Origin of the sequence: Azospirillum agricola (assembly GCF_017876095.1) — a bacterium.
GTDB classification, from domain to species: domain Bacteria; phylum Pseudomonadota; class Alphaproteobacteria; order Azospirillales; family Azospirillaceae; genus Azospirillum; species Azospirillum agricola.
The window spans coordinates 451,023-501,210 of sequence record NZ_JAGINM010000001.1 but is presented as its reverse complement, the minus strand read 5'-3'; the positions used below and the strand labels follow the sequence as shown (position 1 = coordinate 501,210).

The following is a 50,188-nucleotide window of genomic DNA, read 5'->3' as shown; positions in this document are numbered from 1 at the left end:
TCCGCTCCGGGATCAGCCGGGCCTTCACCTCGGGCACCACCGCCAAGGCCGGATCGAGGCGAGACATGATGACGCGCTTCGCCACGTCGACCGTGGGCCAGACGCACATGATCGGCTTCGGGTCGTTGGCGATCCAGTAGCAGACCGCCGACAGCAACAGCTCCGTCTTGCCGAGCTGGGCGCCAGCGCAGACGACGACCGTCTTGATGCCGCTGGTGGTGGACAGGTCGTCCAGCGGCTGGCGGAAGTAGGGCGTGGCGTCGAAGGAGAAATCCCCCGGCAACGCGGCGCTGGCGTCCAGCTTGCGGCGTGCCTCGGTCCACGCGGACGGCGACAGGTCGGGAGGCGGGGCCAGCCCGGCGGCGATGGTCGCCAGCGCGCGGGCTTCGATCTCAGCGGCCAGCATCGGCGGCCTCCGACAGCTTTTGCAGATGGGCGGTCACGAACTTGCGCAGCACCGCCGTCAGCGTGCCGCCGTCCACCTTCAGTTCCGCCGCCATGTCGGGCACGACGCGCTGGGACCACGCCAACCAGGCATCCCGATGGCGCCGCCCATGCTCGAACAGCACGCGGTCGATGTCCGCCCAGGGCGCCACGTCGCCCTTGTCGCGCTCCAGCGCCAGCCGGGCGCGCTCCACCTTCAGCCACTCGTGCTCGGTGCGGGCGGCGATCAGGTCGCCATCGTCCTCCCCGTCGCCATCCCCCTCCACCGGGGCGGGCACCGGGGGGACCAGGGCGGGCCGGGCCTTGGCCTTGGATTGGGCGACGCGCTGGGTGGGGTCGAGTTCGCGGCTCATCCACTCCAGCGCCGCGCCCACGTCCACCTTGCCGTCCGGGGTGACGGGCAGGCCCTTGGCGGCAAGCTGGGTGATGCGGGGCCGGCTCAGCCCGACGCGGCGGGCGAAGGCGGCTTTCGTTTCGATGACGGGTCCAGGCATGGGGCACCTCGGGAACGTTAAGAAAGGTGCGGCTTACGGTTGTGCCCGTTAAGCCTTAACACCGATGACACGCTAGGGATGGGATGCGGCCGTCAGCCCCGACTGCCCTTGTCCGGCCGGGAAGGACCCATCCGACCCGATCCACCCCCAGCCCTGCGACGGGCCTGCAAGCCCGCCAGGGCGCCGTCCAGTTCGCTGTCGCGGGCCGGGCCTTCTCCGATGGTCCGCAACGCCGCGTCGATCCGGGAGCGCCGCAGCGGCCGGCTGTCGAAGACCACGGGCGCCAGCATCCGCTCGATGAGCGTGCGACGGGGCATCGGGAGCGGGCGGGCCGGCTTGGCGGGGGGAAGCGTCGTGGCGTCGATCATCGGTGCAGTCCTTCGGGTGGTGCGGTGCCGAACACATCGGCCCAGGCCCGCCGTTCGGCTTCGGAGCGGGACAGGTGCGCGTCGAATTGGAGGATGGCGGCCCGTTCCTCGAACTCGTCCAGGCGGTCGGGAAGATCGGGGCAGCCGGTCAGCAGGTGAACCAAACCGGGCTTCTCGGCACGGACGGTGGAGACGATGGCCGGCGGCAGCGGCGCGGGTGCCCGCAGACGGAGGTTGCCGCCATCGAGGGAGACCGTGCCTCCCTCGGCGTGCACGGTGCGCAGAACGGCCAGCGCGCTCATACCGTCTCTTCCCATTCCGGATCGGGCACCGGGTCCGCCTTGATCTGGCGGACGTGGATCACCCGGCGTCGCTCTGCGCCTCGCCCTTCATGCAAGCCGGTAACAACCTCGATGCCCAGAGCCCGCAGGGCCGGCGCGACGCGACGGAGCCGGTTGGACAGGCGAATACCGTCCTTCGGCCACGTCTTGTCCCGCGACACCTCGGGCGTCACCTTGAGGTTGATATCCGACAGCAGCGCCGTTGCCGTCCCGATCCAGGCGTCACGGTCGGCCATGATCTCCAGCACGGCGGACGCCACCGGATCGGCCTCCACGGCTTCCGCCACCCCTTGAGCGCGGTTGGTCTCGTAGGCGTCAACGAACTGGTCGGGCTTCCACCCGAAGGCCGGGAAGGCAGCGGCGGCCCACAGGGCGAAGTCGGCCATGCGCGGCAGACGCGCGAGCGTCACCGTGGCGCGGTTGCGCAATGCCATGGACACGCCGTCGAACAGGGCACCCAGGATGCGCGGCGCGGCGGCGTCGAACGCCGTCCAGAACGCGCCCTCCGGCTGGCGGGCTTCCGCCGTCATCGCCGGGAGGGTCAGGGCAACGGCGCGGTCTGCCAGATCGGGACGGGACGCCAGGGCCGGAATGCCGTTCAGCAGCACCGGGCGGCACACGTCGATAAGCACTTCCTCGTTGTTCGTGTAGAGCGCCCGCGTGGCGAAGCCGCCCCCGGTGGCGATGCGGCAGAACCAATCCGATTGATCGCCGTCGATGAAGGACAGGTTGTCGTAGCCCAGCACCCAGCCGTTGCGCGCGGCCAACAGCGCGTCCCGCTCGTCCTTCGGCGGGGATCGCAGGTCGGCTGCGTTCGGGTCGATCAGCCGGCGCAGCACGCGGCAGAAGGTGGACTTTGCCGCACCCTGTTCGCCGTTCACCACCATGACGGGGAACGGGCCGTTGGGCTTCAGGCACGCCACGATCCAGGCGACGGCGAGTCGGAAATCCTCATCGCTCCCGATGTTCAGGAAGGGGCGCAGATCGGCGATGCGGCCCCCCTTCACCGGCACGGGCAGCGGTCGCAGCCCGGCGGGTCGGATGAAGGGAACGGGGGGATGCGCGACCACCTCCCAGCCGTCCGGCCCGATCACCACGGCGGACCAGTCGGCCGTCCCCAGGTCGATCACCACCCGCCCCTCATGCTCGCCCACCCGGACGGCGGGAACCTTCTCCGGGCCGTTGCAGGCGATGGCATCGATGCTGTTCATCGCATCGGCCAGGGCTTGCGAGGATGGGGAACCGGGGATGGTGATTCGCGTGTCGCCCTCGGCGATCACCTGTTGATAGCGGGCGCCGTAGATCTTCAGCAGATGACGGCGATAGGCGGTGGAGCGGACGGCGAAGCTCTCCAGATGCCCGTCCACCCCCACCGTGGCATGGGCGGTGTGGTCCGCGTCGCGCCACAGCTCGCCCCGCGTCGCGCACAGGATCAGCCGGTCACGCTGGGGAAGATCGTCATCGTCCGAATCCGGGGCGGCCTTCTTGCCGGGCTTGCTGGCCGGCGCGGGCGGTTCCCAGGGGCGGGCCGCCTCGATCATGCCGCGCAACGCCTCCACCGTCACTCCGGCCGGCGGTTCGTCGGCAAGGTCCCAGGCGGGCGGCCAGTTGGCGGGCACATGCACCATGGCGACGCTGGCGGCCCCGGCTTTGGTCGCCAGCTCGGCGACGGATTGGGCGAAGGAGGCGCCCGGTTCGTCATGGTCGGGCCAGATCACCACCCGGCGGCCCGCCAGCGGCGACCAGTCCGTCTTGTGGGGTGACTTGGCGCCGTGCATCGGCGTGGTGGTGGCGCGCTCGGGGAACAGCCCGGCGGCGGCATCGGCGGTCTTCTCGCCCTCGGTGACGATCACCAGGGCGTCGGGCCGGTCAGCCAGTTCGGGCAGCTTGTAGAGCGGGCGCGGATCGGGGATGCCCTTGGAACGCCATGCCCGCTTGCCGTTGCCCAGATCGCAGAAGGTCAGCGGCAGCACGTCCTTGCCGGGCGTGCCGTCATCGCTGGTGAAGTCAAACCGCGCCACATGGCACAGCAGCCGGCCGGCGGCGTCGCGGTAGGGCCAGAGCGTCGTCGGGGCGCCGTGCTTTGGGTGCCGGAAGCCCATGGCCGGCGGGGCATCCTCGGGAACCGGCAGAAGCGGCGCCTTGGCCGCAGCCTTCGGTTTTCCAGCCGGCTGGCTGGCCTTGGCTTCCTCGGGCGTCAGGGGCGCGAACATGCCGGCGTGGTCGTCAGGCGTCATTTCATCCCCAGCATGTCGGCAAGGTTCCGGGCCGCTTCGACTTGGGTGGAGCCGGCCAGGAAGGCGGCCAGCGACACCACGTCCCCGCCCCGGTCTCCGGTGGCGAAGTCGCTCCACTTGCCGGTGGTCAGGTTCACCTTGAAGGAGCCGGGCTTGTGGTCCGCGCGGCGCGGGTTGAGCGCCACCCACTCCCCGCCCTCCCGGTGCCCGTCCGGGAGCCAGCGCGCCACCAGCGCCGGCAGCACGGCCCGCGCGGTATCGTTGATCCGGTCGAAGTCGAGACGGGCGCGCATCGTCAGTTCCCGGCGTTGCCGGCCAGTCCCGCCAGGAAGTCGGCGGGAGACGTGGTGATGACCCGGCGGCGCCCGACCCTGACGAAGCTGATGCGCTTCTCTTTCATCAGGTCGTACGCCTTGGACCGGCCGATGCCGGCCCCGAAACAGAACTCCGTGACGGAGAAGCCCGCCTTCTGCACGGTCTGCGAAAGGCAAGGTTTGGGCGTGGCGGGCACAGCCCGCTTTCCAAGGTCGGTCATGTCAGCTCCGTTTAGAGATAGTCTATGAGGCGTTGCTTTGCTTGATCACTGCGTCTGCTTGAGCAATTACGATCTCAAGAATTGCTCGTTTAACGTCGTGGACAGATTCAGTGACTGATATGCGAATGCTCGGGTTTGGCTCTCTTGGAACAGGTAAATTGTCGGATATCAGAGCGCCAATCTTGGGATCTTTCTCTGAAATGCCCTTCGTTATTGTCTCAATGAGCATCGAACCAAAGAGAGATTTAATGAACTCGTATCTGTCTCGCTCAAGCTTTGACTTCAGTTCCCCGTTTTCCTCCCAGATAATGACGCTGGCATTTTTTGCCAGAGCGGCCTTTTCGTTCCCGGTTCTAAGTTGTTCGCGTATGTCCGCATCAATCTTAAGAACCTCATCCACGTAATCCGCCAGTTGCGATGAAATACTCGCGGCAGAAGAAGCGCTTATGGTGAGGCTTGTCAGCTTCACCATCAGGTGGAGTTTTACCAAGTCGGCAAGAGAGTAAAGCCGCCGCCCAGCGCGGCCTGGGTTGTTCTCAGTGAGTTTGACCAGCCCCCGGTTGGTCCAGTTCTGGAGATTGGTAGGGGAGAGGGCAGCCCGAGCGATCGTCAGAACGGCAAGCACCTCCCGCTGCGGGAACAGCGGAAGGTGTGGGTTCGCATCCGACGCTTCGTATGCCTTGTGAAAATCCATTCCCTCAACCCAAACGCAGGCACACGGGGAACATCCCGTCACTCTCAATGTCGCATGACATTCAGAGCGGCGTCAATCATCAATGTCATCTGACATTCAAACGATGGGCGGTTAGCACCTCATGCTGCTGACGCTTTGCCCGAACAGGGAATGGCTTTCACCCCAGCGGCACCAGTTGCGCCAACTGGCCGGCAATCGCCTTGAGCACCACGCCCCGCCCGCCGAACACCGCTGGCGGCTTCAAGCCGACAGCATCGCTCAGCAGCTCGTGTTGCAGGCTCGCCAGCGCCAACGCATCCATGACGGAAACCGGCGGCCCGGCCGTGGCGACGGCGGCCCGGAACTCTTCGGCCAGCTCGGCGAAGCCAGCCTCCAGGCGGTCGTCGTCGCCATGCTCCATTCAATCCATCACCAGTCCATCCATGCCCATATAGCTTTCCCAGAAGGCGGCCACGGCGACGGCGTTCGGGCCGATGGCTTCGGGATCGGTGGGCATGGCGGGGGCGGCCTTGGGAAGGCCGGTAGACGACACAGGCGCCAGCGTCGCCAGGAAGCCGGCAACCCCCTTCATCATGCTGACGCGGATAGCAGACAGCCCGGTCGGCTCCGATCCTTCATGCTCCGCCATGAAGCACTCATCCTCAAAGCGGACCAGCGCGGCGGCATCGGCGGCGGACGTGACCGGGCCGGCGGCGGCCAGCGCGGTGTCGAGTTGAAGCAGCAGCTCACGGTAGCGCTCGCTGTACCGGGCATCGTAGGGGCGCCCGACATAGCTCTTGTCGAGCTGGTCATAGCCAGTGCGAAAGGCATCGGTGGCGACAGTGTGGGGGCCGGGTGCGGTCGGAAGGGTGTGCGCATTGCTCACACCCTTTGCCGGTTCGCCAGCGCAAAGGGTGTCGGTTGAAGCGACACCCTTGCCCGCCGCCAGCGCCGCCATGAAGTCGCGCAGCAGCACGACGGCCGTTTCCTGTCTGGGGATCATGCCGGCGGGCACGCCGCTTTCCTCGCAGGCCAGCCGGTTCAGCATCGCCAGCGCATCGGCCAGCGTACGGGGCGGCGTGGACAGGATGGCGTCCCGCAGTTCGCACGCCACGACGACGTTGAAGTCGGCTTCCCGTTCGGCCTCTTCGCCCTTGCCCCGCTTGCTGTTGGCGGACGCGAGCAAGGCCACCACTTCGGCGTCAGCGTCGGCAAAGGTCATGATCTCGACGGACGGAAGGCGCGTCGATCCGGTCAGGATCGGAGCGGCGAATAAAGCGGGGGTGTTCACGCCCTCGGGCATGTTGGTCGGGTTCGTCATGGGGAAGGCTCCAAGGAGAGAGAGGGTGCCCTACGGTGGGGCGGGTGCCATGGGGATCAGGCGGCGGGCTGGTCGCCCTTGAACGCAAGGCGGGAGGCACGGTTGAAGTGCTCCCGGAGGTCGTTCAGGTGGGTGCGGATCATGTCCGCGAGGTAGACGATGGCGACGCCCTCATTGTCGCCTCCCAGCTCACTGGTGATCATGTTGAGCGCGACGGCGGCGGCCTCGGCGGACATCAGGGGCGACTCCATATCGAAGACTGCCCGGAAGAGTGGGGAGCGGACCTCATCCATAGTGGATCTCCAGAGCGAAGGGGTTTGCGCCACGGTGGCGCGGATCGTCGGGCAGGTGGTCGAGTTCGCCCCGGTCCTCTTTGGGCTCAAGGTCCGGGTCGCCGTCGCGGGCATCCAGCTCGGCAAGCAGGGCGTCTATGGCGGCTTCGATCATGGGACGGGGCCAGCGCGCCAGCGGGACCGGCGGCGGGCAAGGCTTGGGCGTGGCGAGAAATGCTCGCATGGAATGCCTCTGACGTTGCTTGCCGTACTGTTTTCGGTATAATGTACCGATATCATTATCCTATCGGCACATCAACAGGAAATCGGTACAACGTCATGACGATTGCCGCCGTGCAGAGCAAAATGGCTCGGGCTGCCGTGGGATGGGGAGTGCGTGACCTTGCAAAGGAAGCGGGTGTGTCGGTTGACACCGTGTCCCGGCTGGAGCGTGGCGAAGAGCTTCAGCCACGCACCCTCGCAGCGATCCAGGAAGCCCTGGAAGCGGCCGGCGTCGAGTTCATCCCGGAGAACGGCGGCGGGGCTGGGGTTCGGCTGCGTAAGGAAGGCAGTGGATTTTATAATCCAAATAAACAACGCAAAAGGATGAACAAATGAAACCTGAATCATTTATTTTTGTTATGACACTCTTAATCTCAAGCCAATCAATAGCCCAGAATAGCCCAAGCAAAGAAGAGACTGAAAATTTTATTTCTAATATGTGGTTTCCATTCAATCAAGAATCGAAACTATATTTTGATAACTGCACAATGATAGAAAAACATCAAATGTCAAACTCGAATGAAGTGGATAATGACAAATCTGTTTATTCTATTTATTTCCCCCTTAACGAACTGGATATCTATGCACAACTTTCTCTTCCCGGGAGTGAGTCCTTGAAATTCTTTTGTAATAATGGTGCAAAATGCATAAAGAAGAGATATATCCTTGTTTGGAAGGATAAAAGCAAGCAAAAGGAGCGTGGAGAGGACGAAACTAGCTACGAAGACAGCACATCCAGAGCAAATTGGAAAAGCAGAATTGATTTTGGACGCGCCGAAAAAGCAATAAACCACCTTCAGAAGATCTGCAAAGGTGATAAAAAGATGCTTTTCGAATGAAAAAATCAAATTACGCCTTTCAATCTTCTAAAAACTTTATGGCATAAAGCAGAATCTGACGTAAGCGCATTCGCAAAATCCCGCCCGGTTCACACCGTGGCGGGCTTTTTACTTTTCGGGCGTTGATGTCCCCATGATCCGCACAGTCGCGTATGTCGTCAAGAACTTTTGGCGAACATCGGCGGACGGAAGCGGACCCGTGCTGGCGCTGGGGACGATGAATGGGGACGATGGGGACGATGCGGGGACGATGAAATTCGATTCATCGTCCCCATGATTTTTGCTTTCATATCAATGGCTTTAATCCCACAAAATAATTGGGGGACGATGGGGACGTTCCTTTTTATAAAGAAAGGAAAGAGAAGGGAGAGGAGAGAGGTATCTCACCCGCTGGAAGCCCCTCAGCCCCGGCCCTTCCTCCCCGCCGTGATGGGCACCACGTCGGCCGTTGCCCCTTGGCAGAAGTCCGCCCACAGCTCCATCAGGACGCGGCGCTTCTCCAGCAGGTCGCCGCGCCGATAGGCGGCCTCCACCTTGTTCTTGATGGTGTGGGCCAGCGCCATCTCGGCCACGTCGCTGGGGGTGTTCGTCGTCTCGGCCGTCCAGTCGCGGAAGGTGGAACGGAAGCCGTGGGCGGTCGCCTTCATCTCCATCCGCCGCAGCACCATGGTCAGTGTCATGTCCGACATGGGGTTGCCCGGCTTGTTGCCCTCGAACACCAGGGCGTCATCGTCGTCGGGCTTGCGGGCCAGCTTTCGGGCTTCCTGTAGGATCTCGACGGCGCGCGGCGCCAGCGGCACCACATGGACCTTGCCGCCCTTCATCCGCTCACCGGGGATGGTCCACAGCTTGGCGCCAAGGTCGAACTCCCGCCACGTAGCGCCGCGCATCTCTCCGGAGCGCACGGCGGTCAGAATCAGAAACTCCATCGCCAGCTTCACCACGGGGCCAGTCTGGTCGATCTCGCGTAGCTGGGTCAGGAAGGAGGGCACCTCGTCATAGGGCAAGGCGGCGAAATGCTTGTCTGTGTCCTTTTGCTTGGGCAGGCCCTTGGCGACGGAGCGCACCGGGTTTTCTCCCTCCCGGAACGCCTTGGTTGCTGCCCAATCCAGCACCGTCCCGATCCGCTGGCGCACGCGGCGGGCGGTTTCGGGCTTCTCCAGCCAGATCGGCAAGAGCACGTCCCGGACCTCGGGCATGCCGATCCTGTCCACCGTCATGGTGCCGATCATCGGGAAGGCATAGGTTTCCAGCGTGGTGAGCCACTGGTCGGTGTGCTTACCGTTCTTCCACGAGTCCTTGTGCTCGGTGTGGCAGGTGCGGGCCGCAGTTTCGAAGGTCGGCACGACGCGCAGAGCCTTCTGCCGCTCGGCCAAGGGATCACCACCAGCTCGGGCCACCTTGCGCATGGCTATCGCCGTGTCCCGCGCCTCGGCCAGCGATACCAGGGACGTGGACCCCAAGCCGATGTCCCGCCGCTTCCCCTGGACCATGATGCGGAGGAGCCAGCGCCGGGCACCGGACTCGTCCACCTCCAGATACAGCCCGTTGCCATCCGCATGCCGGCCGGGCTTGGCGTTGCGCACCGTGACCGCCGTCAGGGCCTTCTCGGGATGCCTCCCGGTTCGCTTGGTCATTTCGAATCCCTGCCATTTCTACCCCACACCTCGCCCCACATTCTGTATCGGGTGCGGGCGGATAGCAACGGACAGTCACGGACGCAGGCGGAAGAGAGTGTTTTCTAGATCAACAGGTTAGAAGACACCTGCGGACACCAAAAAACACTGGCGGATCTCGTTTCGGAAGACACCCCATCCGCCAGAATCTTGATTTCCACGGCCAATCCCAAACCGGCCCGGCCAAGGGCTCATCACCGCAATACCGGGTGCCTTGCCGGCTCGATATCGGTTATACGCATGGCATGGTCACGACGCCGCGCCTCTCCATCGATGTTCGCAGCTATGGCGCGGATCAAGGCGCCGACCGTCACGATTTTGCCCAGCTCGTCCTTCCCCTGAGCGGAACCCTGGAGATGGAGGTCGCCGGAAAGGGAGATCTCCTCGGGCCGTCCCGGATGGCCTTCGTCGAAGCCGGCTCGCCCCATTCGCAGATGAGCGACAAGCCGAACCGCTCGCTCATCGTCGATCTCGATCCCGCCTTCCTGGAGCCGGACGTTGGCGACCGGCTGATCCGGCAGCCCTTCGTGCCGCTGCCCCCGGCGGCGGGCAAGCTGGTCGATTACATGGGGCTGCTGGTCGACGGAGGCGCTGTGTCGGCGGACAACCTGCGTCTCTGGCTGCCTCTGCTGCTCGATTCCCTCTTGCGGGAGCCCGCACGCCCACCGTCCCGGCTGGCGCCGCTGCTGACCGTGATCGAGCCCGAACTCGGGCTGCCCTGGACGACGGACATGATGGCCGAGCGCGCCCGCATCAGCGTCAGCCGCCTGCACGCGCTCTTCCGCGCAGAACTCGACACCACGCCGCGCGCGTGGCTCGCCGAGCTTCGCCTGAAGCGGGTCTGCGAATGGCTCGCCCTGTCCGACCGTCCGATCGCCGAGATCGCCTACCGCGCCGGATTCGCCGACCAAAGCGCGCTGACACGCGCGATGCGCCGGGCGACCGGGTCGACCCCCGCGGCCTACCGGCGCCGGCGCCGCGAGACCATGCCCAAAAATCGATAGTCCGGGACAAGACCGCCTCCGCGTCCCGTGGCATCCTCGCTCCGAAATCGGGCGATGCCGTGTGATTGGGCTGTGTGATTGGGCTGTGTGATTGAGCGGTGTGGTTGAAATGGACAAGACTTGGCTTGGTATCGGGTGCGGCGTCGCCGCCGGGGCTCTCTGGGGGCTGGTCTTCCTGGCGCCGGAACTGGCGCGGGAGTTCACGCCGCTGCAACTTGCCGCGGGGCGCTATCTGGCTTACGGCCTCTTCGCCGCCCTGCTCGTGGTCCCGCGCTGGCGGACGCTGTCGGCGACGCTCGGCCGGGCGGAATGGTGGGCGCTGGTCTGGCTGAGCCTGCTCGGCAACATCCTCTATTACGTCCTTCTCGCCAGCGCCGTGCAGTTGGGCGGAATGGCGATGACCTCGCTGGTGATCGGCTTCCTGCCGGTCGCCGTCACCATCATCGGCAGCCGGGACCACGACGCGGTCCCGTTCCGCAAGCTTCTCCCGTCGCTGCTGCTCGGGGCCGCCGGCATCCTGTGCATCGGGTGGCAGTCCCTCGGCGGCGACGGAACCGGGTTGCGGGTCGCCGAGGTAACGGGACTGTTCTGCGCGGTCGGCGCGTTGATCTCCTGGACCACCTACGCCGTGAGCAACAGCCGCTGGCTCGCCCGGCTCCACCATGTCTCCGCGCATGACTGGAGCCTGCTGACCGGCTTGGTGACGGGGGCGCAAGCCCTGCTGCTCGCGATTCCGGCCTTCGTGGCCGGTCCCCTTCTGATGGGCGGGGACAGCCACGACGTCGGCGGGTGGCTGCACTTCGTTGCGGTGGCCTCGGGCGTGGCGATCCTCGCCTCGATCGTCGGCAACGCCTTGTGGAACAGGATGAGCCGCCTGCTGCCGCTCACCCTGGTCGGCCAGATGATCCTGTTCGAAACCCTGTTTGCCCTGCTCTACGGCTTCCTCTGGGAACAGCGCTTGCCGACCGTGATCGAATGCGCCGCCATCGCCTTCGTGATCGGCAGCGTGCTCGCGTCCGCCTCGGCGCACCGTCCGAAACCGTCAACCCCGAACAGCGAGGCGAGCGACGCCGAAGGGAAGCCGGTCTCGGCCTGAGGGCGTCCGCGCCGCGCCCTACCCCTCGCTGCGTTTCATCAGGTAATCCAGCCCGCCGACCCGGAACCAGCGATAGCCGTAGGCCTCCAACACCATCGGATGACGGCCCTTGTCGTCCGGCAGGCTGTGCTCCTCCGACAGGAGGTTGACCAGCCGCGAGCGCTCGCCCTCGCCGTCCACGTCCAACAGGATCTCGCACGGCTTGTCGGACAGGTTGTGGACGACGACCACCCCGTTGTTGCGCCAGTCGTAGCGCAGCGCCAGGACCTCCGGACGGCCGGTCTTCAGGATCCGGAAGTCGCCCCAGCCGATTTCCGGGCATTCCTTTCGCATGCGAATAATGCGCTCGGTCCAATTCAGCATCGATTCCGGGTCGCGCCGCTGCATCGCCGCGTTCACCCGCTCGTAGCCGAAGACGCCGCCGCTGATCACCGGCACGACCGGCCTGTCGGACTTGGTGAAGCCGGCCTGCGGCTCGTCCGACCATTGCATCGGCGTGCGGGCGCAGTTGCGCTCCGGCAGGGACAGGTCGTCGCCCATGCCGATCTCGTCGCCGTAGCGGATCACCGGCGTGCCGGGCAGCGTGAACATCAGGCTGTAGGCCAGTTCCAGCCGGCGGCGGTCGCCGTGCAGCATAGGCGCAAGCCGCCGCCGGATGCCGCGATCGTAGAGCTGCATGTGCTTGTCCGGCCCGAAGGCGTCGAACACGGTCTGGCGCTGCGCCTCGGTCAGCCGCCCGAGGTCGAGCTCGTCGTGGTTGCGCAGGAAGCTGCCCCATTGGCCGGAGTGGGGACGCGGCTTGGTCGCCAGCATCGCGTCGATCAGCGGCCCCCCGTCGCCGCTGGCCAGCGCGTAGAAGAGATGCTGGTTGACCTGGAAATTGAACATCATGTGGCAGCGGTCGCCGTCATGGCCGAAATACTCCAGATCGTCCTCCGGCAGGATGTTCGCCTCGGCCAGCAACAGGGCGTCGCCCCGGCGCCATTGCACGAACTCGCGGAAGGTCCGCAGCATGTCGAACTGCTCGACCGGCTTGGTGACGTCGGCCCCCTTGGTGGCGATGATGAACGGCACCGCATCCATGCGGAAGCCCGAGACGCCGAGTTGGATCCAGAAGCCCATGATCTTCAGCAGTTCGGCCTGCACCTGCGGGTTGGCGGTGTTCAGGTCGGGCTGGAACTTGTAGAAGCGATGGAAATACCAGGCGCGCGCCTCCCGGTCGTAGGTCCAGGTCGTCTTCTGGACACCGGGGAAGACCATGCCCTGGTCGGCGTTCTCCGGCTTCCTGTCGGACCAGACGTACCAGTCGCGAAAGGGGCTGGCGGGATCCTTGCGCGCCTGCTGGAACCAGGGATGCTGGTCGGAGGTGTGGTTTATCACGAGGTCGATGATCACCCGGATGCCGCGCTGCTTGCAGCCATGGGTGAACTCGACGAAATCGCCCAGCGTGCCGTAGCGGGGATCGACGCTGTAATAATCGGCGACGTCGTAGCCGTCGTCCTTCATCGGCGAGGGTTGGAACGGCCCCAGCCACAGGCAGGTGATGCCCAGCCCGTGCAGGTAGTCCAGCCGCCGCTGCAATCCCTGGAAATCGCCGATCCCGTCGCCGTTGGCATCCATGAAGGTCGCCAGCGACAGGTTGTAGATGACCGCGTTCTTGTACCAGAGATCCCCGATCATGACCGCCTCGGCATCCGTGTTCCGCCATCAACAGCGGCCTATCAACAGTGGCGGCGGCGAAGCGTCACGGCCGAGCCTCAGCCCCCTCTTTCGCGCATGGCTGGCCTCTTGTACTTGGTATACAAAAATTTTTGCCTTTGGTGCACCAGACACCTATGTTGCACCACAGCATAAACGACGGCACGAACGGAGACCGGCCATGATCGAGACGCAGGCGTTTCTTTTTCTCGCCCTCACCGGAATGATCGGCCACGCCGTCTATCTGGCCAGCGGCAAGGCGTCCTTCCACGTCATTCCCCCGGTGAAGGACGAGACCGAGGAGGAGCCGGGCATCGCCTTTTCCTCCGACCGCTTCCAGCAGAGCGCCAAGGGCGATGAGCGTCCCTTCTGGATCGAATGAGACCGGACAGGACGGAACCGGAGCGACACGAGGGCCCCTTTCATAGCTTCCGCCCCCGCCTGCCCATCCCCCGCGGATGGCGGGGAACGGGAGGGAGGGGGCACGAAGGTTAGCAATCGGGTTTGCCGGGGTTCCGGGCGCTTGCCTTACCCGTTGTAGTTCCCGGCCGGCTGCGCGGCGGACAGCGGCACACCCTGGGCCTCGGCGATGCGGGCCGCCTCGGCGTTGCGGGCGTGGTGCTTGGCGAGCATCGGCTTCAGCACGAGGAGCGCGCAGGCCGCCGCCGTCAGGTCCATGGTCGCGGTGACGTACAGCACCGTGGCCCAGGTGCCGGTCGCCTCCATCAGCAGGTTGCCGAGCGGGACCAGCAGGGCGGCGACGCCCTTGGCGCAGTAGAGGACGCCGTAGATCTTGCCGGCGTGCTTGGTGCCGAAGGTGTCGGCCGAGGTCGCGCTGAACAGGCTGTAGACTTCGCCCCAGGCCAGGAAGACCATGCCGCTGAGGATCAGGAACATCATCGGGTCATGGCCGTAGCGGCTGAGCATGATGATGCCGACGCCTTCCAGCGTGAAGGCGACGAACATGGTCGCTTCGCGGCCGATGTGGTCGGAGATGAAGCCGAACAGCGGACGGGAGATGCCGTTCATGACGCGGTCGAGCATCAGGGCGAAGGGCAGAGCCGCCATGGTCAGGCCGAACACGCTGACCGGAGCTTCCTTGACGCCCAGGTCGTGGGCGATGACGCCCAGCTGGGCCACCGCCATCAGGCCGCCGGTGACGGTGCCGATGAACATCGCCCACATCACCCAGAAGACCGGGGTGCGCAGCGCCTCGCCCAGCGTGTAGTCGCGGCGGGTCTGGGCGACCTTGGTCGAGGCCTTGACCTGTTCCTTCTGCGGCATGCGCAGGAAGAAGGCGGCGGCGATGATGATCGCGCCCTGGAGCAGGCCGAACCAGAAGAAGGCCGACTGATAGCCGCTGCTGTGGATCATCGCGGAGATCGGCAGGATGGTCAGCGCCGAGCCGGCGCCGTAGCCGCCCGCCGTCAGGCCGACGGCCAGACCGCGCTTTTCCGGGAACCACTTCAGCGCGTTGTTCACGCAGGTCGCGTAGACGCAGCCGACACCGATGCCGCCGATGGCCGAGCCGATGTAGAGAAGCGCCAGGGTGCTGGCGTAGCTGTCGACGATCCAGGAGAGGCCGGTGAAGAAGCCGCCGGCGGCGACGATGACCCGGGGGCCGTAGCGGTCGATGAAGTAGCCCTCGATCGGCGTCAGCCAGGTCTGCACGACGACGAAGATGGTGAAAGCGGTCTGGATCGACGCGCGCGTCCAGCCATGCGTCGCCTGGATTTCCGGAACGAAGAGCGTCCAGGCATACTGGATGTTGGCCGCCGCCACCATGCAGACGATGCCGATGACGATCTGGGTCCAACGAACGCTGTCGGAAATCGGCGCCCCCGGTTCTGCCGCCGATGGGGTTGACGTATGAGCCATCGTACCTCCCGAAACTGATCCATTGCCGGTCCGGGTGCCGCCCCGTCTTGGGGGCTCGCTGCCGGCCGGTCGCGGTTGCGTTGGCGGGACGGATGCGTTCTTGCTGACGATTCCGTTCCGTCGGTTGTCTGAAGTTCTTCGGCAGCATCGGGCCGTCCGCACGCTGGTTATTCTGAATACCGAGTATGGAATCTGGTATACCAGAAAAAGGCCGAAAAAGACGCCCTAAAGCCAGGGTAACGGAATGCAACCAACGAACCTTGAAGTAATCCGTCTTCACCCACATCCCGACGGGGTTCGGTCCGGACTATTCATCCGTTCCTTATCCCTGCCTTGACGCACATTCTTGAAAAAGAAGCCGTGCCGGTACCTGCACGGCCCCCTCAGTCGAGGGTGTGCATTCAAAGGAGATAGAATGAAGCCGCCGCGACAGTGTTTGAACCACCTCGGCGACACACAATGTTTGCCGCTGATTGTTTTGGAACTCAACTATTGGATTCGGCTTTCCGCATGATGGAAAAACATCGGGCATGCCGTTGATGCATATGACCGGCCGCACCGTCATGCCGGCGGGCCGGACGCGGACTCTCGCATCGAAAAATGGAACTGGCGGGTTTCGTCGGTGGACCGAGCGGGAACGCCCGTCAGCCCCGCACGGCGTGGGTCAGGAACAGGATGCGGGTGTCGCCGTAGCGCCGCTCGTCCAGCAGGATGAAGCCGTCCGGGGCGGGCATCGGGTCGCCCTCCCCCACCTCGACGACGGCGAGCGCGCCGTTGGCCAACCAGCCGGCCCGCGACAGGGCGGCGAGCGCGACCGGCGCCAGCCCCTTGGCGTAGGGCGGATCGAGAAAAGCCAGGGCGCAGGGCTGCCCGGCGGGCGGGCGGGTGGCGTCGGCGCGCAGGACGGTGGCGGCTTCGGCCTCGTCCAGCGCCGCCACGTTCGCGCGCACCGCATCGAGCGCGGCGCGGCCGCTGTCGAGAAAACTGCAACGGGCCGCCCCGCGCGACAGGGCCTCCAGCCCGAGCGCGCCGGTGCCGCAGAAGGCATCCAGCACGACGGCTCCCTCAAAATCGGGCGCCCAGTCGGCGTGGGCCAGGATGTTGAACAGCGACTCGCGCGTGCGGTCGGTGGTCGGCCGCGTGTCGCGGCCGTCCGGAGCGACCAGCCGGCGGCCCCGGTGCCTACCGCCGACGATCCGCACCGGGACGATCCTTGCTGGGACGCTCCTTGCGCGGGCGGTCGACACGCTGGCGGTCAGTCCGTCCATCCCGCTTCTTGGGGCCGGCGGGTGCCTCGGCGGCCGCAGGCTTGGGCTTGGGCTTGGGCTTGGGCTTGGGCTGGGACTGGGACTGGGACGGAGGCGCCGCCTTCGCCGGCTTGGAAGAGGCTGCGGTCGGCTTGGCCGGCCCCTTGGCAGCCTGCGGATCGCGGCCCGAGGGCTTGCCGCCGCCACGCGCCGGCTTGGGCGCCGCATCCCCCAGGGACAGGGTCTTGCGCGCGCGCGCCGGACGCTCGCCGGCGGGTCCGGCCGCGTCGGTCTTGCCACGGACGGGCTTGGCGCCGTCGCCGCCACGGGCGCGCGACGGCTTGGCGTCCTCCTTGCCCCAGGCCGCCTGCGCCTCGATCCGCTTGGTCGCGGAGCGCGGCGCGCGGCGGACGGCCGCGCCGGCACCCGCCGGAGCGGCTTCGGCGCGAAGCGCCGGCTTGGCCGCCGAAGTCGAAGCGGCCTCGGCGCGGGCCTTGGCACGCAGCTTGGTGTTCGACTCCGTCGTTTCCGCCGGAGCGGCCCCGGTGCCGAAGAAGTTGGCGACCTGCTCGCGGACGACGCGCTTCGGCACCTCCTCGACGGCGCCTTCCTCCAGCTTGCCGAGCTGGAACGGGCCGTAGGCGACACGGATCAGCCGGTTGACCTGAAGCCCCAGCGCTTCCATCACCTTGCGGATCTCGCGGTTCTTGCCTTCCTTCAAGCTGACCGTCAGCCAGGCGTTGCGGCCCTGGATGCGGTCAAGCACCGCCTCGATCGGCCCGTACTTGACACCCTCGATGGTCGGCCCCTTGGCCAGCGCCGCCAGCTGCACCTCGTCCACCTCGCCGAACACGCGCACGCGGTAGCGTCGGGTCCAGCCGGTGGCCGGCAGTTCCAGGAAGCGCGCGAGTTCGCCGTCGTTGGTCAGCAGCAGCAACCCCTCGGTCGTCAGGTCGAGGCGACCGATCGACACCACGCGCGGCAGATCCGGCGGCAGCCGGTCGAAGACGGTCGCCCGCCCCTTCTCGTCGCGCGCCGAGGTCACCAGACCCGACGGCTTGTGGTAGCGCCACAGCCGCGCCGGCTCCGGTTCGGGAATGATTTTGCCATCGACCTGCACGATGTCGCCAGGGCGCACGACGCAAGCCGGGGTTTCCAGCGTCTGCCCGTTGACCGCGACGCGGCCCTCGGCGATCCAGCGTTCGGCGTCGCGGCGCGAGCAGAGCCCGGCGCGCGCCAGCCGCTTGGCGATGCGTTCACCGCCGTCCGGGGCGGCGGCGGAAGTCAGGTCGGTGTCGGATGTGTCCATGCGGCGGACCATAGGGCCAGAACGCGCCGCCCGCAACCGCCCGCACCATGTCCAGGCGCCCGGATGTCACCTTTTGTGCGGGCTTTCGCGCGGGATCAGTCGTCCAGCCGGAAGCCGACCTTCATGACCACCTGGATCTGGGCGATCTCGCCGCCCTGCACGTTGCCGCGAATCTCGCCGACCTCGAACCAGTCCACATGCTTCAGGGTCTTGCAGGCGCGCTCCAGACCGTTGCGGATGGCCTCGTCGACGGACGAGTCCGCGGTGCCGACGATCTCGACCTTCTTGTAGACATGGTTCTTCATGGTGTCCTCCCGGGGGCGTCGGGCGGCTGTTCCCGCCCGTCTGGCGTCAACCGCGCGGCCCGGCCATCGGTGCCTTGACGCGGACGCGGGACGCCGGGCAGGGTGCCTCCGATGAGCAGCCTCCGCCCTTCCCCGATGGACATCGCCTTCCAGGAGGCCGAGGCCGCCGCCGCGCGTGGCGAGGTGCCGGTCGGCGCGGTGGTCGTCGATCCGGCGACCGGCGCCATCCTGGGCCGCGCCGGCAACCGCACCGAGGAGCTGGCCGACCCCACCGCCCACGCCGAGGTGCTGGCCCTGCGCCAGGCCTGCGCCGCGCACGGTTCGCCCCGCCTGCCCGGCTGCGACCTGTACGTGACGCTGGAGCCCTGCGCGCTGTGCGCGGCGGCGCTCAGCTTTGCCCGCCTGCGCCGCGTCTATTTCGGCGCCTACGACCCCAAGGGCGGCGCGGTCGACCACGGCCCGCGCTTCTACCGGCAGTCGACCTGTCACCACGCCCCGGAGGTCTATGGCGGCATCGGCGAGACCCGCGCGGGGACGCTGCTGCGGGACTTCTTCAAGAGCCGGCGTTGAGCGCCGTCCGGACGGCGGACAGGAAGCGGCCGGCGCTCACGTTTCCGTCATGCCCGGCCTTGAGCCGGGCATCCACGGCCGCACGTCACGACGATAGGACTGCGCGTGGATGACCGGGACAAGCCCGGGCATGACGAATAGGAGAAATACTCTGGCGACAATGGGTTATGGGCCCGCCACTCCGGCTCAGCGCCCAACCGCCCGCCAGCCGATGTCGCGTCGGCAGAAGCCCTCCGGCCAGTCGAGCGCATCGACGCCACGGTAGGCTGCGGCCTGCGCCTCGGCCACCGTCGGGGCCAGGGCGGTCACGCCCAGCACGCGGCCGCCGACCGACAGCACCCGGCCGTCCTCGGCGCGCTTGGTGCCGGCGTGATAGACCGTCACCGAGTCCACCGCGTTGGCGGCGTCCAGGCCGCGGATCTCGGTGTTCTTCCTGTAATCGCCGGGGTAGCCCTCGGCCGCCATCACCACGCACAGCGCGGTGCCCTCGTGCCAGCGCAGGTCGATGCCGTCGAGCACCCCGTCGGCCGCCGCGACCAGCGCGGCCAGCGCGTCGGACTTCAGCCGCGTCATCAGCGTCTGGCATTCCGGGTCGCCGAAGCGGACGTTGAACTCCAGCGTCTTCGGCACCGGGCCGTCCGGCGTGTTCATGATCATCAGTCCGGCGAACAGAACGCCCTTGAAGGGACGGCCCTCCGCCGCCATGCCCTTGACGGTCGGCTCGATGATCTCGCGCATGACGCGGGCCTCAAGCTCCGGCGTCAGAACCGGCGCCGGGGAATAGGCGCCCATGCCGCCGGTGTTGGGGCCGGTGTCGCCGTCGCCGACCGCCTTGTGGTCCTGCGCCGAGGCCAGCGGCAGCGCGTTCTCGCCGTCGCACAGCGCGAAGAAGCTGACCTCCTCGCCGTCGAGGAACTCTTCCACCACCACCTCGGCACCGGCGGCGCCGAAGCGGCCGTCGACCAGCGCCTCGTCGATGGCGGCGAAGGCCTCGGCCTCGGTGCGGGCGACGGTGACGCCCTTGCCGGCGGCCAGCCCGTCGGCCTTCACCACGATGGGGGCGCCGTGCTTGCGGACATAGTCCTTGGCGGCGCCGGCGTCGGTGAAGCGGCCGTAGAAGGCGGTCGGCACGCCGTACTTCGCCAGGATGTCCTTCATGAAGCCCTTGGAGCCCTCAAGCTCCGCCGCCGCGGCACTCGGCCCGAAGGCCTTGACGCCGAGCGCCGTCAGCCGGTCGACCAGCCCCAGCACCAGCGGGCCTTCGGGACCGACGACCACGAAGTCGATGGCGTTGTCCTGGACGAAGCGGACCAGCCCCTCGACGTCCTCCGAGCCGACCGGCACCAGCGTCGCCACGTCGGCGATGCCGGCGTTGCCGGGCGCGCAATAGAGCGCGCCGCACAGCGGGGAGTTGGCGATGGCCCGGCACAGGGCATGCTCGCGGCCGCCGGATCCGACGACGAGGACTTTCATGGTACGCGCCCCTTCAAGGCTTGTTGCCGACATCGCGCCTTGTATCATGGCCGCGCCCCAACTCAAGAGCACCATGACCAACGACCTCGACGCCCTCCCGCTGATCGCCCCGGAACCGCGCCCCGGCTCCAACCTGCCGGAATTCACCGTCGGCGATCTCGCCCGCCGCCTGAAGCGCAGCATCGAGGACGAGTTCGGCTTCGTGCGCGTGCGCGGCGAGATCTCGCAGCCCAAGAAGCACAGCTCCGGCCACTGCTACATGCGGCTGAAGGACGACACCGCCGTCATCGAGGCGGTGTGCTGGCGCGGCACCGTCGCCAAGCTGGCGGTCAGGCCGGAGGAGGGTCTGGAGGTCATCGTCAATGGGCGGATGACCACCTACCCCGGCCGCTCGCAGTACCAGCTCATCATCGAATCGATGGAACTGGCCGGCGAGGGCGCCCTGCTGAAGATGCTGGAGGAGCGCAAGCGGCGCCTCGCAGCGGAGGGGCTGTTCGAGCCGTCGCGCAAGAAGGCGATCCCCTTCCTGCCAGACGTGATCGGCGTCGTCACCTCGCCGACCGGCGCCGTCATCCGCGACATCCTGCACCGGCTGAACGACCGCTTCCCGCGCCATGTCCTGCTGTGGCCGGTCGCCGTCCAGGGCGAGCGCGCGGCGGCCGAGGTGACGGCGGCGATCCAGGGCTTCAACCGGATCGTGCCGGGCGGGCCGGTGCCGCGCCCCGACCTGCTGATCGTGGCGCGCGGCGGCGGCTCGCTGGAGGACCTGATGGCCTTCAACGAGGAGAACGTCGTCCGCGCGGCGGCGGCCAGCGCCATCCCGCTGATCTCGGCGGTCGGGCACGAGACCGACACGACGCTGATCGACTTCGCCTCCGACCTGCGGGCGCCGACCCCGACCGCCGCCGCCGAGATGGCGGTGCCGGTCCGGACCGAACTGCTGGCCCAGATCCTCGACGACGAACGCCGGCTGCTCGCCTGCGCCAGCCGCGCGGTGGCGGACCGCCGCAACCGCGTCGAGGGGCTGGCGCGCGGCCTCGGCGATCCCCGCGCGCTGCTGGAGGGGCACGCCCAGCGGCTCGACGACCGGGCGGAGAGGCTGAACCTCGCGGCGGCGGCCTTGCTGGAACGGCGGCGGACGCGGGTCGGCGAGCTGTCGGCCAAGCTGCGCCACCCGCGCGAGAAGCTGGCCCAGGCCGGCCAGCGCCTGACCTCGGAGGCCCGCGCGCTGGACGGCGCCCTGCGGCACGCGGTGGCGATGGCGGAGGGCCGCTTCGAGCGGGTGGCCGGGCGGCTGTCGCTGACCCCGGCGCGGGTGAAGCTGGGCGAGGCCGAGCGGCGGCTGGCCGACCTGACGCCACGCCTGGAGCGCGCCTACGGCAAGAGCGTCGAGGAGCGCGGGGCCAGGCTGGCGGCGGTCGGACAGTTGCTGGAGAGCTACAGCTACAAGGGCGTGCTGGCGCGCGGCTTCGCCCTGGTCGAAGACCGCGAGGGCCGGCCGATCACGCGGGCCGAGCAGGCGGTGCCGGGGCTGCCGGTGACGCTGGTGTTCGGCGAGGAAGGCCGCGTCGGCGCGACGGTGGACGGCGGCGAGCCGAAGGTCGAGAAGAAGGTGGAGGCGGTGCGCAAGCCGCGGCCGGTCCCGGTGCAGGGAAGCCTGTTCTGACAGAGTTCTGGTGGGGCGGAGACGTTAGACCCCCACCCTAACCTCCCCCGCTGGGCGGGGGAGGAGTCTGCCGCCGTGTTCCCCAAAGCTCCAACAGGCCCCCTCTCCCGCCCAGCGGGGGAGGGTCGGGGTGGGGGCAGCGCGTCGCGGATCACACCACCCCGGCGAAGCTCCAGCGCAGGGTCTCGCCGCTGCGGAAGGGCAGCACCGCGTCGCCCTCGCTGACCAGGATCACGTCCGGCGTCACCGACGGGCGGCGCTCCAGCACCACCCGCTCCTCGTTGGCCGGCAGGCCGTAGAAGCGCGGGCCGTTCAGGCTGGCGAAGGCTTCCAGCTTGTCCAGCGCCCCGGCCTCGTCGAACGCCTCGGCGTACAGCTCCAGCGCGTTGGCGGCGGTGAAGCAGCCGGCGCAGCCGCAGGCCGCTTCCTTTGCCGTCACCATGTGCGGCGCGGTGTCGGTGCCAAGGAAGAAGGGCGCCTCGCCGGAGGTCGCCGCCTCGACCAGCGCGACGCGGTGCGTCTCGCGCTTGGCGATGGGCAGGCAGTAGAGGTGCGGGCGGATGCCGCCCTGGAAGATGTGGCTGCGGTTGATCAGCAGATGGTGCGCGGTGATGGTGGCGCCGATCCGCCCGCTGGCGGCGTGGGCGCGGACAAAGGCCACCGCGTCGGCGGTCGTCACATGCTCCAGCACGACGCGCAAGCTCGGGTGGCGCTCCATCAACGGCGCCAGGATGGTGTCGATGAACACCGCCTCGCGGTCGAAGATGTCGACGCTCTGGTCGGTCACCTCGCCATGGATGAGGATCGGCATGCCGATCTCCGCCATGCGCTCCAGCACCGGGGCGATGCGGGCGATGTCGGTGACGCCGTGGGCGCTGTTGGTGGTGGCGTTGGCCGGGTAGAGCTTGGCGGCGGCGAACACCCCCTCCTCGAAGCCGCGCGCCAGATCCTCGGCGTCGGTGCCGTCGGTCAGGTAGGCGGTCATCAGCGGGGTGAAGGCCACGCCGTCCGGCAGCGCCGCCAGGATGCGGTCGCGGTAGGCGACGGCGTCGGCGGCGTGGGTGACCGGCGGCTTCAGGTTCGGCATGACGATGGCGCGGCCGAACTGGCGGGCGGTGAAGGGCAGGACCGCCTTCAGCATGGCCCCGTCACGCAGATGGACATGCCAGTCGTCGGGACGGCGGAGGACGAGGCGGTCGAGCGGCATGGCGGTTTTCCGGCGATGGCGTGGAGAGGGGATGGAGCGTCAAGGGACGTTCTATCGCCATCGCGGTTCCGGCTCAACGTCCGGAACGCCGTACCGTCGCGAGGCTGCGGACGACCGCCCCTCCTCCCTTGCCGGCGTGAGGGAGTGGGGCGGCCGGTCACAGGCGGATCAGGCTCACTGGATGGTGGAGGGTGCCTTCACGCCGAGGATGCCATCGACCTTCGCGGCCTGCTCGGGCGTCACCGGCTTGCCGCCGATGGCGGTGAGCTGCTGGCGGGCCTCGGTCACGGCCTTGTCGCGGGCGGCCTTCTCCTTCAACGCGTGGGCGGCCTCGATCTGCTCGTGATACTTGCCGAGCTGGACGCTCAGCGCGTCGGTCGGCTTGGCGCCCAGCTCCTTGGCGACCGCGTCGGCCTGGGCCTTGGTCACCTCGGCCTTCGGCGTGGTCGCGACCTGGACGTGGCCCGGCTTGGCCGGGGCGGCGGCCTGCGGAGCGGCCTGGGTCGTGGTCGCCGCCGGAGCCTGGCTCGTGGTCTGGGTCGCGGCCGGGACGGCGGCCTTCTGCTCCGTCTTCGGGGCGGGCGCCGCCGAAGGAGCCGTGCTGGTCGCCGACGGGGCGCCCTGGTCGACCGTCGCGGCCGAGGCGGAACCGGCGACCAGCGCCGGGGCGGCGGCCAGCAGGGCCACAACCGCAAAAGTCGAGACGGACGAACGGATACGCGACCCAAAGACGGTGCCGGACATTAGATTTCTCCCGTTTGATGAGCGACCCGCAGCGCGGCGTCGTGCCAAGATGAACGCGGCGCCCCCGCGTTCCATTCCACGCCTCTTCCGGAAAAAAACGCGGCACCTGAAAAATTTCCGCCCGCAGGTGACGGGAGCGGGGAAAGGGGCTAGAAAACGCGGGCTTTTCCCATCCAGTCCGGACCCATTCCGATGAGCCTGATCACGCCCCGCACCCCGCCCGGAACGATGGAACTGCTGCCGCGCCATCAGGTGGCCTTCCAGCGCATGCTGGACACCATCCGCCGCGGCTACGAGCGGTTCGGCTTCGTGCCCGTCGAGACCCCGGTGTTCGAGACGGTGGACACGCTGCTGACCAAGTCCGGCGGCGAGACCGAGAAGCAGGTCTATTTCGTGCAGTCGACCGGCGCCATCCAGCAGGGCCACAAGCCCGAGATGGCGTTGCGCTTCGACCTGACGGTGCCGCTCGCCCGCTATGTGGCGGAGCATGAGCGCGACCTCGCCTTCCCCTTCCGGCGCTACCAGATCCAGCGGGTCTACCGCGGCGAGCGGGCGCAGCGCGGACGCTTCCGCGAATTCTACCAGTGCGACATCGACGTGATCGGCAAGGACAGCCTGTCCGCCCAGTACGACGCCGAGATCCCGGCGGTCATCCACCATGTCTTCACCGAGCTGGACTTCGGCGGCTTCACCATCAACGTGAACAACCGCAAGGTCCTGCTGGGGCTGCTCGACGGGCTGGGCGTCGAGGACGCGGAAACGCGCGTGCTGGTGCTGCGCGAGATCGACAAGCTCGACAAGATCGGCCGCGACAAGGTGCGCGAGAGCCTGCTCGGCCTCGGCATGGCGGAGGGGGCCGCCGACACCATCCTGTCGCTGATCGACGCCAAGGGCAGCAACGCCGAGACGCTGGCGGCGCTGGGCGCCCTCGACATCGAGAACGAGACCTTCCGCCAGGGCGTGGCCGAACTGACCACGGTGATCGAGGGGCTGCGCGCCTTCCAGGTGCCGGACGACGCGGTGCGCATCAACCTCGCCATCGCGCGCGGGCTCGACTACTACACCGGCACCGTCTACGAGACCTTCCTGAACGACCATCCCGGCATCGGCTCGGTCTGCTCGGGCGGGCGCTACGACAATCTGGCGAGCCATTACACCAAGTCGAAGCTGCCGGGCGTCGGCATCTCGATCGGCGCCACCCGGCTGTTCTACCAGCTGATGGAGGCCGGCCTGATCAAGGACGGCGCGCCGACCGCCCAGGTGCTGGTGACGCAGATGGACCCCGCGCTGTCGGCCGATTACTTCCGCCTCGCCACCGAACTGCGGGCCGCCGGCATCAACACGGAGATCCAGCTCGACGGCGGCAAGCTCGCCAAGCAGATGAAATACGCCGACCGCACCGGCATCCCGATGGTGCTGCTGATGGGCTCGGACGAGAAGGCGCGCGGCACCGCGACGCTGAAGCATCTGATCCGTGGCGAGCAGGTCGAGGTCCCGCTGACCGAACTGGCCGAGCGGGCGAAGGCGCTGCTGGCGGGCTGACGGCCGTTTGGCAGCGGCGTGACCTCCGGGCAACGGGTGCCGATTTTCACGGTACCCGTCCCCGGCCACGGTCGGCTGTTAACCTGTTTTTACCAACATTCGACTAGCGTCCCCCCACATCTCGGCCGGGCCCGTGGCGGCCCGCCCCGGACAGCGGAGGGTGCGGAAACGGCATGGCGCAGGCAGGCGCGCGGACCTGGGTGCGGCGGACGGCGTTGGCGGCGGCCTTGCTGGCGACCGCCGCCGGAGTCGGAATCGCGGCGCGCGAGGAGATGCGCAGCTCGCGACTCCAGGCCCGGCTGCTCGCCCCCTTCGCCCAATCAATGGACGTCACCGTCAAGGAGGGCCCCAACCCGGCCGCCCGCTACCCGACCCAGGGCCCCTACAACGAGCGGTTCGGCTACACCGCCCTGCCCGACCAGCTCAAGGCGCTGACCGGCGACCTCTACAGCATCGAATCCCAGGCGGTCCTGTCCCCGGCGCTCGACCGCTTCATGGCCGGCGGCGGCTTCCCGATCTACCGGGAGAAGACCCAGGCCGGGCTGACCCTGCTCGACCGCAACGGCCACATCATGCATTCGGCGCGCTACCCGGAGCGGGTCTTCGCCCGTTTCGAGGATGTCCCGAAGCTGGTCGCCGACACCCTGCTGTTCATCGAGAACCGCGAGCTTCTGAACGAGGACGAGCCGCGCCGCAACCCGGCGGTGGAGTGGGACCGCTTCGCCGGGGCCGTCGCCATGCTGCCGGTGCAGTTGCTGCGGCCGGGGTCGCGTTCGCCCGGCGGCTCGACGCTGGCGACGCAGATCGAGAAGTACCGCCATTCCCCCGACGGCCAGACCAGCAGCGGGCTGGAGAAGCTGCGCCAGATGGCATCCGCCAGCGTCCGCGCCTATCGCGACGGCGAGGACACCACCCTGACCCGCCAACGCATCCTGGTCGATTACCTGAACTCGACGCCGCTGACCGCGCGGCCGGGCTTCGGCGAGGTGAATGGGCTTGGCGACGGGCTGTGGGCGTGGTTCGGCACCGATCTGTCGATCGCCGAGCGCGTATTGAGCGAGCCCGCGACCGACGCCCGCTCCCTCCAGCTCAAGGCGCTGGCCTACAAGCAGGTTCTGGCCCTGCTGCTGGCCCAGCGGCGGCCGTCCCATTACCTGATCCAGGACCGCGCCGCGCTCGACCGGCTGGCCGACAGCCACCTGCGGGTGCTGGCCCAGGCCGGCGTCATCGACGAGCCGCTGCGCGACGCCGCCCTCGCCCTGCCCCTCAGCTTCGCCGACGAGCTGCCGCCCCCCCCGGCGACCTCCTTCGTCGAGCAGAAGGCGACCAACGCCATCCGCGCCCGGCTGCTGTCGATGCTGAACGTGCCCAGCCTCTACCAGCTCGACCGCATCGACCTGACGGCGCAGACCACGCTCGACGCCCCGACCCAGCAGCGCGTCGTCGAGGTGCTGGGCAAGCTGAACGATCCGGCCTACGCCCACGCGCTCGGGCTGACCGGCGAGCGGCTGCTCGATGCCCGCAACAACGACCTGTCGAAGCTCGTCTACTCCGTCACCCTCTACGAGCGCGGGCCCGAGGCCAATTACCTGCGCGTCCAGGCCGACAACCTCGACCAGCCGCTCGACATCAACGAGGGGGCGAAGCTCGACCTCGGCTCCACCGCCAAGCTGCGCACGCTGACCACCTATCTTGAGATCGTCGCCGAGTTGCACAGCCGCTACGCCCACCTGCCGCGCGAGTATCTGGCCGACGTCGGCGAGGAGGCGTCGGACAACCTGACCCGCTGGTCGGTGGGCTGGCTGACGAGCGCGCCCGATCGCGGCCTGCCCGCCATGCTGAACGCGGCGATGGAGCGGCGCTACTCCGCCAGCCCCGGCGAGACCTTCTTCACCGGCGGCGGCCAGCACAGCTTCGTGAACTTCAACAAGGACGACAACGGCCGGATCATGAACCTCCAGGAGGCGCTGCGGAACAGCGTCAACCTGCCCTTCATCCGGCTGATGCGCGACATCGTCCAGTTCCACATGGCCGAGGGCGCCGACGACGGCATCGACATCCTGCACGACCCGTCCCATCCGGCCCGCCAGGAGTATCTCGCCCGCTTCGCCGACAAGGAGGGAAGCGACTTCCTCAACCGATTCTACAACGACTACCGCAAGCGCGGACCCGACGACGCGCTCGCCCGGCTGGCCAGCCGGTCGCGCCCGGTGCCGCTGCGGCTGGCGGTGGTCTTCCGCAACACGCGGCCCAACGCCGGGATCGCCGAGTTCGCCGCCTTCCTGCGGGCGCGGCTGCCGAACGCCAGGCTCGACGACCAGACCATCGGCAGCCTGTACGTCAAGTACGGGCCGGACAGGTTCTCCCTGAACGACCTCGGCTATCTCGCCCGCGTCCATCCGCTGGAGCTGTGGCTGGTGGCGTATCTCCAGCAGCACCCCGACGCCAAGCGCGCCGAGGTGCTGGAGGCCAGCGCCCAGGTGCGCCAGGACAGCTACCGCTGGCTGTTCAAGAAGGGGCAGGCGGCGCAGAACACCCGCATCCGCATCGGGCTGGAGGAGGAAGCCTTCCAGCGCATCACCGAGCAGTGGCGCAGCGTCGGCTACCCGTTCGAGACGCTGGTGCCCTCGCTGGCGACGGCGATCGGCAGCTCGGCCGACCGCCCGGCGGCGCTGGCCGAACTGGTCGGGCTGATCCTCAACGACGGGGTGCGCCAACCGATGCTGCGGGTTCGGTCGCTGCATTTCGCCGCCGGCACGCCCTACGAGGCCAAGCTCGGGCTCGGCCCCCTGGAGAACAAGCGGGTGCTGCGGCCGGAGGTCTGCGCCGTCCTGCGCCGCGCCCTGATGGACGTGGCGCAGAACGGCACCGCCAAGCGGGTGTGGGGGGTGTTCAAGGACGCCAGCGGCGCCGCGATTCCGATGGGCGGCAAGACCGGCACCGGCGACCACCGGCTCGATCGCTACGGGCCGGGCGGGGTGCTGATCGAATCGAAGGCGGTGAACCGGACGGCGACCTTCGTCTTCTACATCGGCGACCGCTTCTTCGGCACCATGACCGCCTTCGTGCACGGCCCGGAGGCCGACCAGTACCGCTTCACCAGCGCCCTGCCCGCGCAATTGCTGAAGGGCATCGCCCCGGCGCTGCAACCCCTCATCGACCAGGGCACGACGCGAACGGCGGACACGCGGCAGGTTCCGGCGGGGCTGTGAGGACAGAGCTGTGAGGATGGGGCTGTGAGGATAGGGCTGTGAGGATGGGGCTGTGAGGATGGGGCGGTAAGGCTCCCCTACCCGACCCGCGACTTCAGCGGAACCGGCGGTTCCATCTCCACCCGGTTGCGGCCGCCATGCTTGGCGCGATAGAGCGCCGCGTCGGCGCGGGCGAGAAGCTGCTCGACGTCGCGGTCGGCCGGCATCATCCAGGCCAGGCCGATGCTGACCGTCATCCGCAGCTCGCCGCCGGCCTCCAGCGGCAGGGCGGCCGCGGCGATGCGCTCGCGAACCCGCTGGGCGGCGGCGAAGGCGTTGACCGGCAGGGTCTCCGGCATGACGACCGCGAACTCCTCGCCGCCCAGCCGGCCGATCAGGTCGCAATCGCGCAGGGCCACCTTGCAGCAGCGCACCGTCAGGCGGATCGCCTCGTCGCCGGTGGCGTGGCCGTGGGTGTCGTTGACCTTCTTGAAATGGTCGATGTCGAGCATCACCACCGACAGCGGCCGCTCATAGCGCCGCGAGCGCAGGAACTCCTCGCCACCACGCTCCAGGAAACGGCGGCGGTTCAACGCCCCGGTCAGCGCGTCGGTGGTCGCCAGCCGCTCCAGGTCGCGCTGCATCGCGACGACCCGCGAGGCGGCGAGCAGCCGGGCCGCCGTCCATTTCCAGTCCAGCGGCTTGCGCAGGAACTCGTCGGCCCCGGCCTCGACCAGCTCGTGGAACTGGTCGGTCATGCTGCCGGGGATCATCAGGATGAGATAGAGATGCCGCAGCCCCTGGGCGGTGCGCAGATGCCAGCACAGCTCCAGCCCGGTCATGTCCTTCAGGCGGATGTCGGCCATGACGACGTCGAACCGCTCGCGCGCCACCGCCTCGATGGCCTCGGCGCCATTGAGGGCCACGCTGGTGCTGTAGCCGAGCTTGTTCAGCTCGTACACCATCATGGTCTGGTGATGCGGCGAATCGTCAACGATCAGAATGCGCAAAGCCGATGCTCCCAGCGGCAACGCCTCGTTTATGGAGCATGACGCCGGGGTGTGCAAATGTCGTTAATGCGTCAAGAATGTTGCGCGCGCCAGAGCGGAACCGATCGCCCGCAATGAGGAGCGCGCGCCCAAGTTATCATTATGAAAAGTTGCATTTCTATGGAAGATGCTGGCTTTTCAGATAATCCTCGCTCTGCATCTCCATCAGTCTTTCAGACCATTCGGCGAGGTGAACGCGTGAGCCGTAAAACCCTGGAAATCTCAGGATTCGATGACCGCTAAGAGGCTGAACCCCTAGGGCTATTCCGAAAAGCGTGACATCATGCAGGCGACTTATCTGTCCGCCATGACTACGCTTGGATGCGCTACCATACCCTCTGGCATCCGTGATTTGTGTGACACTGGCTGTGACACCATTTATCGGACTGTATTTCTGACAGCCTAAGAACGGCCATGCCCAGACTGACCGATACGACGATCCGCCACGCCCGCTCCAAGGACGGGATTCGCGCCATTCTGAGGGACGGTGGCGGCCTCGAGTTGCAGGTCCATCCGAGCGGCACCAAGACGTGGTACGTCCGCTGCCGCGTCCGCGCTGAGGGCGGCGGCAAGGGCATCCAGCGCCGCGTCGCACTGGGCGCCTATCCCGCGGTGTCGCTGTCCGATGCTCGGCTGAACGCTGGCCGAGTCGTTTCGGAGGCACGCAGCGGCCAGGACCCGAAGGCGGCCGAAACGCGGGCCGTACTCGGCCTGGAGAAGCCGCGCACGGTGGCCGACGCCGCAGCGCTCTACATCGCGCACCTGAAGGCGATCGGGCGGGCGGAACGCTACTGGACAGAACGGGAACGGCTGCTGAAGCTCCATCTCGTGCCGGCGCTGGGCAAGCTCGCGCCAGCCGACGTCGATCGCGCCATGCTGTCGGCCGTGGTGGACCGTGAGGCCCGGCGCCAAGCCAAGGCCAAGCAGAAAGGCGTGCAGACGCGCCGGCTGGGCAGCGTGATCACCGCGCTGTGGCGGCACCTGGAGGACAAGGGGTGGCTCCCCACACGCGGCACGGCGGATCGGTTGCTGGTGTCCGCTGCCGCAGAGCGCTCGCGCGACCGCATTCTGAGCGACGGTGAACTCGGCGAGTTCGCTCTGGCGCTCGGCCTGCTGGACGGCCGCACGATCTACCAGCGGGAGGCAGACGGCACCCGCCCGATAAGCCGGCAGACGCTCGACGCCATGGCCCTGGCGCTACTGCTCGGCCTGCGCGCCGGCGAGGTGTTGCGCGTCCAAGCCCGCGACATTCAGGAGGACAGCGAGACGGGCTTTGTCCTGCTGCGGGTGGCCGCGCACGGCGGCAAGACGGCGGCGGCCCGCCGCGATCTGCCGTTACCTCCCTTGGCGCGCAGCGTCCTGCGCCGCCGCCAGCAGGCGTGCGGGGATGGCCCCCTGTTCCCCAGCCCGAGCGGCAAGACCGCGGGCGCGCTTACCGTGGACGGGCTCGCGTGCGCCGCCCGGCTGCTGGCTGACAAGCTGGGCCACCGTGACGCGGAAGGCCGGCGCTGGACGCCGCACGATCTGCGCCGCACCTGCGCCTCGATCCTCGGCGAATACGACACGCCCGACGCGGTGCAAAAGCGCATCCTGGGCCACTCAAGCGACGGAGTGACAGCGCGCGTCTACGACCGCTCGCGCCGGCTCCGGCAAATGCGGGAGGCGCTGATGACGGTCGAGAAGCACACGATCATGCAGGCCCGCAAGGCGGCAGGGTTGGATACCGAGCCGGTGCGGCTCGGAGGATAGCGGCGTCACGCACACTTCGGCGCACCGCCCACCGCCCCTGCATCGCACTGCGGACCAGTCGCACCATCGGATTCGTTTGCGACAGGTTGACAGCCCAGTAGGGCAAGCAGATCTGTCATAGGCCGCGCACCCGTCACCAGTTGCTCGATCTCCTGCTCGGTCAACCGCTCCCGCACGATGTCGCCGACGGGCACCACGCCGGTGAAGCGGGACCTGAATGCGTCTCGGACGATCCGGCGGATTTCCCGTTCCCGCTCGATGCGCCGCTGCGCCTCCCGGCGCTCCTCGGCCGTCCGGCCCCTACCGGGTGGCGCACCACCGCCATGTTCTACATGTCTTGCCGAATCCGGTCTTGTTCTGGGTGACAGCCGCGTCACGGGTGCCGGTGACGCTGCCGACACCCCTCCGGCGTCAGAGCGGTCACCCCCTGCCGCCTTATCCACAGGCGAACTGGTGACGGGGTTGTCACCAGTTCCATGGCGGGAGGAAACACCGCGACGACCGTACTCGCCATAGCGTACGCGCCGCTCATCGGTTCGCGCGACACCGATGGCGCGGCTGGCGGGAAGATCGGCCGGATTGCGGATTACCCGGAACCGTCCCGCTTTGCCTTCCGCATTCACCCGAACGATGCGGCCGCGCTCCTCCAGTTCGCCGAGCCAGCGCTGAAGGCTGCGGCGCGACACCCCTTGCTCATCGGCCAAGCGCCGCAACGAGCGCCGACACAGGCCGGCGCGGTCGGCGTGCCCGCAAAGGAGCGCATAGAGCCAGCGGGCGTCCCGTGAGAGCGTGCAGTCAGTCAGCGCGTCCACTGGCACGATGGCGAACGCGCCGCCACCAGTGATGTCGCTCAGGATACCGGGCATGCGGGGCACCCCAGGAACCTTCGCCGACAGCAATCGCGTCGGGATCGCGTTACAAACCGCCAGCGATTGGAAGGCATGAAACGTCTCGGCAGTTCCCTAAGAGGGCCTTGACTCGAACATCAGCCTTGGAGGATGTCACTTATTCTTAGGAGTATCAAAGCATAGCGCAGTTCTTCGTACTGCAGCGCAAGGGATACGGTTGCCAAATGAAGCGCATCTCTGCTTCCTGGCATTCACATCCCGCCCAAACCAGCGACTCGGACGGAGATCTGCACGTCTGCTGACCGTTTGAGGCTGCGGCCCGTACACGAACTTCCTGACATTCCCCGTGACGGGGGCGAGTCGGATTGCCACCGCCGGGCGACCTGCGCAGCCCACGCATCCTGGCCGTCCTTGAGGATGAGAAGCCGCTGGAATTGACCCGGCGCCGCTTATCACTGCAAGCTGAGTTCGGCGCAGAGTTCTTTCCATTTTTCTTCTTCCAGACTCTGCCTGGGGTAACGGAAGATTTCAGTGGCGGGTGACGGAAAAACGAGGATACAAGAAGGTTGGGGCTATCTTGTCGAAGGAGGAAAGCATGGAAGGCAACATTCAGGCTGAACCTGTTTCTTCAGAAGTGCGCACTCAGAACAAAATTTTAAAAGATGCTATAAAAGATTTTCAGCGTCGCGTCGAAATAACAAGGGATGTCCGATTTCAAAGCAGCTTGCGCTTATCAAAACGACAGAAATGGTCATCTTACGTCGTTTCCTTGCTATCTTTGTATGTAATAGCCATATCGCTCATTCCTAACATTGTTAAGCTCGCACAATATCAAAGTCAGATATTAATGGCATGCTCCATCGTCTTATCAGTTTTCGTTATATTCACCAGCCTTATTGATGGAGCGCAGAATTTTTATTACCAAGGCGAATTGCTTCATCAATCCGCAAGAAAAATAGCGACAATTCACACTGCGCTGAAGTCGATAGACATTGATGCAGACCCTAAAGCTGCTGAGCAAAAATTGGAGAAATTTCTGGATGACTATAGAAGGGCTTTGGAGGAATGTCCAATCAATCACGATAATGTCGATCACATTAAAGAATTGGCCGACGAGCCCGATCTTTTCCCCAAATATTATAGATGGAAATGGCGAATGCCGCTCGTAATGTGGAATAGATCCAAATATTCATGCCTCTCAAATGGCTGGATACTGCCGCACGCCATTGCTGTGACCGTAATTTCCTGGGTTGTATATGTTTTTATTATGTCAAATTCGCAGTTCTTGTGACTTTACGCTGTCGCTATATAGGGACGGTCAGGTATGCGCTCCCGACCATCGGCCGGGGTGATGCGGACCATCAGCAACCGCCCGCCGGTGTCCACCGCGGTGTGGCGCTTGGGCCCGGTGACCGTCTTGCCGGCATCGTGGCCGCGCTCCGCGGCATAGGGCGCCTTCACCGACTGGCTGTCCAGGATCGGGGCGGTCGGGCTCACGGCCCGGCCTTCGATCTCGCGGTCGATTATGAGGGCGAGGTCGTGAATGGTGCGGAACAGCAAAGTGCCGGACCAGAAGGCGGAACCACCAGGAGACCGTCTGCCAGGGCGGGAAGTCCTTGGGCAGCATGCGCCAGTCGCAGCCCGCGCGACCAGGTAGCGGATGACGTTCACGACCTCCCAGAGATCGACGCTGCGCCGCTGGCCGTGCTTGGCGGGGCGCGGCAGCCGGTTCGATCAGGACTCACTCCGTGTCCGTAAAGTCCGTCGGGTACCGCTGCGACTGCCGTTCCTGCCGCGCCTGCTTCGCTCGGCGAGCCTTCGTCCGCGTCGCCTGTCTCCAGCTGCCGCTCGGAAAGCAGGCAAAACTTCATTCCCAAACGGACTCTAAGCAGATAATATCTACTCAGTATCAATAGCAGAGAGCTTAGGCTCCAAATCCGGAGGCGGCACCACGCCTTCACTCTCCATAAACGACTTCTCAATTTGTATCAGGTAGTCGCGACGAGACCTTAGGAATGCATCAGCATCCCCCGACATCAACAGTGGAAACGCGTCATAAGGAATTCCATGACTCTCCAATACATTTCCCCTCACGTCCTCAGGCTTTTCCGCCAGCTTTAGGAGCCAATTCTTTGCTTGGGAACGATCCCTAAGGTCAATTCTCAAGATACGATTAGCTGGGCTCGATGCCAATTCTTTGCTTTTCACCGTTGCGAGTAGCTTGCCAGTTGCATTAGGCCCATGCTCAGCAATACGACGCCATGGCTCAGGGACCTCCGCGCCGTCTAAATGCTTAGGAGCGAGAGAAAGGATAACCAAAAGCAGCGTTCGAGCTCTAGCGCTGCGCATGTCAAATGTAGCTGGGAAAGGCTCCGCAGGTACATCAAGGCGCATGTTTTTGAGCAATGTAGGTTCTGCTATTTGCGACACTTCATCACGGAATTCTGCAACGAGATACCCATCACGAGATGGATTGCTAGATGCAAATCGGGCAGTGAAAGACGACACCCAAAACCACTGCCGTAAGAATTTTAGTTGAGCTTCAGTTGGCGATGCGCATCGCAAAAAGAAGGCACAGAGAACTATTAACTGCATCGCGTATGGAAGGAGTCTATTTGTTTGCACACCAATGCCATGGAGAAACTTAACTGCTCGCTCAAGCGCATCACCAGTCTCGGCAATAACCGCAGGCAAACCTTTTGACAACTCCGCTCTTTTATCCTCGGTAAGTCGCGTCCAATCAGTACGGTAAATATCCTCACCCAAAGCAGTCAGGAACGCACGCAAAACTATTGTTCGGTCAATACCACCGAAATCAAGATCATCTAGACGGTTGATTAGCTCATCTATCTTTTCAGCCAAGTTAAACAATGGCTGGCCATCTTGATTTTCGGCATAGCTTAGCGCCGACACCATCTGGTCGGCAGACATAGTCTGCCCCTTCGAATTAAGCCTAGCAAAGATGTCAACGGCCTGCGAAAGCTTGGTGCTCTTTATCCTAATAACAGGAAGCTTGTATGAGTTAAACGTTCTCGATAGATCCTGAATGGATGCAACAAACGCTCCAGATTCCGGATGGCCACTATCAACAATGCGTCTGCATTCCTCCAAAAACTCTATGGTATCCATTAGCTTCCAAAGCGGAAAATGCCATGCCTGCATCTCCTCTCCTGACTTTGGATGCTCAAAGTTCTTGGTGCGCGCATTAAACCAAATGCGCCAGCGTTCCGGGTCGTCTAGATCGGTTCGGGCAATTTGGTCCCCACGCGGCTTTTGCAGGACGCCAACAAGGGTCGATAGGCGTTGCTGGCCGTCAAGGACGTGCGAAGCAATCCCCTGATTGTTCAACGACACCCAAACTGGCCCAACCCATTCTGTGCTAGCCAAAGGAACGTCGGCCTCCCAAACCAGCAGACTACCAATAGGGTATTGAAGCCGAATGCTGCCAAGAAGATCGATCATCTGATCCCGACGCCAAACGAACGGCCTCTGGAATTTTGGTATACGCACCTTTCCAGCGACAACATCGCGGACTAATTCATGTATAAATACAATCTCTGGCCTGACTTCTGGCATTGTAAATTCGTGATCCATAATCACCTCTCTTACAATTCGCCAACAATCAGCTGCACAAGATGATCAAGATCTCCGCCTTGATCCCGACACCGGAGCGCATCAGCGGAAAGCACATGCCTTTGCTCGCTGAGTGATTCTATCACCCGATTACCAAGCCCCTGTCTCATTGCCGTCCGCTGCACCGGGTCAACAGATGCATACAAGCTTTCCTCTTCCGCTAACAGCTTTTCTTCATGCAAGCCAGACTTTATGGGGGCGTGATCCCGTTGGTCCGTAGTAAGGCGGAGCAGCGCCGAAACAGCAGCCCGATACGCCCGCCTATCAGCCTTTCCGGCCCAGGCACTCAAAACCTCATCAGGAATGTAGTTTTCGATACAGCGCTTTTTAAGGATACAACAGGGAATATCGTATTTCCGGCAAACAGCATCAATGGCATGCGCTTCCTTCGAAACATGACCTGGGTAGCGCCCGTCGCTATCCGTAAAAACAACAATCCGATTCGGCAAGCCATCGGCCGCAGCGAGCGCAACGTACTCCTCAATGAGTTTTGGCAATTCCCCATTGCCACCCGGCCCGTCGCACAAAATGAGATCAGGAACGCCGCTGCCAAGCAAAAGCCTAAGCGATTCTGGAGCAAGTAATTCTAGCGCCGTATCGAGTAACTTCCCGTCGGTAAAGCGGTTCTCTACCAAAACAGCGAGAGGCTTCGAAACGTATCTCGCAGCTTTTTGAGGAGTCAGCGCCCCATTGGCCGGGTCAAGAGAAACAACAACTCGCCGCTTATGAAGATCACCCGACGGGTATGATGCTCGCCTTACAGCTCCTTCGAAAAGCTCCAGAAAGCCACGCCGACCTGCTTTCAACCATTCACTAGCCTCCAGCGTGTCTGGCTCGTAAATTTCCCATATGTGCGCCCCATCTTCTATGCGGTGCACTATACGATCCAGGTAAGTCCATACTTCAGGCGAGGCAACAGCGTCCATGCTAAATACAACCCTCATTCAGCGTTACCCCCAAGCCCCTTCTGGGTGCGAGAAGCTCGGCGGATCGCCTTCACTTCTTCATATCCTTCTGAAAAAATACCTTCTTGCCACCAGCTAAGTTCACCAAGTCTATTAATATTTATCCGCCGAATGCTGCTGTGCCCTTCGGGATGATCCTCAATCCAGTATACGGCTACCAGATTCGGGTCAGCTCCTTCGGCAATCCTCCGACGAATGCGTAGCAACAGATTCTCAGAATGGGTTTCAACAATTACCTGCCCACGCCCAGCTTTAGCTGTGTCTAAAAACAAGTCACCAAGAGGAGCTTGCGCAGCCGTATGGAGATGAAGCTCTGGTTGCTCAATGAGATCAATAAAATATTCATTATCCTCAAGTTGCCGGAGAGATTGCTGGACAATTATCGGAAGAACCTGCTGCATGCCCTGCCCAGCATCTGCCAGATTTACCTCTGACTCACCACGCTTAAGAATACACTCAAAAGCACTGCCGCTTTGGTTGATTGATAGCATCCATTCATCCAGGTTCTTCTGATACCATGAAGCAACCTTGCTAAGAAGAATATCATTATTGGCAATCATACTTGGAGCTCCGCTTCCATCGAAGCCAATTTCGCGAGGCGCACTCATTTCATACACTCGCGCAATTTCTGCGCGATGCGGACCCAAATGCTCTAATCGCCCCTCCAATGCCTGAATACGCTCGCGCCATTCTTCCGCAAAACGCCATTGCTCCCTATCTCCTGCTCCTTTAACCTCTGGAAGCAACCCTCGAAATGGAACCGGGCCAATACCCTCGTAAGTACCGACCGTACCGCGGGATGGAGTCCAAATCAGGGTTACAGCTAGGGGGGATCGAAGAAGAAATTTTGAAACAACATTGTATTCACTAGGGCGACCTTGACCTATGGATGTATCGGAAACGTTCTGAACCGTAGCAGAGAGGTTAAAAATATCACTATCGCATTCAATCGAAATATCAAAAGCAATCGCTCCGTGCGGTAGTTTTTCATGGACAAGATCACGGAAGTTAGCTCCAAAAACCAACCCATCGACATTCAAAGGAAATGAACCACGCAAACGAGCCGATAGCGAACGCAAAAGCAAACGCAATAGACGAAGTCCGGCCGATTTTCCGCTATTGTTTTTTCCAAATATCAGTGTCAGAGGCCTAATCTCAAAGCAGGCCTGCTCCTTGAACGGCTTATACCCTCGACATCCATAGGATATTATCTTCATAAGCTTGGCCTCGTTGAAAGTGGCCGCAGTATACCCTATTTTGGATCTCGGTTCCAAAGGCTGGAGATCCATTGCGCTATGCGCGTTGGAAGAATCGATAGGGGGCAGGAGGAGCCTATGAGGCAAGAGCGCGAGGAAGGGTGTGTTCGCCTGTGTTCGGGCCACCGGCCCTGTACACACATTAAAGTGCTGTAATCTAAGAATAAATCAGCGCTCTGGATACGCCCTTTATCTTGCTATCCCTATCCCGTAATCCCCTATCACCCTTCCATGCGCTGTCAGGAGTTAACGACACCGAGCCGCCTTGGCAATCCGGCGAGCATCGGCCAACACACTCCAGGTAAGCTGCAACTCAGGTTTGGCATCAGCAGAGGGCTCGGTGAAAAGTTGCCCTGGTTCCGCCTGGACCATATGCCAGAGGACCCAAAGGCGAGCCACCAACCCGGCGGCAGTGTGTGCCGGCAGGGCAGCAATGCGCGCTTCGATGTCGCCGAGGCGGGTGCACAGGGCTTCAAGGCGGTCGTCCAGTTCGTCGAGTCCGGCGGCCTTCGTGGCGGCCTTGTAGCGGGCGTAGTCGTCGGGCGGCATCGCGGCGGGGTACGGGTATCGGCCGATCCACTGCGCCTCCTCGGGGGCTGTGGCGCTCTTCAGACAGGCGGTGATCAGGGTTTCGTGGTAGCGCCGCAGGAGCTTCCGGTGCTCTGCCCCGAGCCGGAGTAACTGGGCATCCTTGTTCCACCGGATACGGGCTCTCCGGCGCGTCATGGTCGGCCTGTCGTGATCGCGGGTAGGTCGGGATGGTAAAGGGCGCTCAGCTCATTCAGAGCGCCTTGTACGAGCCGCCAGGAGGGGTCTGCGCGTTCGACTGGGTCGGCGAGTTCGAGGGCCAAGGCCAGCTTGGCGGCGATGCCGGCGCGGGTCTGCGACGGCTGGTCGACAATCCTCCTGATCAGGGTGTCGAGGCTGCGGTCCAGCTCCAGTTGGCGCGTCTCGATGTTCAGAAGGTCGCTGGCTTCGGGGGCGCCCGCCTTCATCGTCTCTTCGAAACGGTTCGCGCTGACCAACTGGAGGAGCACTTGCTCCAGGCGGCTCCACTCGCTGCGTAGAACCTCGGCTTGCACAATGCCGACCTGCCATTCCCGCCAGAGAGGGAGGACGGGATCGGGGTCGGGGTCCGACGGCATGATTGAGGGAGTGAGCACCGAAGAAGCAGCGACGCCGGCCAGCAGCCTGCGGCGGGAAAGCGGAGGAACGTTGGCGGGCGCCCCACGATGGAGGCATGCGCCATGGGCGTCGGCCATGAGATTCCCTTCCACCTCATCCATGACCGTTTTACTATCACGCATGACCGGAATTCGTCAACACAAAACGATCTTACGTGATCAAAAAAGGAAAACGGCATGCTGACGGGGGCACAGATCAGGGCGGCGCGCGCTTTGCTCGACTGGAGGCAGAACCGCTTGGCGGAGGAGTCCGGCGTGTCGGGACCAACGATCCGGCGGATGGAAGGGGCGAAAGGGACGAGCAAAAGCTTGGTCGAGAACGTTGAGGCTGTCCGCCGTGCGCTGGAGGCAGCGGGGGTCGTGTTCCTGGCCGACGGTGAACAGCGTGCCGGCGGCCCCGGCGTGCGCCTGCGCGAACCGGAAGAGACCTGACCGCCCTCCCCATCCTCTTGTTCGACCGGGAACACGACCATCCTCCCGTCCCGACCTGCGATCCGGAGAACCCCGCCCGCAGCGGCGCGCAAGGCTGGCCGTAGGCCACCGCCGGAGGCGGCTTGGCCTTGCGCGGCGCGAGGACGGGGTTAGCCTCGGGAGCAGCGGACGGGCGGCAAAGCGGCCTCTTCAGGCCGGCAGATGCGAAGTTTTCATGGCTGCCCAGCCGCAGGGACATACCCCGTGAGACACAGGTGTGACACCGGCCCACAAGCACTCAGAAAATATCAAGTCAGATGAGGAAGTTGCAGGTAGTCTTCGCTCTGCATCTCCATCAGACGGCTGACGGTCCGCTCGAATTCGAAGGCGTGAGTCCCTTCCGGATAGAGACGCTCGGGCGGCCCCTCGGCGGCGACCACGATGTTGACCTTGTGCTCGTAGAGCGCATCGATCAGCGTCATGAAGCGCTTGGCCTCGTTGCGCAGATCGTCCTTCATCGTCGGAACGTCGTCGATCAGCAGCGTGTGGAAGTGCGTCGCGATCGCCAGATAGTCGGCGGCGCCGAACGGCTTGCCGCAGAGGTCCCAGAAGCAGACCCAGGCAACCCCCTTCGCCGCGCGCTCGATGTCGACCCGGCGCCCCTGCACCAGCAGATGCGTGGCCTCGCCGGGCGTGCCGCCGGTCAGGGTCGCGAAGGTCTCCTTCATCACGCGATCGGAGTCCGGCCCCAGCGGGTGGTGGTAGATCGGCATGCCCTTCAGCCGGTCGAGCCGGTAGTCGGTCGGGCCGTCCAGCGACAGCACGTCCAGCTTCTCCTTCAGCAGCGCGATGAAGGGCAGGAACAGGTCGCGCTGAAGGCCGTCCTTGTAGAGCATGTCCGGCGGCCAGTTCGAGGTTGCCACCACCACCACGCCCAGTTCGAACAGGTGGGTGAACAGGCGGCCGAGGATCATCGCGTCGACGACGTTGGTGACGTGGAATTCGTCGAAGCACAGCAGCCACGCCTCGCCGGCCAGCGCGCGGGCCAGTTCCGGCAGGCTGTCGTCGGCCCCGCCGGCCTTGACCTTGCCGGACTGGCGGTGATCGTGGATGCGCTGGTGGACCTCCAGCATGAACTCATGGAAATGGACGCGCCGCTTCTGCGCCACCGGGGCGGTGTCGAAGAACAGATCCATCAGCATGGATTTGCCGCGCCCGACCCCGCCATACAGGTAGAGCCCCTGCGGCGCCGTGGTCGCGATCTCGGGTGACGGCGCGGCGCGGCGGCGGCCGAGGCCGAACCGCTCCAGCCAGCCGCCGGACGACGCCCTGGCCTCTCCCGCCGGCTGCGGCTGGTAGCCCTTCAGCGCCTGATACAGGCTCTGGAACTTCTCGGCGGCCAGTTCCTGATCGGGATCGGGGCGAAGCGTGCCCGTGCCGCGACGGGCGCGGTAGAGCGGGAGCGGTCCATCGGTCATGGGGAAATCGCGTGGGTCTCGGCTGAAAGGACGTCCCTACCTAACGGATGCCGGAACGCGGGGCAACGTCCGGCGGACGACCGGCAGGAATGCAGCCGCGTCCGGCAAGACCGGGGGGCTCCGCGGGGCCGCGCTCTTTCCCGGATACGGTTAAGCTTTCCTTACGGTTCCTGCTCCGTTAATGAGAGCCCCGCCCTCCACCCGCCCGTCCGCAACCCCGAGGAAGCCTCCCCCCATGGACGCCTCCGGTCCCGACGACAGCCGAGATCGCACGCCCGCCGCCCCGCCGGGTGCCGCGGGCGGCGTGCTCGGATCGGTCCGCTACCTGATGATGGCGTCGGGACTGTCCTTCATCCTGGTGGTCAACGGGCTGATCGGCTACGGCATCCTCCAGGGCCGCGCCGAGGCGCTCGACGCCGGGGAGCGCGCCACCCGCGATCTCGCCCGCATGCTGGAGGCGCAGGCCCTGCGGACCGTCTTCGCCGTCGACCAGCTTCTCGCCGACCTGTCCTTCGCGCTCGACACCCATCCGGAGGGGCGGACCCGCGCCAGCCCGGCGATCCACGAGCATCTGCGCCAGCGCCGCGACGCCTTTTCCCAGGTCGCCGATCTGGTGGTGATCGGACCCGACGGAATCGCCCTGCACCATTCCGCCGACGTGCCGCTTCCAGCCTTTCCGCTGGACGACCGCGCCTATTTCACGGTCCAGCGCGACCGCCCGGACGCCATGGGGCGACCCGGCGGACCGGAGGGCGGGCTGTACGCCGGTCCGCCGATCAAAAGCCGGGTGAAGCCGGGCACCCAGGTCATCCCGTTCAGCCGCCGCTGGACCGCGCCGGCCGGCTCCACCGGCGGCGGAGACCGTTTCGGCGGTGTCATCGCCGCCCTGGTCGATCCGTCGCGGTTGGCGGCGACGCTGGAATCCATGCGCATCGACCGCAAGGGCAGCGTTCTCCTGGCGCTGGCCGACGGGCCGGTGCTGCTGGAGCGCCCCCGGCCGGACCGTCATGCCCCGCTGGCCCGGCTGTCCGACTGGCCTGCCGTCGCCCACGCGCTGGATGGGCGCGACGAGGCGACGCTGCGCGCCGCCGCCCCCGACGGGCGGGACAGCCTGATCAGCGTGCGGCGGATGCAGGGCTATCCCTTCCTCGTCGCGGCGGCCTTGCCACGCGACGACGTGCTCGCCGAATGGCGGCGCGACACGGCGGCCTGGACCGCCATCGGTGCCGCCATGACCCTGGCCATCGCCCTGCTGACCGCCTTCGTCGTCAGCCAGCACGCCCGGCGCGAGCAGGACCAGGCCCGTCTGGCCGCCGCCTCGCGCCGCATCCGCGGCATCCTCGATTCGATGCTGGACGCGGTGGTGACCTTCGACGAGGACGGCCGCATCGCCACCTTCAACCGCGCCGCCGAAACCATGTTCGGCGTGCCCGAGCGCGCCATGGTCGGCCAGCCGATCGAAGCGCTGATCCCCGGCGGTCGCGACGGCGCCAACGACCGCGACCTGACGGCGTTGCGCCGCGACGGCCACGCCTTCCCGGTCGGCTTCACCGTCAGCGAGCTGCGGCTGGGCGGCCCCGCCCAGGCCGCCGAGGCCCCGCGGGTCTTCGTCGGCGTGATCCGCGACATGGCCCGCCGCAAGCAGCAGGAGGCCGAACTGATGGCCTCCAAGACCCAGGCCGAACTGGCCAACCGCGCCAAGAGCGAGTTCCTGGCCAACATGAGCCACGAGCTGCGCACGCCGCTGAACGCCATCATCGGCTTCGCGGAGATCCTGGCCAGCGGCTTCTTCGGCACGCTCGGCGACCGGCAGCAGGCCTGCGTGAAGGACATCCACGACAGCGGCGAGCATCTGCTGGAGATCGTCAACGCTGTGCTCGACATGTCGAAGGTCGAGGCCGGCCAGCTCGAGCTCAGCGAGGAGCCGGTCGAAAGCCACGAGGCGCTGGCCCAGTGCCTGATGATGGTGCGCGACCGCGCCGCCGGCGGCGGGGTGGAGTTGCGCAACCAGGCGGCGGCGGCCGTCGCCACCCTGTGGGTCGACCGCCGGGCCTTCAAGCAGGTGATCCTGAACCTGCTGTCGAACGCGGTGAAATTCACGCCGCGCGGCGGTAGCGTCACCATCGCCGCCGGCCCCGACGAGGGCGGCGGGTTCCAGTTGACGGTGACCGACACCGGCATCGGCATCCCGGAGGATTTCATGCCGGAGCTGTTCCAGCCCTTCCGGCAGGCCGAGAACGCGGCGAACCGCCGCTTCGAGGGAACCGGGCTGGGACTGTCGATCTCCAAGAGCCTGATCGACCTGCATGGCGGGTCGCTGACCTGCCGCAGCCTCGTCGGCATCGGCACCAGCATGACGATCCGGCTGCCCGCCAGCCGCGTGCTGGGCGACGTGACGTCCCTGCCGCGAGCGGCGTCGGCCCCCTAGGCACCACCGCCACCGATCCCGGCCGCGCGCCGTGCCTCAGCGCAGGCGGGTTGCCGTGAATCGCCGGGGCGGGTTCACGAAATCATCCTGGGCGGCGATCAGTTGCAGCTCGCGCGTGCCCAGCCGGCCGGTCGTCTCGAAGATCGCGTAGATGGCCGCCGCCGCCTGCTCCAGCGCCTCGGCCGGGTCGAAGCCCTTCAGGTAGTGGGCGAGGAACAGCGCCGCCACCGCGTCGCCCGAGCCGTTGGGTGCGGGGTCGAGCGCCAGGCGCGGCGTCGCCACCAGCCAGGCGCCGTCGGCGCCGTCCACCAGCATCTCGATGCTTCCGGCGGGCGCCTCGTTCCGGGTCAGGCTGGTGACCATCACCAGGCGCGGGCCACGGGCACGCAGCGCCGCCGTGGCGGCCAGCGCGTCCTCCAGCGTCGCGACGCCGCGGTCGGTCAGATACTCCAGCTCGAACTGGTTCGGCGTCATCAGGTCGGCGGCGGGGACCGCGTGGGCCTTGATGAACTCCGGCAGGCCGGGCCGCACGAAGAAGCCGCGCCCGACATCCCCCATCACCGGGTCGCAGCAATAGACCGCCCTGGGGTTGGCCGCCTTGACCCGCGCCGCCGTCTCGACGATCACCTGACCGAGCCCGACGTCGCCCATGTAGCCGGACAGCACCGCGTCGCAGCGCGGCAGGGCGTCGCGCGCGGCGATGCCGTCGATCACGTCGGCGATGTGCTCCGCCGTGAAGACCTGCCCGGTCCAGGCGCCGTAGCCGGTGTGGTTGGAGAACTGGACGGTGTTCACCGCGACGGCGTCGATCCCCAGCCGCTGCAACGGAAACACGGCGGCACGGTTGCCGACATAGCCGTAGGCGACGTGCGATTGGATGGTCAGGACGGTCTTCATCCGAAAAGCCTATGCGAGTGGTGGCGGGCGGTAAAGCCGACGTTTCGCGCGACTCGCGGGTGGGAAGCCGCATGGCTGCCATGCTCCGGGACGGGACGCGCTCCCGCACGCGCACCGCCACCACGCGCGGCTCCGGTTGGTGACGCAACGCTTTGGGGGTATGATCGCCCCATGGACTCCACGCTCGACACGGCCATCCGCCACCACCAAGCCGGCCGCTACGCCGACGCCGAACCGATCTACCGGACGCTTCTCGACCGGACGCCGGACAACCGCAAGCTGCTCCAGCTTCTCGGCATGCTGCTCTCGCAGACCGGGCGTCATGGCGAGGCCGTCGATCTGTTCCGGCAGCTGATCCGCCTCGATCCGACGGCGGTGGCCGCCTACAGCAACCTCGCCGCCGCCCTGCGCACCGCCAGCCGGGGCGCGGACGCCATCCTCTACCTGCACCGGGCGCTGGCGCTGGACCCGCTGCATCTCGGGTCCTGGTTCAATCTGGCCAACGCCGAGAAGCAGCGCGGCCGGGCCGCCGCCGCCGCCCGCGGCTACGGCCACGCCCTGGTCATCGACCCGCAGCGCGCCGATGCCGCCACCAACCTGGCGCTGCTGCGCGACCAATGGGGGGAACGTCTCGACAAGGCCGTCCGGCTGGCCGCGATGGCGAAGGCCGCGGAAACGGACGCCCGCCTGCACACCGCCGCCGCCCTGGCCCTGTCCGCGGTCGGCGAGGTGGCGGCCACGGAGGCCGCCGCGCGCAGCGCCCTGGCGCTGGACCGGGCCGACCCGGTCGCCAACCGGCTTCTGGCGCGCGCGCTGCTCGACCGCAGCGGCGCCATGGAGATGCGCCCCGGCAGGCCCTTCGCGATCGACCGCGCGCTGGTCGAGGAGGCCATCGCGGCGTTCGGCCGGGCCCTCGCCGTCCATCCCGGCGACGAGGAATCCGAATGGTTGCAAACCGCCGCCGTGGCGACCCTGGTTCAGGTCGGGCAGGCCACCGACGCGGTGCTGGCCGCCGGAGCGCGGACCGCCTGGAACCGTCTGCGCCGCCACCCCAAGGACGTCGCCGCCGCCTCGGTGATCGGGTTCCACGTCTACCGCCGCGAGCGTCTGGATCTCGCCTGTTGGCTCAACCGCCGCTTCCAGCGCCGCTTCACGCCGCAGGAGATCGCACGCGAGCATGAGCTGGGCCTGTGGGCCATGCTGCGGGCGGACGACGCCTTCTTCGAGGCGCTGCCGCCGATCGAGGAGGCGCTCGCCCGCATGGCTCCGCAGGAAGTCATTTGGGCGCCGGAGGCGGGCACGCCGGAACCCTTCGTCATGTTCTCCTGCGACGACGTCTATTACCGGCGCTTCGCCCCGGCGCTTCTGGAATCCCTGGCGCAGCGGATGCCGGGAGCGACCGTCGTCGCCCATGTGATGTCGCCGTCGGCCGACGCCTTGCGGAGTCTGGAGGAGTGGCGGAACGACCCGCGCCTGATCGTCGGCAGCTCCTGCGAGCGGCCGGACACGGCGGACTGGCCCGACATCAAGCGGTTCAGCTATTACGCCGCCGCCCGCTTCATCCGCACCATGCAGTGGCAGCGGCGCCTGGACCGCCCGATGATCGTGATCGACGTGGACGCCACCGTCACGACGGACCTGCGGCGTCTGAAGACCGATCTGGTCGGCCAGGACCTCGGCCTGCTGTTCGACCCGCGCCGACGGGGGCCCGCCCGCGAAGTGACCGTCTGCTTCAACTACTACAACAACACGGCGGCCAGCGCCCGCTACCTCGCGCTCGTGGCCGCCTACATCGCGCATTTCCTGGGTCGGAACGAGGCCTACTGGATGCTGGACCAGACGGCCCATTACGCGGTCTTCGACTGGATGCGGCGGCGCGAGTCGCTCCGCGTCCACCGCTACGACTTCCTCGACTTCCCGCATTGCCATTTCGTCGGCGACAAGCGCTAATCCCGGCGCACGCCCGCGTCCCGCCCACCATCTGTTTTGGAAACCGCCATGGCCATGACCGTCCGCCCGCGCCGCAGCGTGCTCTACATGCCGGGCTCGAACGCCCGCGCCCTGGAAAAGGGGCGCGGCCTGCCGGCCGACGGCCTGATCCTCGACCTGGAGGACGCCGTCGCCCCGGACGCCAAGGCCACGGCCCGCGACACCATCCGGCAGGCCATCGCCGCCGGCGGCTATGGCGGGCGGGAGCTGATCGTCCGCACCAACGGGCTGAACACGCCCTGGGGCTTCGAGGATCTGCGCATGGCCGCGACCTGCGGCGCCGACGCCGTCCTGCTGCCCAAGGTGGAGAGCGCCGACGGCGTCCGGCAGGCCGAGGCGGTGCTGCGCGCCGCCGGGGCTCCGGAAAGCCTGCTGATCTGGTGCATGATGGAGACGCCGCTCGGCATGCTGAACGCGCGGGAGATCGCCGGGGCGTCGCCCGCGCTGGGCGGGCTGGTGCTCGGCACCTCGGATCTCGCCAAGGATCTGCACGCCGCCCACACGCGCGACCGGCTGCCGATGATCACCAGCCTGGGGCTGTGCCTGCTGGCGGCGCGTGCCCACGGGCTGGCCGTGCTGGACGGCGTGCATCTCGACCTGAACGACGACGAGGGCTTCGCCTTCTCCTGCCGGCAGGGCCGCGAGCTTGGCTTCGACGGCAAGACGCTGATCCATCCGAAGACGATCGCCGCCTGCAACGCCGCCTTCGCCCCCGACGCCGACGAGATCGCCCAGGCCCGCCGCATGATCGCCGCCCACGCCGAGGCGGCGGCCCAGGGCAAGGGCGTCATCCTGCTCGACGGCAAGCTGGTGGAGAATCTGCATGTCGAGAACGCCCGCCGGCTGGTCGCGCTGGGCGAGGCCATCGCCGCGCTGGAGGGCGCGGGCTGACGGTTGACGCGCGGCTCGGCTTTTTCACGCGCGATTCGAGATTCTGCGTCTGGACTGGAACCAACCTCCTCTCCGCCCGGTTGTCGCATCAAGGCAAAGGTGGAGGTTGGACAATGGCCTCGAAAGAGAATGGTCGCACATCGGGTCGCGGTTTCGCGTCGATGGATCCGGATCGGCAACGCCAGATCGCCAGCAAGGGCGGTGAAAGCGTTCCGGCGGGCAAGCGCAGCTTTTCCAAGAATCCGGAACTGGCGGCGGAAGCCGGGCGCAAGGGCGGGCGCAGCGTCCCCGCTTCCTCGCGCAGCTTTTCGCGCAACCCCTCGCTGGCGGCGGAAGCCGGCCGCAAGGGCGGGCAGGCAAGCCATGGCGGACGCACGGCGGACCGCCCGGACGGCGCCGACTGAGACGGCCTTCCCGCGATCCTGAGAAGCGACCATGAGAAAGCCCCCGCCCCGGAAACCGGGACGGGGGCTTCTTCACATCGCGCGGACGAGGTGGGGCGTGCCGGTCAGACGGCGGCGGCCTTGTCCAGTTCGCGCAGGATCGAGTCGCCCATGACGGTCGTGGAGCAGCGGGCCATGCCCGGCGCCATGATGTCGGCGGTGCGCATGCCGCCGCCCAGCACATTCTGGATGGCCTTCTCGATCAGGCCGGCCTCGGTGTCCAGGCCGAACGAGTAGCGCAGGCACATCGCGAAGGACAGCAGCGTCGCGCAGGGGTTGGCAAGGTCGCGGCCGGCGATGTCCGGCGCGGAGCCGTGCACCGGCTCGTACAGCGCCTTGCGGTTGCCGTTGGCGTCGGGCGCGCCCAGCGAGGCCGACGGCAGCATGCCGAGCGAGCCGGTCATCATCGCCGCCTCGTCCGACAGGATGTCGCCGAACAGGTTGTCGGTGACGATCACGTCGAACTGCTTGGGGTTCTTCAGGAGCTGCATGGCGCCGTTGTCGGCGTACATGTGGTGCAGCTCGACGTCGGAGAACTCCTCCTGGTGCAGCTTGGTCACTTCCTGGCGCCACAGCAGCCCGGATTCCATGACGTTCGCCTTCTCCATCGAGTGGAGCTTGTTGGAGCGCTTGCGCGCCAGCTCGAACGCCACGCGGGCGACGCGGCGGATCTCCGAGGTCGTGTAGACCTGGGTGTTGACGCCGCGACGCTCGCCGTCGCCGATGTCGGTGATACCGCGCGGCTCACCGAAATAGACGCCGCCGGTCAGCTCGCGCACGATCAGGATGTCGAGCCCGCGGATGACGTCGGCCTTCAGGGTCGAGGCGTCGACCAGCGCGTCGAACACGACGGCCGGGCGCAGGTTGGCGAACAGCCCCAGCTCCTTGCGGAGCGCCAGCAGGCCGGCTTCCGGACGCTTGGTGTAGTCGGTCGGGTTGTCCCACTTCGGACCGCCGACGGCGCCCAGCAGCACCGCGTCGGCGGCCAGCGCCTCGGCCAGAGTCGCGTCGTTGAGGGGGACGCCGTAGGCGTCGATGGCGGCGCCGCCGACCAGACCTTCCGAGACGTCGAAGGTGATCCCGCGCTTGCGGTCCAGCCAGTCGATGACACGGCGGACCTGGCGCATGACCTCCGGACCGATGCCGTCACCGGGGAGGAACAGAAGCTTCTTGTTGGCGGGCATGGCGCACGCACTCCCAAATACAGACGTCGAAAAGACAGGCGGAAAACAGACGGAAACGGACCGGGCGGAACCGATCAGGCGGCCAGCCAGGGCTGCTCGACGCGGCGCTTGGCCTCGAACGAGTCGATGGTGCCGACCTGCTGGAGGGTCAGGCCGATGTCGTCCAGGCCGTTCAGCAGGCAATGCTTGCGGAACGGGTCGAGTTCGAAGGTGATGCTGCCGCCGTCGGGGCCGGTGATGGTCTGGTTCTCCAGATCGACCGTGACCACGGCGTTGGACCCGCGCGACGCGTCGTCGAGCAGCAGGTCGACCTGCTCCTTCGGCAGCTTGATCGGCAGGATGCCGTTCTTGAAGCAGTTGTTGTAGAAGATGTCGGCGAAGCTGGGGGCGATGATGCAGCGGATGCCGAAATCGGCCAGCGCCCACGGCGCGTGCTCGCGCGAGGACCCGCAGCCGAAATTCTCGCCCGCGACCAGAATCTTGGCGCTGCGGTAGGCCGGCTTGTTCAGGACGAAGTCGGCGATCTCACCACCGTCGGGGGTGTAGCGCATCTCGTCGAACAGATGCTTGCCGAGCCCCGTCCGCTTGATGGTCTTCAGGAACTGCTTGGGGATGATCATGTCGGTGTCGATGTTGATCATCGGCAGTGGCGCCGCGACGCCGGAGAGAACCGTAAACTTTTCCATCGCCAGAAATCCTGTCGCGCAAGAAGGCGCAAGCGTTGCGCATGCGGAGTGTCGGTGAATAGCAGACCGCACCGGCCTTTGCCAGAGGAAGCTTGCCTTTCCCACCACGCGGAAAGAGCGAAACGGCAAGCGGTAACACGCCGAAACGCAGGATTGTTGCGCGGACACAGGGGTTTGCGCAAGCCGGATCCGGGCGGGCCGCTGGGCGCTTGCTGCGGCGGGCCGGCTCCCCTACCAAGGAGCCATCCCGCCGCAGCCATGGCCGCCCTTCATGTCGACGCCCCCCGCTTCCGATGACAGCGCCCGCCGCCTCGGGTGGCTGTTCCTGCTCCTCGCCCCGCCGGCCTATGGCGCGCTGACGCTGGCGTTCGGCATGGACGCCAACTGGGATCTGCGGAATTACCATTGGTACAACGGCTACGCGCTGCTGACCGGGCGGATCGGCTTCGACCTGCTGCCGGCGCAGATGCCGACCTTCTACAACCCGCTGCTCGACCTGCCCTTCTTCCTGCTGGCCGACCGGCTGCCGGCGCGGGTGGCCGGCTTCGTCTGGGGATCCGTCCAGGGCATCAACCTGTCGCTGCTGTTCCTGCTGGCCGCGGCCTGCCTGCGGATCGGGTCGGAACGGCAACGGACCCTGGCGGCCATGGCGCTGGCCGTGATGGGAGGGCTGGGCGGCGGCACG

At 66.1% G+C, this 50,188-nt stretch carries 49 protein-coding genes and 1 pseudogene (1 of these 50 running past the window's edge); 17 read left to right on the top strand and 33 right to left on the bottom strand.

What is annotated here, in order from left to right; all coding sequences use genetic code 11:
• The 12 genes from J2847_RS02380 to J2847_RS02325 all read right to left on the bottom strand — a co-directional run.
• A partial coding sequence (locus J2847_RS02380) for a phage terminase large subunit family protein (RefSeq protein ID WP_209776688.1) occupies window positions 1-406 on the bottom strand: 406 nt, incomplete at its 3' end.
• The gene (locus tag J2847_RS02375) at window positions 393-938 is read right to left on the bottom strand and encodes a hypothetical protein (protein ID WP_209776687.1); all 546 of its coding nucleotides are present in this window, start codon (window positions 936-938) and stop codon (window positions 393-395) included. The genes J2847_RS02375 and J2847_RS02380, both read right to left, overlap by 14 nt.
• Before the next feature lie 92 nt (window positions 939-1,030).
• A complete protein-coding gene (locus J2847_RS02370) occupies window positions 1,031-1,306 on the bottom strand; it encodes a hypothetical protein (RefSeq protein ID WP_209776686.1) in 276 nt (91 codons plus the stop codon).
• Window positions 1,303-1,608 (bottom strand): hypothetical protein, encoded by a 306-nt coding sequence (locus tag J2847_RS02365; protein ID WP_209776685.1) that lies wholly within the window; start codon window positions 1,606-1,608, stop codon window positions 1,303-1,305. The genes J2847_RS02370 and J2847_RS02365 overlap by 4 nt, the downstream gene beginning before the upstream one ends.
• Window positions 1,605-3,884, bottom strand: a complete 2,280-nt coding sequence (locus J2847_RS02360) for a hypothetical protein (protein WP_209776684.1) — start codon at window positions 3,882-3,884, stop codon at window positions 1,605-1,607. The genes J2847_RS02365 and J2847_RS02360 overlap by 4 nt, the downstream gene beginning before the upstream one ends.
• Window positions 3,881-4,177, bottom strand: coding sequence for a hypothetical protein (locus J2847_RS02355; protein ID WP_209776683.1), 297 nt, complete (start codon window positions 4,175-4,177; stop codon window positions 3,881-3,883). Before J2847_RS02355 ends, J2847_RS02360 begins: the two co-directional genes overlap by 4 nt.
• 2 nt (window positions 4,178-4,179) lie before the next feature.
• Entirely contained in the window at window positions 4,180-4,419 is a 240-nt protein-coding gene (locus J2847_RS02350) for a MerR family transcriptional regulator (protein ID WP_209776681.1), read from the bottom strand.
• Between the two features lie 22 nt (window positions 4,420-4,441).
• Window positions 4,442-5,113, bottom strand: coding sequence for a MerR family transcriptional regulator (locus J2847_RS02345; RefSeq protein WP_209776680.1), 672 nt, complete (start codon window positions 5,111-5,113; stop codon window positions 4,442-4,444).
• 157 nt (window positions 5,114-5,270) lie between these two features.
• On the bottom strand, window positions 5,271-5,513 hold the full coding sequence (locus J2847_RS02340) for a hypothetical protein (protein ID WP_209776679.1): 243 nt from the start codon (window positions 5,511-5,513) through the stop codon (window positions 5,271-5,273).
• A complete protein-coding gene (locus J2847_RS02335) occupies window positions 5,514-6,413 on the bottom strand; it encodes a hypothetical protein (protein ID WP_209776677.1) in 900 nt (299 codons plus the stop codon).
• A gap of 56 nt (window positions 6,414-6,469) precedes the next feature.
• Window positions 6,470-6,649 carry a hypothetical protein gene (locus tag J2847_RS02330; RefSeq protein ID WP_209776676.1) on the bottom strand — a complete coding sequence of 60 codons (180 nt, stop codon included), beginning with the start codon at window positions 6,647-6,649 and terminating at the stop codon, window positions 6,470-6,472.
• 49 nt (window positions 6,650-6,698) lie between these two features.
• The gene (locus tag J2847_RS02325; RefSeq protein ID WP_209776674.1) at window positions 6,699-6,860 is read right to left on the bottom strand and encodes a hypothetical protein; all 162 of its coding nucleotides are present in this window, start codon (window positions 6,858-6,860) and stop codon (window positions 6,699-6,701) included.
• 164 nt (window positions 6,861-7,024) lie between these two features.
• Between J2847_RS02325 and J2847_RS02320 the strand changes: the two genes are divergently transcribed.
• Together J2847_RS02320 and J2847_RS02315 are read left to right on the top strand one after the other, a co-directional pair.
• Window positions 7,025-7,303, top strand: a complete 279-nt coding sequence (locus J2847_RS02320) for a helix-turn-helix domain-containing protein (protein ID WP_233474223.1) — start codon at window positions 7,025-7,027, stop codon at window positions 7,301-7,303.
• A complete protein-coding gene (locus tag J2847_RS02315) occupies window positions 7,300-7,806 on the top strand; it encodes a hypothetical protein (RefSeq protein ID WP_209776673.1) in 507 nt (168 codons plus the stop codon). The genes J2847_RS02320 and J2847_RS02315 overlap by 4 nt, the downstream gene beginning before the upstream one ends.
• Window positions 7,807-8,207: 401 nt before the next feature.
• Here the strand turns inward: J2847_RS02315 and J2847_RS02310 are convergent, their stop codons facing one another.
• Complete coding sequence (locus tag J2847_RS02310) at window positions 8,208-9,443, bottom strand: tyrosine-type recombinase/integrase (protein ID WP_209776672.1); 1,236 nt, start codon at window positions 9,441-9,443, stop codon at window positions 8,208-8,210.
• Window positions 9,444-9,880: 437 nt separating this feature from the next.
• Between J2847_RS02310 and J2847_RS02305 the strand changes: the two genes are divergently transcribed.
• Together J2847_RS02305 and J2847_RS02300 are read left to right on the top strand one after the other, a co-directional pair.
• The gene (locus tag J2847_RS02305) at window positions 9,881-10,486 is read left to right on the top strand and encodes a helix-turn-helix transcriptional regulator (RefSeq protein ID WP_233474222.1); all 606 of its coding nucleotides are present in this window, start codon (window positions 9,881-9,883) and stop codon (window positions 10,484-10,486) included.
• Between the two features lie 109 nt (window positions 10,487-10,595).
• Window positions 10,596-11,582, top strand: a complete 987-nt coding sequence (locus J2847_RS02300) for a DMT family transporter (protein WP_209776669.1) — start codon at window positions 10,596-10,598, stop codon at window positions 11,580-11,582.
• Window positions 11,583-11,600: 18 nt separating this feature from the next.
• On the opposite strand, the gene J2847_RS02295 is transcribed toward J2847_RS02300, so the two are convergent.
• A complete protein-coding gene (locus J2847_RS02295) occupies window positions 11,601-13,262 on the bottom strand; it encodes an alpha-amylase family protein (RefSeq protein WP_209776667.1) in 1,662 nt (553 codons plus the stop codon).
• Between the two features lie 199 nt (window positions 13,263-13,461).
• Here J2847_RS02295 and J2847_RS02290 point away from each other — a divergent pair, with 199 nt between their 5' ends.
• Window positions 13,462-13,662, top strand: a complete 201-nt coding sequence (locus J2847_RS02290) for a hypothetical protein (RefSeq protein WP_209776666.1) — start codon at window positions 13,462-13,464, stop codon at window positions 13,660-13,662.
• A gap of 146 nt (window positions 13,663-13,808) precedes the next feature.
• Here J2847_RS02290 and oxlT read toward each other — a convergent pair whose 3' ends face one another.
• The 4 genes from oxlT to J2847_RS02270 form a co-directional block, all read right to left on the bottom strand.
• A complete protein-coding gene (gene oxlT, locus J2847_RS02285; protein ID WP_085556470.1) occupies window positions 13,809-15,158 on the bottom strand; it encodes an oxalate/formate MFS antiporter in 1,350 nt (449 codons plus the stop codon).
• 644 nt (window positions 15,159-15,802) lie between these two features.
• Window positions 15,803-16,360, bottom strand: coding sequence for a 16S rRNA (guanine(966)-N(2))-methyltransferase RsmD (rsmD, locus tag J2847_RS02280; RefSeq protein WP_209776664.1), 558 nt, complete (start codon window positions 16,358-16,360; stop codon window positions 15,803-15,805).
• Entirely contained in the window at window positions 16,341-17,714 is a 1,374-nt protein-coding gene (locus tag J2847_RS33980; RefSeq protein ID WP_233474221.1) for a pseudouridine synthase, read from the bottom strand. The genes rsmD and J2847_RS33980 overlap by 20 nt, the downstream gene beginning before the upstream one ends.
• Window positions 17,715-17,809: 95 nt before the next feature.
• A complete protein-coding gene (locus J2847_RS02270) occupies window positions 17,810-18,019 on the bottom strand; it encodes a dodecin (RefSeq protein ID WP_085556468.1) in 210 nt (69 codons plus the stop codon).
• A gap of 135 nt (window positions 18,020-18,154) precedes the next feature.
• On the opposite strand from J2847_RS02270, the gene J2847_RS02265 reads away from it, so the two are divergent.
• A complete protein-coding gene (locus J2847_RS02265; RefSeq protein WP_209776743.1) occupies window positions 18,155-18,589 on the top strand; it encodes a nucleoside deaminase in 435 nt (144 codons plus the stop codon).
• A gap of 186 nt (window positions 18,590-18,775) precedes the next feature.
• Here the strand turns inward: J2847_RS02265 and purD are convergent, their stop codons facing one another.
• A complete protein-coding gene (gene purD, locus J2847_RS02260) occupies window positions 18,776-20,062 on the bottom strand; it encodes a phosphoribosylamine--glycine ligase (protein WP_209776662.1) in 1,287 nt (428 codons plus the stop codon).
• A 73-nt stretch (window positions 20,063-20,135) separates the two neighbouring features.
• Between purD and xseA the strand changes: the two genes are divergently transcribed.
• Window positions 20,136-21,728 (top strand): exodeoxyribonuclease VII large subunit, encoded by a 1,593-nt coding sequence (xseA, locus tag J2847_RS02255; protein WP_209776742.1) that lies wholly within the window; start codon window positions 20,136-20,138, stop codon window positions 21,726-21,728.
• A 151-nt stretch (window positions 21,729-21,879) separates the two neighbouring features.
• On the opposite strand, the gene pyrC is transcribed toward xseA, so the two are convergent.
• Window positions 21,880-22,935, bottom strand: a complete 1,056-nt coding sequence (gene pyrC, locus J2847_RS02250; RefSeq protein ID WP_209776661.1) for a dihydroorotase — start codon at window positions 22,933-22,935, stop codon at window positions 21,880-21,882.
• Between the two features lie 174 nt (window positions 22,936-23,109).
• Window positions 23,110-23,622, bottom strand: coding sequence for a hypothetical protein (locus J2847_RS02245; protein WP_325169307.1), 513 nt, complete (start codon window positions 23,620-23,622; stop codon window positions 23,110-23,112).
• 249 nt (window positions 23,623-23,871) lie between these two features.
• Between J2847_RS02245 and hisS the strand changes: the two genes are divergently transcribed.
• Both hisS and J2847_RS02235 read left to right on the top strand, forming a co-directional pair.
• The gene (gene hisS, locus J2847_RS02240; protein WP_209776658.1) at window positions 23,872-25,221 is read left to right on the top strand and encodes a histidine--tRNA ligase; all 1,350 of its coding nucleotides are present in this window, start codon (window positions 23,872-23,874) and stop codon (window positions 25,219-25,221) included.
• A 173-nt stretch (window positions 25,222-25,394) separates the two neighbouring features.
• Window positions 25,395-28,433, top strand: coding sequence for a transglycosylase domain-containing protein (locus tag J2847_RS02235; RefSeq protein WP_209776657.1), 3,039 nt, complete (start codon window positions 25,395-25,397; stop codon window positions 28,431-28,433).
• A gap of 77 nt (window positions 28,434-28,510) precedes the next feature.
• On the opposite strand, the gene J2847_RS02230 is transcribed toward J2847_RS02235, so the two are convergent.
• On the bottom strand, window positions 28,511-29,422 hold the full coding sequence (locus J2847_RS02230) for a GGDEF domain-containing protein (RefSeq protein WP_209776655.1): 912 nt from the start codon (window positions 29,420-29,422) through the stop codon (window positions 28,511-28,513).
• A gap of 453 nt (window positions 29,423-29,875) precedes the next feature.
• Between J2847_RS02230 and J2847_RS02225 the strand changes: the two genes are divergently transcribed.
• On the top strand, window positions 29,876-31,210 hold the full coding sequence (locus tag J2847_RS02225) for a tyrosine-type recombinase/integrase (RefSeq protein WP_209776654.1): 1,335 nt from the start codon (window positions 29,876-29,878) through the stop codon (window positions 31,208-31,210).
• A gap of 5 nt (window positions 31,211-31,215) precedes the next feature.
• On the opposite strand, the gene J2847_RS02220 is transcribed toward J2847_RS02225, so the two are convergent.
• A complete protein-coding gene (locus J2847_RS02220; protein ID WP_209776652.1) occupies window positions 31,216-32,076 on the bottom strand; it encodes a helix-turn-helix domain-containing protein in 861 nt (286 codons plus the stop codon).
• Between the two features lie 577 nt (window positions 32,077-32,653).
• Between J2847_RS02220 and J2847_RS02215 the strand changes: the two genes are divergently transcribed.
• Entirely contained in the window at window positions 32,654-33,349 is a 696-nt protein-coding gene (locus J2847_RS02215; protein WP_209776650.1) for an SLATT domain-containing protein, read from the top strand.
• A gap of 47 nt (window positions 33,350-33,396) precedes the next feature.
• Here the strand turns inward: J2847_RS02215 and J2847_RS33975 are convergent.
• The 6 genes and pseudogenes from J2847_RS33975 to J2847_RS02185 all read right to left on the bottom strand — a co-directional run.
• A pseudogene (locus J2847_RS33975) lies at window positions 33,397-33,877 on the bottom strand (transposase); the annotation flags it as partial.
• An 80-nt stretch (window positions 33,878-33,957) separates the two neighbouring features.
• Entirely contained in the window at window positions 33,958-35,634 is a 1,677-nt protein-coding gene (locus J2847_RS02205) for a DUF262 domain-containing protein (RefSeq protein ID WP_233474243.1), read from the bottom strand.
• A gap of 29 nt (window positions 35,635-35,663) precedes the next feature.
• On the bottom strand, window positions 35,664-36,617 hold the full coding sequence (locus tag J2847_RS02200; RefSeq protein WP_209776646.1) for a hypothetical protein: 954 nt from the start codon (window positions 36,615-36,617) through the stop codon (window positions 35,664-35,666).
• Between the two features lie 14 nt (window positions 36,618-36,631).
• Entirely contained in the window at window positions 36,632-37,873 is a 1,242-nt protein-coding gene (locus J2847_RS02195) for an AAA family ATPase (protein ID WP_209776644.1), read from the bottom strand.
• 285 nt (window positions 37,874-38,158) lie between these two features.
• Window positions 38,159-38,638: a hypothetical protein gene (locus J2847_RS02190; protein ID WP_209776642.1), complete on the bottom strand. Its 480-nt coding sequence runs from the start codon at window positions 38,636-38,638 to the stop codon at window positions 38,159-38,161.
• Window positions 38,635-39,174: a hypothetical protein gene (locus J2847_RS02185; RefSeq protein ID WP_209776641.1), complete on the bottom strand. Its 540-nt coding sequence runs from the start codon at window positions 39,172-39,174 to the stop codon at window positions 38,635-38,637. Before J2847_RS02185 ends, J2847_RS02190 begins: the two co-directional genes overlap by 4 nt.
• A 99-nt stretch (window positions 39,175-39,273) precedes the next feature.
• On the opposite strand from J2847_RS02185, the gene J2847_RS02180 reads away from it, so the two are divergent.
• Window positions 39,274-39,528 carry a helix-turn-helix domain-containing protein gene (locus tag J2847_RS02180; protein WP_014247113.1) on the top strand — a complete coding sequence of 85 codons (255 nt, stop codon included), beginning with the start codon at window positions 39,274-39,276 and terminating at the stop codon, window positions 39,526-39,528.
• Between the two features lie 287 nt (window positions 39,529-39,815).
• Here the strand turns inward: J2847_RS02180 and zapE are convergent, their stop codons facing one another.
• Window positions 39,816-40,985 carry a cell division protein ZapE gene (zapE, locus tag J2847_RS02175; RefSeq protein WP_209776639.1) on the bottom strand — a complete coding sequence of 390 codons (1,170 nt, stop codon included), beginning with the start codon at window positions 40,983-40,985 and terminating at the stop codon, window positions 39,816-39,818.
• 235 nt (window positions 40,986-41,220) lie between these two features.
• Here zapE and J2847_RS02170 point away from each other — a divergent pair, with 235 nt between their 5' ends.
• The gene (locus J2847_RS02170; protein WP_209776638.1) at window positions 41,221-43,413 is read left to right on the top strand and encodes a sensor histidine kinase; all 2,193 of its coding nucleotides are present in this window, start codon (window positions 41,221-41,223) and stop codon (window positions 43,411-43,413) included.
• A 36-nt stretch (window positions 43,414-43,449) separates the two neighbouring features.
• Here J2847_RS02170 and pdxY read toward each other — a convergent pair whose 3' ends face one another.
• Window positions 43,450-44,310 carry a pyridoxal kinase PdxY gene (pdxY, locus tag J2847_RS02165; protein ID WP_209776636.1) on the bottom strand — a complete coding sequence of 287 codons (861 nt, stop codon included), beginning with the start codon at window positions 44,308-44,310 and terminating at the stop codon, window positions 43,450-43,452.
• A 171-nt stretch (window positions 44,311-44,481) separates the two neighbouring features.
• Here pdxY and J2847_RS02160 point away from each other — a divergent pair, with 171 nt between their 5' ends.
• The 3 genes from J2847_RS02160 (at window position 44,482) to J2847_RS02150 (ending at window position 47,594) form a co-directional block, all read left to right on the top strand.
• On the top strand, window positions 44,482-46,260 hold the full coding sequence (locus J2847_RS02160) for a tetratricopeptide repeat protein (protein ID WP_209776634.1): 1,779 nt from the start codon (window positions 44,482-44,484) through the stop codon (window positions 46,258-46,260).
• A gap of 48 nt (window positions 46,261-46,308) precedes the next feature.
• Window positions 46,309-47,190, top strand: a complete 882-nt coding sequence (locus J2847_RS02155) for an HpcH/HpaI aldolase/citrate lyase family protein (protein ID WP_085556456.1) — start codon at window positions 46,309-46,311, stop codon at window positions 47,188-47,190.
• Between the two features lie 113 nt (window positions 47,191-47,303).
• A complete protein-coding gene (locus tag J2847_RS02150) occupies window positions 47,304-47,594 on the top strand; it encodes a con-10 family general stress protein (protein ID WP_085556455.1) in 291 nt (96 codons plus the stop codon).
• A 104-nt stretch (window positions 47,595-47,698) separates the two neighbouring features.
• On the opposite strand, the gene leuB is transcribed toward J2847_RS02150, so the two are convergent.
• Window positions 47,699-48,817, bottom strand: coding sequence for a 3-isopropylmalate dehydrogenase (gene leuB, locus J2847_RS02145; protein ID WP_209776632.1), 1,119 nt, complete (start codon window positions 48,815-48,817; stop codon window positions 47,699-47,701).
• 74 nt (window positions 48,818-48,891) lie between these two features.
• A complete protein-coding gene (leuD, locus tag J2847_RS02140; protein ID WP_209776631.1) occupies window positions 48,892-49,503 on the bottom strand; it encodes a 3-isopropylmalate dehydratase small subunit in 612 nt (203 codons plus the stop codon).
• A 271-nt stretch (window positions 49,504-49,774) separates the two neighbouring features.
• Here leuD and J2847_RS02135 point away from each other — a divergent pair, with 271 nt between their 5' ends.
• Window positions 49,775-50,188 carry the start of a hypothetical protein gene (locus J2847_RS02135; RefSeq protein ID WP_209776629.1) on the top strand. 1,221 nt of this gene lie beyond the right edge of the window, so 414 of the gene's 1,635 nt are visible here — the first part of the coding sequence; the start codon lies at window positions 49,775-49,777; the stop codon falls past the right edge of the window.

Coding starts and splice junctions, on each gene's coding strand:
- J2847_RS02375 (WP_209776687.1), bottom strand. CDS start 938: ATGCCTGGACCCGTCATCGAAACGAAAGCCGCCTTCGCCCGCCGCGTC.
- J2847_RS02370 (WP_209776686.1), bottom strand. CDS start 1,306: ATGATCGACGCCACGACGCTTCCCCCCGCCAAGCCGGCCCGCCCGCTC.
- J2847_RS02365 (WP_209776685.1), bottom strand. CDS start 1,608: ATGAGCGCGCTGGCCGTTCTGCGCACCGTGCACGCCGAGGGAGGCACG.
- J2847_RS02360 (WP_209776684.1), bottom strand. CDS start 3,884: ATGACGCCTGACGACCACGCCGGCATGTTCGCGCCCCTGACGCCCGAG.
- J2847_RS02355 (WP_209776683.1), bottom strand. CDS start 4,177: ATGCGCGCCCGTCTCGACTTCGACCGGATCAACGATACCGCGCGGGCC.
- J2847_RS02350 (WP_209776681.1), bottom strand. CDS start 4,419: ATGACCGACCTTGGAAAGCGGGCTGTGCCCGCCACGCCCAAACCTTGC.
- J2847_RS02345 (WP_209776680.1), bottom strand. CDS start 5,113: ATGGATTTTCACAAGGCATACGAAGCGTCGGATGCGAACCCACACCTT.
- J2847_RS02340 (WP_209776679.1), bottom strand. CDS start 5,513: ATGGAGCATGGCGACGACGACCGCCTGGAGGCTGGCTTCGCCGAGCTG.
- J2847_RS02335 (WP_209776677.1), bottom strand. CDS start 6,413: ATGACGAACCCGACCAACATGCCCGAGGGCGTGAACACCCCCGCTTTA.
- J2847_RS02330 (WP_209776676.1), bottom strand. CDS start 6,649: ATGTCCGCCGAGGCCGCCGCCGTCGCGCTCAACATGATCACCAGTGAG.
- J2847_RS02325 (WP_209776674.1), bottom strand. CDS start 6,860: ATGATCGAAGCCGCCATAGACGCCCTGCTTGCCGAGCTGGATGCCCGC.
- J2847_RS02320 (WP_233474223.1), top strand. CDS start 7,025: ATGACGATTGCCGCCGTGCAGAGCAAAATGGCTCGGGCTGCCGTGGGA.
- J2847_RS02315 (WP_209776673.1), top strand. CDS start 7,300: ATGAAACCTGAATCATTTATTTTTGTTATGACACTCTTAATCTCAAGC.
- J2847_RS02310 (WP_209776672.1), bottom strand. CDS start 9,443: ATGACCAAGCGAACCGGGAGGCATCCCGAGAAGGCCCTGACGGCGGTC.
- J2847_RS02305 (WP_233474222.1), top strand. CDS start 9,881: ATGGCCTTCGTCGAAGCCGGCTCGCCCCATTCGCAGATGAGCGACAAG.
- J2847_RS02300 (WP_209776669.1), top strand. CDS start 10,596: ATGGACAAGACTTGGCTTGGTATCGGGTGCGGCGTCGCCGCCGGGGCT.
- J2847_RS02295 (WP_209776667.1), bottom strand. CDS start 13,262: ATGATCGGGGATCTCTGGTACAAGAACGCGGTCATCTACAACCTGTCG.
- J2847_RS02290 (WP_209776666.1), top strand. CDS start 13,462: ATGATCGAGACGCAGGCGTTTCTTTTTCTCGCCCTCACCGGAATGATC.
- oxlT (WP_085556470.1), bottom strand. CDS start 15,158: ATGGCTCATACGTCAACCCCATCGGCGGCAGAACCGGGGGCGCCGATT.
- J2847_RS33980 (WP_233474221.1), bottom strand. CDS start 17,714: ATGGACACATCCGACACCGACCTGACTTCCGCCGCCGCCCCGGACGGC.
- J2847_RS02270 (WP_085556468.1), bottom strand. CDS start 18,019: ATGAAGAACCATGTCTACAAGAAGGTCGAGATCGTCGGCACCGCGGAC.
- J2847_RS02265 (WP_209776743.1), top strand. CDS start 18,155: ATGGACATCGCCTTCCAGGAGGCCGAGGCCGCCGCCGCGCGTGGCGAG.
- purD (WP_209776662.1), bottom strand. CDS start 20,062: ATGAAAGTCCTCGTCGTCGGATCCGGCGGCCGCGAGCATGCCCTGTGC.
- xseA (WP_209776742.1), top strand. CDS start 20,136: ATGACCAACGACCTCGACGCCCTCCCGCTGATCGCCCCGGAACCGCGC.
- pyrC (WP_209776661.1), bottom strand. CDS start 22,935: ATGCCGCTCGACCGCCTCGTCCTCCGCCGTCCCGACGACTGGCATGTC.
- hisS (WP_209776658.1), top strand. CDS start 23,872: ATGAGCCTGATCACGCCCCGCACCCCGCCCGGAACGATGGAACTGCTG.
- J2847_RS02235 (WP_209776657.1), top strand. CDS start 25,395: ATGGCGCAGGCAGGCGCGCGGACCTGGGTGCGGCGGACGGCGTTGGCG.
- J2847_RS02225 (WP_209776654.1), top strand. CDS start 29,876: ATGCCCAGACTGACCGATACGACGATCCGCCACGCCCGCTCCAAGGAC.
- J2847_RS02220 (WP_209776652.1), bottom strand. CDS start 32,076: ATGCCCGGTATCCTGAGCGACATCACTGGTGGCGGCGCGTTCGCCATC.
- J2847_RS02215 (WP_209776650.1), top strand. CDS start 32,654: ATGGAAGGCAACATTCAGGCTGAACCTGTTTCTTCAGAAGTGCGCACT.
- J2847_RS02205 (WP_233474243.1), bottom strand. CDS start 35,634: ATGCCAGAAGTCAGGCCAGAGATTGTATTTATACATGAATTAGTCCGC.
- J2847_RS02200 (WP_209776646.1), bottom strand. CDS start 36,617: ATGGACGCTGTTGCCTCGCCTGAAGTATGGACTTACCTGGATCGTATA.
- J2847_RS02195 (WP_209776644.1), bottom strand. CDS start 37,873: ATGAAGATAATATCCTATGGATGTCGAGGGTATAAGCCGTTCAAGGAG.
- J2847_RS02190 (WP_209776642.1), bottom strand. CDS start 38,638: ATGACGCGCCGGAGAGCCCGTATCCGGTGGAACAAGGATGCCCAGTTA.
- J2847_RS02185 (WP_209776641.1), bottom strand. CDS start 39,174: ATGGCCGACGCCCATGGCGCATGCCTCCATCGTGGGGCGCCCGCCAAC.
- J2847_RS02180 (WP_014247113.1), top strand. CDS start 39,274: ATGCTGACGGGGGCACAGATCAGGGCGGCGCGCGCTTTGCTCGACTGG.
- zapE (WP_209776639.1), bottom strand. CDS start 40,985: ATGACCGATGGACCGCTCCCGCTCTACCGCGCCCGTCGCGGCACGGGC.
- J2847_RS02170 (WP_209776638.1), top strand. CDS start 41,221: ATGGACGCCTCCGGTCCCGACGACAGCCGAGATCGCACGCCCGCCGCC.
- pdxY (WP_209776636.1), bottom strand. CDS start 44,310: ATGAAGACCGTCCTGACCATCCAATCGCACGTCGCCTACGGCTATGTC.
- J2847_RS02160 (WP_209776634.1), top strand. CDS start 44,482: ATGGACTCCACGCTCGACACGGCCATCCGCCACCACCAAGCCGGCCGC.
- J2847_RS02155 (WP_085556456.1), top strand. CDS start 46,309: ATGGCCATGACCGTCCGCCCGCGCCGCAGCGTGCTCTACATGCCGGGC.
- J2847_RS02150 (WP_085556455.1), top strand. CDS start 47,304: ATGGCCTCGAAAGAGAATGGTCGCACATCGGGTCGCGGTTTCGCGTCG.
- leuB (WP_209776632.1), bottom strand. CDS start 48,817: ATGCCCGCCAACAAGAAGCTTCTGTTCCTCCCCGGTGACGGCATCGGT.
- leuD (WP_209776631.1), bottom strand. CDS start 49,503: ATGGAAAAGTTTACGGTTCTCTCCGGCGTCGCGGCGCCACTGCCGATG.